The sequence below is a fragment of the Vibrio sp. 2017_1457_13 genome (genome assembly GCF_030851525.1).
GTDB lineage: Bacteria > Pseudomonadota > Gammaproteobacteria > Enterobacterales > Vibrionaceae > Vibrio > Vibrio metschnikovii.
Genome location: NZ_VHTA01000004.1, coordinates 1 through 57,671, shown reverse-complemented (window position 1 = coordinate 57,671; position 57,671 = coordinate 1). Strand labels below are relative to the sequence as shown.

Here is a 57,671-nt window from a genome sequence, read left to right as displayed (position 1 = left end):
GTCAGTGGTGGCGGTAAACGCCTACGTCCATTACTGGCCATTTTGTCAGCCAAAGCCTTAGGTTATCAAGGTGAGGGGCACACCATGGCTGCTGCGTTTATTGAATTTATTCATACGGCAACTTTGCTACACGATGATGTGGTGGATGAATCCGATATGCGGCGAGGTAAAGCCACTGCCAATGCGACGTTTGGTAACGCCGCTAGCGTACTGGTGGGCGATTTTATCTACACCCGCTCTTTCCAAATGATGACCGAACTTGGTTCGATGAAAATTCTCAAGTTGATGAGCCATTCCGTCAACGTTATCGCTGAAGGTGAAGTGCTGCAATTAATGAACTGTAACGATCCCGATACTACGGAAGAGAGTTATATGCAGGTCATTTACTCAAAAACCGCACGATTATTCGAAGCCGCCACGCAAATTGGAGCGATGTTATGTGATGCCTCTCCCGAAGTTGAGCGGGCGATGCAAAACTACGGTAAATATTTAGGTACTGCCTTCCAATTGATTGACGATGTGATGGATTACACCGCTGATGGCAAAGAAATGGGCAAGAATGTCGGTGATGATCTCGCAGAAGGTAAACCCACGCTTCCTTTGCTGCATGCAATGCGCAATAGCCAAGGAGAACAATCGGCGATGATTCGTGAAGCGATTGAAAAAGCCAATGGGATGGAGAAATTAACGGCGATTTTAGCAACGATGCAGCAAGCAGGCTCATTAGAATACACCACCGCTAAAGCGCAACAAGAAGCCGATAAAGCGATTGCCGAATTGGCTATTCTACCCGAAAGTGACTACAAACAAGCATTGATCGCTTTGGCTCATATGGCGGTCAAACGCAGTAAGTAATAAGACTCGCAAGCGAGCTCAGTCTTATTACTTCATTCACTTGTCGCCCCGACTCAAGTAAGGCGACAAGTGAGTCTTTGCTGGTTATCTAAAACCACCCTTGCCAGATTAAACCAAAGGCAAACAAAGCGCAGAGAGTTAACGTGCCAGCACCGAGTTTCTCTCGTCCCAGAAAAGGCTGCACTCCCTGCTCTCGTTTGGCTTTTATATAAAAAGCAATACCAGGCAGATACAACAGGCTTGAAAGCAATAAATAATGCAATCCAGAGGCATACAACAACCAAGCACCGTAAAGCGTTGCTCCACATCCTATCAGTAATATTTTGCCTTGTTTAGACTCACTAAGCGCCAACTTCAGTGTGTAAGCGCCGACCAAAAAGTACGGCACTAAGATCATTTCCGAAGCAAAAATCAGCAAGGTGTCGTAGGTACTACCAGCAAACATCACAACGATTAATGACACTTGGATACAAACGTTGGTTAACGTCAATGCACTCGCTGGGCTACCTGCCGCGTTTTGTTTCGCCAACCGAGCGGGAAACATACCGTCTTTTGCCCCTAAAAATGGCGCTTCCGAAGCCAACACTGTCCAGCTTAAAAATGCGCCACAAACAGAGATAATTAAACCAATCGCAATAATATACTGCCCCCAAGGACCCAGTATCTCGGTTAGTACTCTCGCCATCGACGGATTCTGATAGCTGGCTAGCTCGACGGGGACAATCACGCCCATCGATAGCAATGTCACTAAGACATAAATGGCTAACGCGGTCAGTAAACCAAAGATTGTCGCTCGTCCAATATCACGTCGCACCCGAGCTCGGTTAGAGACCACCACCGCTCCCTCGACCCCAATAAATACCCAAACGGTAATCAACATGGTGGCTTTGACTTGCGACCATAAATCGTGCTCAGCGCCAAAGTGGAGTCCGGTAAAGTCGACCGTAAACGTCTGCCATCGAAAAGCGACCATGGCACATAAAATAAACAGTACCAACGGGATCATTTTCGCGCAGGTGGTCGCCAAATTGATCAACGCTGCCGTTTGCACGCCACGTAAAACCAGCCAATGCACTAACCAAAGAAGTACCGAGGCACCCGCAATCGAAATCAACGTATTACCATCACCAAAAATAACCCGATCAGGCGTATCAAACAGCATGCCTAAAGTACTAAAGACAATCACTAGATAGGAAACATTAGCGACCATCGCACTGAACCAGTATCCCCAGGCCGAACAAAATCCAGCGAAATCACCAAAGCCAGCACGGGCATAACCAAACACACCGCTATTAATCTCTGGTTTATGGATCGCTAATTGCTGAAATGATAAGGCAAGGAAGATCATACCGATCCCGGTAATACACCAGCCAATCATCACCGCCAAAGGACTCGCCACTGCTGCCATATTTTGCGGTAGGCTGAATACCCCAGCCCCGATCATAGAACCGATAACCAAGGCGGTTAAAGAGCCTAAACCTAATTTGTTATCCATGATTATTTCCAACCTTGCTTCTGGAAAACGCTATAGTAGTCAGAAATAGCATTCAATAGCAGACTCAACGTGATCCACTTCACTAACAAAGCCAACGTTTTTACACATTCATTGCCAACGATCAAATCTATGTCAGATTGCGCCATAAAATAGCCTTAGCTACCATAAAAAAGGCCAGATAATACTATTTTCCCAGAATTAATGAATAAAAATTTAATCTAATGCCACTTTTATGACTACTTTCATAGATAAAAAATTCAAACAATCAAAAGCTTAATCATCATTTGAAACTGAGAAAAACACGCTCGAATAATATCGCTCTACAACACATCAACCGATGCAGTGCGGCTTACTATATCTAAACAATTTGGCGTTGCAGGTAATCGGCAAGTAAGCGAGTCCCCATGAGCCTAGACAGACTCTATGATTGAGGTGAACGACCTAGCCCCCTGCAAGCTTCAAGTAGGAAAGGGATAAAGGATGATGAATCGCAGAGAGAGAACCTCAAGAATGGACGATCAATTCTTGATCTTTTAGGAAAAATAAGAAGGATAGTTGATACGGGTTTTAGATCATAAGATCATCGCCAAAAAAATGCCACGAAGTCGAAACCTGCGGCATTATTCTTAGTTTTCATGCTTTACCATAACGACTACCAATACGCACGCTGGGTGAGCGAACGAAATAGCGAGTCAAATGATCTTACGTCTAACGATCGTTATTTAACGAACTCAACGCCGATCTCAATGTCTTTATTGAGCGTTTCTAACATACCGTCGAGCGCTGCTTTTTCAAAGTCACTCAATGGTCCGTAGCTCAGCACTTCCTCAACACCATTTTTACCCAGTTTAATCGGTTGAGCAAAGAAAGGTGCGTGTTCGCTACCACCTTCAACATAAGCGTATTCAATCACTGACTCGCCTTGTAGTGCTTTCACTAAAGAGAGGCCGAAACGGCACGCAGCCTGTCCCATTGATAGTGTTGCCGAGCCACCACCCGCTTTGGCTTCCACAACTTCAGTACCCGCGTTTTGAATGCGTTTAGTCAGCGCTGCAATTTCCTGCTCAGTAAACTCAACACCATCCACTTGTGACAGTAAAGGTAGAATCGTTACCCCAGAATGGCCACCAATCACAGGCACATGGACTTCGCTAGGATTTTTGCCTTTTAATTCCGCCACAAAAGTTTCAGAACGGATAACATCCAGTGTTGTGACACCAAATAGCTTGCGCTTATCGTAAACACCTGCTTTTTTCAATACTTCAGCCGCAATAGGCACGGTTGTATTGACCGGGTTAGTGATGATCCCAATACAAGCGGTTGGACAAACGTTGGCGATTCGTTCAGCGAGTGATTTGACGATTCCAGCGTTAACATTGAAAAGATCCGCCCGATCCATTCCCGGCTTACGTGCCACACCTGCCGAAATCAGCACGACATCCGCGCCTTCTAATGCAGGCGTTGGATCTTCACCGCAATAACCTTTGATCGACACTGGCGTTGGAATATGGCTCAAATCAGCAGCCACACCAGGCGTCACTGGAGCAATATCATACAAAGCAAGATCTGAACCAGCAGGAAGATGATTTTTTAATAACAGAGCTAGGGCTTGACCGATGCCGCCAGCGGCACCAATAACAGCGACTTTCATCGTAGTTCTCCTTGAGAGTGAATCTTTTATATGTTTTGGTAGGGTATCTTTTTATCCGATATCAAAAAGCTATAGCAACTACATCTTGATTACAATCACTTAACCTCAGCTTTGCGACTTTGCGCAATTCCTCACTAAGACGCGACCGCTCGTTAGGCATTATGAGGGGATTTATCAGTTATGACAAAGCATTAGCCCCTCATTGATAAGCAAACGACTGAGCGTTACAGATAGGCGACAAGTGAGAGAATCCCCATGAGCATCGATAACGCTATGATGAGGGTAAGCGAGCGTAACCAATCCCACTGTAGCGACAAGTAAGAAGGATATAAACGTAAATACGGTATTTTTACAGTGACCATTTAGACAGTTTTCGACGATAATTTGCCTCTCTATCGTGAGCTATGTGACAATAGTCATTAATGGTTGAACAGCAAAAGAAAATCCACAATGCGCCCTACAGATAAACAAGATAACTTAGTTCGTGTTTTTAAAGCCCTATTGAAAGAAGAACGCTTTGGCTCACAAAGCGATATTGTTGATGCTTTAAAGAATGAAGGATTTGATAACATCAATCAGTCTAAAGTATCGCGTATGCTAACCAAGTTTGGTGCCGTTCGTACTCGCAATGCCAAAATGGAGATGGTGTATTGCTTACCCGCTGAGCTCGGAGTGCCAACGGTATCCAGCTCACTAAGAGAGCTTGTCCTCGATGTCGATCATAATAACGCTTTAGTCGTGATACACACCGGCCCAGGTGCAGCGCAGTTAATTGCTCGTTTACTCGACTCTCTTGGTAAATCAGAAGGTATTTTAGGTGTTGTCGCTGGCGATGATACTATTTTCATTACTCCAACCATGAATATTACGACTAAACAGCTATTTACTTCTGTCTGCGAGCTCTTTGAATACGCTGGTTAAAGCGCATTAATGACGGGTTACATTGTTAAACAAATGTGACCCAATTCACATCTCGCGTATCTTGCTATATCCAACAAAAAAGACTTTAAATTAATACTTATCAAATAATTAGCCTCATTCAATAACATTACCTATCGCTCAATACCACAGTGCTACCGATGATAATTTTTTACAATTCTATAATTTATTGAGTATTTTTTGTTATTATCATTCGGCACTTTTTCTGTTTTTCAACAGAACCAGCGCCAATTTCTAGAACCAAACGACTTGCCGAGGGCGCTAACCGCGCAATAACCTCAAGTCATCAGGGGAAAGGAATCATACCCCTCGACAACCGTACAAGCTCTTTGGGAATAATAAATAAAAGGAAGGGATATTCATGTTATTGAACAAGATCATTAAAGTGGGTGCTATCGCTGCGGCTGTCATGGGAGCGAGTGCGGTTCACGCTCAGGAATTTATTACTATTGGTACTGGAGCCGTAACCGGCGTTTACTATCCAACTGGCGGTGCGATTTGTCGCTTAGTGAATCGAGACCGTCAAGAGCACAATATTCGTTGCTCTGTGGAATCAACCGGTGGTTCGATTTACAACGTCAATACCATGCGTAATGGCGAGCTCGATTTTGCTATCGTTCAATCTGACTGGCAATACCACGGTTATAATGGCACCAGTCAGTTTTCTGAACTCGGCCCTTACAAAAAGCTACGCGCGATGTTCTCTTTGCATACTGAACCTTTTAACATCATCACTCGCGCAGACTCGGGCATCAATAATGTAAAAGATCTTGAAGGAAAACGCGTTAATATCGGAAACCCAGGTTCCGGTGACCGCGCCACCATGCAAGTGGTAATGGACGCCTTTGGCTGGACCAATAGCAGTTTCAGACTAGCCTCTGAACTAAGAGGCTCTGAGCGCTCACAAGCGTTATGTGATAATCGTATTGATGCCTTTATCTATATGGTCGGACACCCCAATGGAGCCATCCAAGAAGCGACGACTTCTTGTAACGCTAAATTGGTCTCAGCAACTGGACCTGAAGTGACGAAAATTGTAGCCGAACGTCCTTACTACGCTTACAGCACCATTCCTGCGGGCATGTATCGTGGGACCGATAACGAAGTGACGAGTTTTGGGGTTGCTGCCACACTAGTGACCAGTGCCGATGTCTCCGATGACGTTGCTTATAATGTTGCTAAAGCGGTGTTTGAAAACTTTGATACCTTTACTCGTCTTCATCCCGCCTTTGCAACCTTGAAAAAAGAAGACATGGTCAAAGCTGGCCTTTCGATTCCGCTCCACCCCGGTGCTGAAAAATATTACAAAGAAGTTGGTTTACTAAAATAAATCGCGATTCGTTGTAGGTAGTCGACCCATCCTCCAATCCCCATGCCCAGCACACGGCGCGTGGGGGTTGATTGGCGGTCTCTACTCAAAGTACTTTGTTTTATGGCTATCTATTTCCTCTCCTGACAACCATGGCTGACACAGTAAAGTGACTGAACATGAATGTTTTTAGGGGAAGGCATAGAATGATTATTTATTTGCACAGCACCCTCTTCTATTGAGCCTTCAGCGAACACCATACAGCCTAACGTTCAGCGTTATGTTGTGAATCTCCATGTACTTGAGAGTATCAATACCGTTCACTGACTATCGACTAAGCAATAGAAAAGGGATAACCATCAATATTAAGGATAACGTACATGACGCAGGCAACAACTCCGTCGCAGGATGTGCAAGAGATGGTTGCACAGGCAGATACTGGCGCAAGAAATCCACAGGGTTTCTCTGGGCGCATTTTGTGGTTTGTACCACTGTGCTGGTCTCTTTTCCAACTTTGGTATGCTTCACCCCTGCCATTTATTTTTAACTTTGCGATTTTAAATGATACCGAAGCTCGCGCTATCCATTTAAGCTTTGCGGTTTTTCTCGCTTTTACCGCTTATCCCGCGTTAAAACATTCTCCCCGTGACCGCATTCCAGCCGTGGATTGGGTCTTAGCTCTGGCGGGCAGCTTCTCGGCTGCTTATATCTATCTTTTTTATACTTCTTTATCCGGTCGCTCCGGTGCACCCACCGATACTGACATCATTGTTGCTGGTATGGGTATGCTGCTGCTCCTGGAAGCTACACGTCGTGCATTAGGTCCGCCGTTAATGTGTGTGGCAGGGCTGTTTTTGCTCTACACCTTTGCTGGGCCACATATGCCCGACGTCATCGCACACAAAGGGGCAAGCTTTAATAAGGCCATGTCCCATCTCTGGCTGACTACTGAAGGCGTATTTGGTATCGCTTTAGGGGTTTCGACTTCTTTTGTGTTCTTATTCGTGCTCTTTGGTGCGATGCTAGAACGGGCCGGTGCTGGTGCTTATTTTATCAAAGTGGCGTTTTCTTTACTCGGTCACATGCGTGGCGGACCGGCGAAAGCAGCCGTTGTCGCCTCAGGACTGTCCGGTTTAGTCTCAGGGTCGTCGATAGCTAACGTGGTCACAACCGGGACCTTTACTATTCCGCTCATGAAGCGAGTGGGTTTTTCTGGTACGAAAGCTGGAGCCATCGAAGTCGCCGCTTCAACCAATGGTCAGCTTACGCCACCAATCATGGGCGCTGCGGCCTTTTTGATGGTCGAATACGTGGGTATCTCTTATGTCGAGGTGATCCGAGCAGCCCTACTACCTGCGCTTATCTCATACATTGCGCTTATCTATATTGTCCACCTAGAAGCTTGTAAAGCAGGGATGACTGGCCTACCTCGCCGTCGCCCTTCAACGTTACTCAACAGTTTGCTCTCTTTCACTGGCACCATTTTAGGGTTATGTGTAGTGAGTGCAGTGGTCTATTACGGGGTCGGTTGGACAAAAGATGTGTTTGGCGCGGCAGCGACACCGATCGTCACGCTGGCACTGTTAATCTGTTATTTTTTGCTGTTGAAAATCTCCGCTCAATACACTCACGAGCGTGAATTTAGTTTGGATGAAAACATTCAGGAAATCCCAGACGTTGGCCCAACAGTCAAATCTGGACTGCATTACTTACTGCCGATCGTGGTCTTAGTATGGTGTTTGACCGTTGAGCGTTTCTCCCCCGGATTGTCGGCTTTCTGGGCCAGTGTGTTTATGATTTTTATTCTCTTAACGCAAAGACCGATCATTGCTTGGTTTAATCGCACTAACGATGCCGCTCAACAAGCCAAAGCTGGCGTTACAGACTTACTCGAAAGTTTAGTGTCTGGTGCACGCAATATGATAGGGATTGGTGTCGCGACCGCCGCTGCTGGCACCGTGGTTGGTGTAGTCACCTTAACGGGCATTGGCTTAGTGATGACCGACTTTGTCGAGTTTATCTCTGGCGGTAACATTATGCTGATGTTGCTGTTCACCGCTGTGATTAGCTTACTTTTAGGTATGGGATTACCGACAACTGCCAACTACATTGTAGTATCGACGTTGATGGCTCCGGTGATCGTCACCTTAGGCGCACAGAGTGGATTGATCATCCCATTAATTGCCGTACACCTGTTTGTATTTTATTTCGGCATTTTAGCCGATGATACGCCTCCTGTCGGCCTGGCTGCTTTTGCTGCTGCCGCAATAGCGAAATCGGACCCCATTCGTACCGGTATTCAAGGCTTCACCTACGACATACGAACCGCTATTTTGCCATTTATGTTTATCTTTAATACCCAGTTATTACTGATGGGCATTGAATCATGGTGGCACTTAGCCTTAACCGTCGGCTCCTCGATCATCGCCATGCTGTTATTTTCAGCCGCGACTCAAGGCTGGTGGTTTACCAAAGCAAAATGGTGGGAAGTCCTGTTGCTGTTGCTGCTGACCTTTAGCTTTTTACGACCTGGATTTTGGTGGGACAAAATTTATCCGGCTAAGTATCAATACCCAGGTACGGACTTAGCCTATATCGTCGATAAAGCGCCGGTGGGTCAACCGATTGTGATGATCGTCGCCGGAGAAACCTTAATGGGCGACTATGTGTCGAAAACCGTGCAACTGCCGTTTGATGATCGAGCGCTAACGGCCGAAGAACGGATTCGTTCGATGGGGCTTACCGTTAATAAGATCAATAATCGAATGCTGATCGACGCTGTTGAGTTTCGTAGTCCAGCTGAAGCGGCAGGGATCGATTTTGATTGGGAAGTCCGTACGGTCGTCGTGGATAGCGATCGTCCAATGAAAGAATGGGTCTTTGTCCCTGCACTGTTGCTGACCTTACTGCTTGGCTGGAATCAAAGACGCCGCGCCCTCAAGAAAACGGCGATACAACCTTAACCTATTGTGACTTTGCTTTCCCCTGGCTATCGAATCTGCGGGGGAAAGCCATACAGAGATAAAAAACCATGTATAAACATATCTTAGTCCCCGTCGATTTAAATGAACAAGGCTTTGCTGATAAAGCCGCACAAAGTGCGGTATGGCAAGCAAGACACAGTGGTGCTCAACTGCATCTTTTAACCGTACTACCGGGTATTCACATGTCGATGGTCGCAACTTATTTCCCGCGTGACGCTGCCAATAAAATGAAGCAAGACGTTGGGCAACGTTTACAAGCATTTGCTCAGCAGTATCTGCCAGAGGACATTCACTATCAGTTGCATGTCGCTGAAGGAAAGCCCTACACGACCATTCTGGAGTATGCCGCCAAGCTCAAGGCAGAGTTAATTATTATGCCCAGCCATAAGCGCTCACGAATGGACAAAGTAATGCTCGGTTCAGTAGCCAGCAAGGTCGTCGAGAACGCCCCTATCCCCGTTTTAGTCATCAAACCGCAAGGTTAATTAGCAAACGGAAGGTTCATCGATTTTACCGATGAGATTAATTGTTCGATTCTCCTTTTCTTTTTGAGAATAATTATCAATAATGTTTACATCAAAAAGAAATAGGTGGGACCGGATCATGAAAAAAACACTCAGCTTCGCTGCTATTCACTTTACCATCGCTTTTACTATCGCTTATCTACTGACAGGCGATATCATTCTCGGTAGTTTAATCGCTATGCTGGAACCGATGGTCAATACTGTCGCTTTTTATTTCCATGAACGGGTATGGACTCAGCATCCAGCACTGCAACGTTACGCGGGCAAGACTCGGATAAAAACCGCCAGCTTCGCCGTCATCCACTTTAGCGTTGCTTTTGGTATTGCTTATTTACTCACTGGAAGTTGGTTAATTGGCGGCATCATGGCGATGATTGAACCCAGCTTTAATACCTGTGCTTACTACTTTCATGAAAAAGTATGGCAAAGCTTGCATCCGCAGAAAAAAAGCACCGACAAACACTTTGGCTGTGCACACTAGGTAACATGAGCCAAAATGATCGGAGCCACCCGCCGCGTTATAACGGAAAATGAGTGACACACAAGGTGTCACTCAATGCCAGTTTAACCGAGGCTTGTTGTCCGTCTAACTCAACATCAATCGTGTAAAGATCTTCAGGATTCGGTTTTTCTGCGTCGTAATAGCGAGGCGCATCGACTTGGAAAATAGCCGTTACATGATCACTGCGTACATCTATCGGTAAATGGTAAGTCATACCATCAAAACGAACTGCCGCCGACACTAAACCCGTTGCGTAGGTAGTGAAGTAAAGATTCACTAACAGCTCACAGCCACCACCATGATGCCAGATTTGCTCTGTCGTCAGATGTTCAAGGCGTAAGTGAGAAATAGCCTGTAAATAAGGCGCTCGCCAAATACCCATCCTCGAGTCGTATGCGACTCGCTTTTCTTCACCAAGCGGACAAATTGGCTCTTCAATCAACCAATCGTCTTCCTGATTTAAGAATAAAATTTCAAACCGATTTCGACCTAACTTAAGCAGCGAGCGGATCTCTTTTTTATAGCGATGTTGCGTCCCATCACAATCAAAAATAGCGGCACCATTAAGACGCACTTCGGCTGGATAATCGATGCCTTCTATCACGACATCAATAGCAGCAAACGCTAAGAGATGGTCATCGACTTCAATATCATGCATTAAATGCCATTCTTGCTGCGCGAGATCATGCTCGGCCAATTCACTTGGCAAGGCGCAACTGAATGGATTGGGAAAATAAAGATCAACTTGAGGAATGGATACGTCTGTCAGAGGCGAAAGCTGCCATGGACCAGAGAGAGAAAACTGCATTGTCATTGATTATCTTGAGCAAATTTATCTCATATATACCTGAGCGGGATCAAAAATACCAGCCGGCTGACTGGTATTTACTGTGACAAATTAATTGCTCACTGTGGCCGCGTTAATCGATAACGGCAACCACTGAAGGTTAGGCTTGCTCTTCGTCTTCGTCATCTTCTTCTGGATAAAGGGCATCTTCACCTTCGTAATACGTGCCCCACCCGTCGTAGATAACATCAAACTTTTCAGCTAACTCGACCAATTTTGCGACTTGCTGATCGATCGCTTGCGGGTCCAAAACCGATTGCATCGTCGCATCAAAACAGAACAGTTTATGACCATCTTCATCTTCAGTCTCTTCCGCTTCCAATACTTCAAAACCCAGTTTGAAAGCTTCAACGGCCGCTTTCTCTAAAATTTCAAAATCTTCAGCAAACAAGTGATGCTCGATATCGTACAAGGCTTCTGGATCACTGCCGTCGTCGAGTAGTGCTTGGATAATATCGCGAGTCTCTTCTTTTTGCATTTCGATAAAGGCTTCAACAGAGAGATATTCATCTTCATGAGACATAATGGTGACTCCAGAGTTTATAAACAGGCTCAAAAATTAGCGCGAAATATCGCACGGATCGTCAATAATTACTACCGAGAAAAGCCGCTTTACACTAACTTCTCGTGTAAGCGGCCGATTTTATTCCGTCAATTATTCTGTCCCACCCACAGTTAACGCATCCAACTTCAACGTTGGTTGGCCAACACCGACCGGAACACTTTGTCCCGCTTTACCACAGACACCAACACCGCGATCAATACTAAGGTCATTACCGACCATTGAGACTTGCTGCATCGCTTCAATACCAGAGCCAATTAATGTCGCTCCCTTGATAGGGCGTGTCACTTTACCATTTTCAATCAAATACGCCTCTGAGGCCGAGAAAACAAATTTTCCAGAGGTAATATCCACTTGACCACCCCCAAAATTAGGCGCGTAAATCCCTTTCTTAACACTGGCAATGATCTCTTCTGGAGTATGCTCGCCGGGTAACATATAGGTATTGGTCATACGAGGCATCGGCAAATGAGCATAGGATTCACGGCGACCATTCCCCGTTGGGGCAACGCCCATTAAATGCGCATTGTGCTTATCTTGCATGTAACCTTTAAGCACGCCTTTTTCAATCAGCACATTGTATTGACCGTGGACCCCTTCATCATCGACATTCAATGAACCACGTAAATCCTTTAACGTTCCATCATCGACAATCGTGCACAGCTTAGAGGTCACTTGCTGACCGATTTTTCCAGAGAAAACAGAAGACCCTTTACGATTGAAATCACCTTCCAAGCCATGGCCTACTGCTTCATGCAATAAGACACCAGGCCATCCAGAACCCAATACTACTGGCATGGTACCCGCAGGAGCCGCCACCGCTTCTAAATTCACCAACGCTTGGCGAATCGCTTCATCGGCGTAGGCAAAAGCAATTTTTTGGCCATTTTCTTCATTTAAAAAGTAATCATAATTAAATCGGCCGCCGCCTCCTGCGCTGCCGCGCTCACGACGATCGCCTTTTTTAGCCAACACGGAGATCGATAAACGCACCAACGGACGAATATCACCAGCATAAGTCCCATCGGTTGCCGCAACCAGCATCTGTTCATGAACCCCACTCAGGCTCACCGAGACTTCTTGAATCAAAGGCTCTTTGGTTCGAATATAAGCATCGAGCTGTTGTAGTAGCTCAGTTTTTTTCTGTTTTTGCCAATTCTCTAATGGGTTATCCGCCGCATAATATGCTTGGTTATCACTGCGTCGAAACGCCTGAACCTGACCATTTTTGGCTTGAGTCGCAATGCCTCGTGCGGCAATCGCACTTTGCTTTAATCCATCAAGCTGAATTTGATCCGAGTAAGCAAAACCGGTTTTTTCACCGCTGATCGCCCGTACACCAACCCCACAGTCGATATTAAATGAACCATCTTTAATAATGCTATCTTCTAAAACCAGCGATTCATGCCAACTCGATTGAAAATAGAGATCAGCATAATCAATATCGCGAGTCATGATACTGGCTAGCGTGTCAGCAATATCCTGTTCAGTCAGGCCGGTTGGGGCGAGTAACGCTTGTTCAATACGGGTAATACTCATAGCGGATTCTTTTTCTCTATAAATTGATGATGAAAACGTGTGTGCTCAAGCACGGGCATGTTTTGACGAATAGTTTGCAGCGAGCGTAAATCAATATCGACCAAGAGATTATCGGCTTCAGGACCGAGAGCGGCGGTGATCTCTCCCCAAGGGTTGATCACCATCGAATGTCCCCAAGTCTGCCTTCCCCCTGCGTGCTGCCCTGTTTGTCCAACGGCGACGACCCAACACTGGGTTTCAATCGCTCTCGCCCGTAATAACAACTCCCAGTGGGCTTGACCAGTCACAGCGGTAAACGCAGCAGGGACCAGTAAAATTTGTGCACCTTTTCGGCGTAGCTCACTGTATAAGGTAGCAAAACGCAGATCATAACAAATCGATAAGCCTAAATTAGCCAATCCCGTGTTCGCTACCACTACGCGCTGCCCCGCACAGAATAACGACGATTCACGATAACAGCGATGCTGATCAGCGACATCAACATCGAACAAGTGTAGCTTATCATAGTCTGCTAGCCATTCGCCCTGAGGTCCGAATAAAATCGAGGTACTGGTGATCCCCGTTGTGCGCCGAATGGGTAAGCTCCCCAGCAGTAAATAAACCTGATGCTGTTTAGCCAATAGAGCGAACCGCTGCTGAATAGGTCCTACATTCAATGGCTCTGCATTTTGCTGGTATTGCATATGGCTAGCAAATAGGGTCGCGTTTTCTGGCGTGACTATCAATTGTGCGCCTTGGCTCGCCAGCTGGGCGACCTGCTGTTCAATGTAGCTTAGGTTATCATTTACGACGTCACTTGACGTCATTTGCACCAATCCTATTCGCAGCATGATTCTCTCCTTGGCTTATTTTTTTAGTCGCTCAGGCAACTTAAATTCCCCTTTACGACGTGATATTTCACGTACATTCGGCGAGTTCAAAGGCCCTTTAACCTCATAATTAACTTGAGTAAACACCTCAACGACCGGTGAAATAACCGTAGTGATCGCTAACACATATAAGGCGGTAACTGGAGTAACGGCAAACGCTGTCATCACAGGGATCCCAGAGGTAAGATCAGGAACAAAGTTCACTTGTGCATCCACCATCTGGGTATTGAGATCCGCCATACCGCGGATAGTCATCTCACCAGCAATCGCATCCATTTTAATATTATTGGTCACAAAAATACCTTGCTCGATATCTCCACTACCCGTTATACGGCTGAACGCCATCCCTTTGTCAAAAATATCGCTAAAATCGAGCTGCATTTTACGAATGATCGAATCGAGACTGAATAATCCAAGCAGATTCGCCGCCCCACTGACATTAGAAATAACCCCTTTACCTAATTCCGTTTCTACCGAACCCCGTAAGGTATTAATGCGCATCGACCATGGCGCACCGTCCCATTCGCTATGACTTTTCAGCGAAAAGGGGGCTCGTTGTATCCCTGAGGTGATCCCAAAACGTTCCATAAGATCACTGTTATTCTCGCCTTGCATATCGATATTCATCAGGGTATGACTGTGATCTTCAGTTAGTGTCCACTCACCACTAATATTGATTTGATTGGTACCGCTGACAATATCAATTTTTTTCCAAGCTAAAGTATCGCCCTGACGCTGAAAGTCCATACTCAGCTTACCGACGCTGTATCCTTGTAGCCAAAAATCATCAATCACGAGAGTGAGATTCGGCATTAACTGATGAAAACGGCGATCAAACTCGGAGATCAGTGGCGCATCTTGCTTTTCTCTATCAATCAACAGACTGTGACCTTGATGTTGATCGAGCTGTGGAAGATAGAGGTGGAGACGTTGTAAAGCCACCGTCAGATCATAAGGTTGAATATAACTGGCTTGGCCTTGCACCTCTTGGCTATTGACCGTTACTGACCATCCAAGATTTTTTTGGCGTGCACTGAAGGCAACATCATGCCACTCTAAACCAGCGAAAGTGAGCTCTTGGACATCAACGTCGACTCGCTCAGGAATCGGCAGACTTGGTGTTTGCAACTCAGCTAACACACTAACCGCTTGGCTATCCGGTTGCTGATCAAGAATATCCAGCCATTGATCAAGATTAAATCTCTCACTGCGAATCTGAACATCATGTCCGGCGACAGGGCTCATTTTAAAACTGCCTTGCCCCAGCAACAAATAGCTTGCCGTTAAGTGTGGCACTGGCTGAGTAATATCAATCTCAGTTTGGTACTTCGCATCAGGCAGTTGTAAACGAGCGGACACCGTTTTCTGGTTACCTGAGGCTTGCAAACGTGCTGTGCCTTGACGGTTGGCAGGTTTACCCAAAGGATATGGATAGTCACTCGCGATAGACTGTAAATTAGCCTGTGCATCGATTTGATAAGTAAAGCCAACATCATTGAGCTGAATATTGACCCCCATTTGCCAAGGCGCATGACCAGTGACCGGCGCTATCCAGTGCTCACCGACATAAGGCGCTAACGGCAAGATATCCCAGTCACCGACTAAATCGATTCCGACATGATAACCTTGCGCGGCACTCTCACCTTTAAAATCAAAGGAAATCGGTTGTGTGAGCAGCTCGCCGGTTAGCCCTGCGGCCGAGACCTGATCATTATCAAAATGAATTCGTCCCGATACACCATTTAACGTCATTGGTGGCGTGTTGATCTCAACCTGATTATTCATCAAATCGGCCCACCCCCACGCTCGAACATCATGACCATGCGCAAAAGGAATCGCTAATTGGAACTGAGAATTGACCAGCCCACGTACGTCAATCGCGGTTAATGCAGCGCCAACGGAATCGACTAATGGGCTTGCGGTCATATAATCTCGCACTGCATTACCTTGAGCTTTCACTGTGGCACTGAGTTCTAACCAACCATCTTCAGACAAGTGAGCAATTTGTCCAACAATCCGCTCCGCCTCGACATCCATTAATGTCGCTGACCGAGAATCAAGGTACATGGATTCATTTTCAAACAGTAGATCAAGCTGTAGATCGGTGATCGCTGGCCAGGCGGTATCAAAGCTGAATTTCGCGTTTTTTAAACCGACCCAAGCTTGGAAAATACCGTTGTTATCCTGATAAGGAAACGCGGCTAGTTCGCCATACCAAAGTAATTTAGCGGTATCAACGTTACCGCCCTGAATCGATGTCGATAAGTAATCGGTAAGAGACTGGCCCAGTGCTCTCGTAGGTAAATAACGCCACGTTTCGCCCGCATTGTAGAGATCGGCTTCGGCATAAAAAGATAAGAAGGGCTCTCCTTGCGCCGGAAAATCAAGCCGAAATGCACCTAATACTTGAAGATCATCGGTCGCAGCGCTTACCTTATCGGCCCATAAACGCCAACCGTTTTCATCACGCTGCCACACCAGATCAACCGCGCCTTGACGCAGAGACAGCGGCGCTTGAAACACATCACCATAAGGCAGAGTTTCATCAGTCAAGCTCGCATGTATCACGGCGCTCTCTGCCGTCCCTCGGATAGTAGCTTGCAGATGCTCGATCCCGGGCAACAAATCCCACTGCTTAATCCCGCCTTGATTCACTCGAACAGAATACTGGATATCATCGTCTTGATTCACTGACAGTCGCACATCATCCAACAAACCATGGGGTTCTAAATGTGCAAGCCAGCTTTGCGCTGTTTGTGAATTTGGTATCAGTCTGACCAATGGCGTTAAGGTGGGTAGTGCCAGTTGAGAGACATTCAATCGCCAACCTTGTGGCTGCCAATCTAAAGCGAAATCCAATTCCGGCCATGGATTATCATCGGTTCGCAATTTGAGTGAGTGAGCGCTAACTTGCCAACCATTTTCTGTTGGAAAGAGTTGAACAATCCCCGACTCTAGCAGTAACTCATGCCGTTCCGTATCATGCCACGCGAGCTCTGAAGGTTTGAGTTCAACATAACCATCAATAGGCTGATTATGCTGCAACGTGACCCAAGCATTAAAACTGATCAAACCACGCTCAATTCCCGTGGCATCAGCCAAATAACGCGTTAACCACGGACGGACTCGCAGTTTATCGGCACTGATATAAAATTGCCCCGAAACATCACGCAATGAACCATGATCTTTAAAGTGAGCACTAACTTTTAATGAGTTAATTTCGCTATCGGCTAAACTGATGATCCCTTCCGCGATGTGTTGGCGTCCACGATTCTTCCAATGCAGTTTTTCGACATCTAATTGACGAAAGTCGCCCGCCATCGTTTGATAAAGAATGGTCGAATCTTGGATAGAAAAATCATCGAGCTGACGTAGGAATAAATCGTCTAAGCGCTGTAGAATTCGTCCTTGATCACCCGTTTGGTTTGATGGCTCATCCGATGCTTGGTTGATTGCCAACCAATCAACAGAACGAACATCGAGATTTAATTGATGAATAACGAGATTGGCCACCACAGGCGATCGCTGTCTGAAGCTTTCTAATAAATCAAACTCGACATCAATCCGTGCGGTTTCAAGTTGTATTTGACTGCCATCAGGCAGGTTCGCCTGAACCCCTTGCAGAGCAAGCGAAGGATGGGTATTACGCCAAAAGCCACGCACATCGGCAATGGTAATTTGAATTTGGGTTTGTTCACCAACCCACTGTTGAATCTCGTCTTTAAAACGATTCATTTCTGGTAAGACGATACGTAAAGTGGTGATGACCAAGGCCAGCACCACCAACAGACTTACCAGTAACCACAACACTATCCGCCTAAGGCGAGTTAATATCGAAAGCACTCACAATCCTACTTACATCATGACAACATCAAATTGCTCTTGTACATACAAAGGTTCCGCTTGAATACGAACTTGCTTACCAATAAACACCTCTAATTCCGCAAGTGAGTGAGACTCATCCCCTTGCAAGGTATCCGCGACGGCCGGTGAGGCATACACGACAAATTTATCGGCGTCATAAGCACGATTCACTCGGGTAATTTCACGTAAAATTTCAAAACAGACCGTCTCAACGGTTTTTACGCTGCCACGCCCTTCACAAGTTGGACAAGTCGAACACAGAACATGTTCAATACTTTCGCGAGTTCGTTTACGGGTCATTTCCACTAAGCCTAATTGAGTAAAACCATTGATATTGGTTTTTACTCGATCTTTGCTTAACGCCGCTTCAAGAGAGGCCAATACACGCTTACGATGGTCATCTGAAATCATATCGATAAAATCAATGATGATGATCCCGCCAAGATTACGCAGTCGAAGCTGGCGCGCAATGGCTTGAGTCGCTTCAACATTGGTATTAAAAATCGTTTCTTCGAGATTTCGACGCCCAACAAAAGCCCCAGTATTGATGTCCACGGTGGTCATCGCCTCAGTTTGATCAATGATCAAGTAGCCACCCGATTTGAGCTCAACTTTTCGTTCTAACGAACGCTGAATCTCATTCTCGGTGTCATACATATCAAAAATCGGCTTATCGCCTTCATACAAGCTTAATTTATCGGTCAGTTCAGGGACGTATTCAGAGGTAAATTCAAGCAAATTATCGAATTCTGTTCGCGAATCGACCAAAATCTTGGTTAACTCAGTACCAACAAAATCACGCAAAATTCGTTGCGCTAGGCCCAGCTCACCATACAACGTGGTACGCGTTTTGTATTTCGCACGCCGCTCCATGATTTTGGTCCATAGCCGTTTTAAAAACGCAGCATCTTGTGCTAACTCTTTTTCATTCGCCCCTTCGGCTGCGGTACGAATAATAAAGCCGCCATGTTCATCACAATATTGACCGACGACACTTTTTAAACGATTTCGCTCTCGCTCACTTTCAATGCGTTGCGAAACACCGACATGAATGGCACCCGGCATATAAACCAAATAACGAGAAGGAAGCGTGATATCCGTGGTTAAGCGAGCGCCTTTGGTGCCTAATGGATCTTTCACCACTTGCACCACAATATCTTGCCCTTGACGCACGAGCTCAGAAATGTCGCGCACCTTAAACTGTTGCTTCTCGTTTTCAGCAACGCATTCCGTGTGGGGCACAATATCAGAGGCGTGCAAAAATGCCGCTTTATCTAAACCAATATCAACAAACGCCGCCTGCATACCGGGTAAGACACGACTGACTTTACCTTTATAAATATTTCCGACAATACCCCGTTTGGCTTCGCGTTCTATGTGGATCTCTTGCAGTACTCCACCTTCAATCATCGCTACCCGAGTTTCACTTGGGGTAACGTTTAACAACAACTCCGCACTCATGAGCGCACCTCAATGATGTAAGTTATAAAAATTCGTGCAAGAGCTGGTCCGTTTCATAAAGAGGCAAGCCGACCACGGCGTAATAACTGCCTTCTATTCGAGTGACAAAGCGTCCCCCTAATCCTTGAATGGCATAACTGCCCGCTTTATCGCAAGGCTCACCCGTTTGCCAATAATGCTCAATCTCTGGTTCAGATAATGCTTTAAACCACACCTCGGTAGTGACCAGTATCGAGCGCTGGCGATCAGCACTGACCACCGTTACCGCGGTCATCACTTGATGGTTAGTATTAGAGAGCTGTAACAGCATGCGTCGAGCATCAGCAAAATCTTGCGGTTTTTCCAGCACTTGTTCATTCAAGACAACAATCGTATCCGACCCGAGTACAACCGCGTCTGAGTTAGCCATCGCCAACCCTGCGCGTGCTTTATCCTCAGAGAGACGTAACACATAATCTTGGGCAGATTCTTCTGTTTGACGCTGTTCTTGCACATTAGGCACGACAATATCAAAATCGTATCCCAACTGAGCCAATAGCTCACGTCGCCTCGGAGAACCTGAGGCGAGCAGTAATTTTTTATGGTTCATTTTATATTCCAATGGCGACGAATACGGCGCAGTAATAAAAACATCCATGGCCAAAGTATACAGCTAATCACGCCACTCCAGAGTGACAAAGGGTTAAAAGTGACATCTTGTATTAAAAACTCACCACAAAAAATCAGTACCTCTAACCCCATCGCTAATAAAGCAATCACAATCGCTTGCTGCCAGAGTGCCATATTACGCAGTAATAAAAAGTTAACCGCAACAAGGTAAATCACGATGGACATCATCATGCCACGAATGCCGAGTGTGGAGCCGAGTAAAAGATCCCACAACAAGCCCATGATAAATGCAGTACCGACATTAACCCGATGAGGTAAGGCCATTACCCAATAGCAGATCACTAACAGCAACCAAGAAGGACGCAGTAGATCTAATGTCCCCGGCCAAGGGATCGTTTGTACAATTAGCGCTAATAAAAATGAGCCCCAAATCACTAAGCGGCTTGACCAATCATTGCGAGCCATGTCGTGCCTCCTTAAGCATATGTTGAGGCGTGGCTTGTAATACCTTTTGCTGCCGATCTTCATTCGGCCAAATCAACAGCAAATAGCGCAAACGGGTAAAATCAACTACCGGAGTGGCTTTGATCACGGCAAATTCACGTCGAGTATCTTTATCCACTTCAGCAATATAAGCCACCGGATAACCTTCTGGGTAAATCCCTCCCAATCCAGACGTCACTAACATATCTCCTACGTTCATATCCGTACTGGTGGCAATGTGCTCAAGTTGAATCTCATCCGTTTGTCCATTACCGGAAGCAATCACACGAATATCGTTACGAATATTTTGCACGGGTATGGCGCTATTAGGGTCGATTAATAGTAGAACTCGGCTATTATGTGCGGCGACAAACGTCACCTGACCGACAATCCCTTTTTCATTAATGACCGGTTGACCTTCATAAACGCCATCCACTCGACCTTTATCGATCACGACTTGATGACGATAAGGTGAGGTATCGACCCCCATCACCTCAGCAACCACTTTTTTCTCATCACGGACAAAAGACGACCCAAGTAACTTACGCAGACGTTGGTTCTCTTCACGATATTGATCCAACAAAATGAGATCACTTTTCAAGATCAATACTTCACGTTTTAAACCATGATTACTCTCCATCAGTTGCTGACGAGAGCTGAATCGATCATAGAAACCATCAAACATACTGCGCGGTAAATCAGCAGCGTATTGAATCGGCGCCACAGCACTGTTTAAGAGAAAACGGACCTGAGAGAAGGCATCTAAACGACTGTCAGCTAGCATTAAGCTGGCTGAAGCGATCACGGCGAAAAAGAGACGTTGCTGTAAAGAGGGTCCTCGACCAAATATAGGCTTCATGTTAAATAATCCCAAATGTTGATTCAGGCATCAGGCGACACCTGTACCCAAACAACTTGGCGTTGCAGTAAGGCGACAGGTAGACAAACCCCAACGCATAGGTAAACACTATGTGTTGGGGTCTACTAACTTAGCCAATACCACTAACGCTGCAAGCAGATAGGGCATTATTCGCCATTACTCGTCACTGAACAGATCGCCGCCGTGCATATCAATCATTTCTAATGCTTTACCGCCACCACGAGCAACACAGGTCAACGGATCATCAGCGATCACCACAGGAATACCCGTCTCTTCGGTCAATAAACGATCGAGCTCTTTCAGTAGTGCGCCACCACCGGTCAGTACCATGCCATTCTCAGAGATATCTGAAGCCAGCTCTGGCGGACACTGCTCTAAAGCGACCATTACTGCAGAAACAATTCCACTTAGCGGCTCTTGTAGGGCTTCGAGAATTTCATTGGAATTAAGGGTAAAACTCCGCGGAACCCCTTCCGCTAAGTTTCGACCACGCACTTCAATTTCAAGCACTTGATCGCCAGGATAGGCAGAACCAATTTCATGTTTGATTCTTTCTGCGGTTGCTTCACCAATCAAACTGCCGTAATTACGACGCACATAATTAATGATCGCTTCATCAAAACGGTCACCACCGATACGCACGGAAGATGAATAAACAACGCCGTTTAGCGAGATAACCGCCACTTCGGTAGTACCACCACCGATATCGATCACCATTGAACCGGTTGGCTCAGAAACACGAAGACCAGCACCGATCGCCGCCGCCATTGGCTCATCAATCAAATAGACTTCACGAGCACCAGCGCCAAGCGCTGATTCACGAATCGCGCGGCGCTCAACTTGAGTCGACCCACAAGGCACACAAACCAAAACGCGAGGGCTTGGTTTTAATACGCTGTTGTCATGCACTTGACGAATAAAATGCTGTAGCATTTTCTCGGTTACATAAAAATCAGCAATTACGCCATCTTTCATTGGACGAATGGCAGAGATATTACCCGGCGTACGGCCAAGCATTTGTTTAGCCGCATGGCCGACAGCAGCCACAGTTTTACCACCGCGCCCTTTATCTTGGCGGATGGCAACAACAGAAGGTTCATTAAGGACAATCCCTTGACCTTTTACATAAATAAGCGTGTTGGCAGTACCTAAATCTATTGATAGGTCATTGGAAAACATGCCACGAAGTTTCTTAAACATAATCTTCGTTCGTCCTGCAAGGTGAATAAAATGAAAATTGCACTAAATGTACCAATGCCTTGCAATCACAGCAAGGCGTTGATCCATAAACATGAAGGAAAACCCATAATTTCTGACCATTCCCTAACTTAAGCATCGATCTGAGCGACAATAAGTCGCTTAATTGGTCTCACGCCACCAAATAACTCGGTCATTGCCTCGATATAAGCCAAATTGAACTTGCCCTTGTGTGGAATCTTTAAAGTAATATTGCCAAGGCTGATCTTCTAAGGTTTTTTCATCGTCAGGTTCAGCTAGCCACATCAGGTTGTGCGTATTAAGGTTCAACATAGTATCAATTACACCACGCACACCAGCACCGGGGGCACTAAAGCGGACAATACGTTTACCTTGGGCAAAATTGCCAGCAGTATGCTCAGCTAATACTTGCGGCGGAACAGCACTGTCCCCAGTCACTACCATATAATCGTCCGATTGCAATATAAAACCAGTAATCGCAGGCAATGCAGTACAATTATCTTCAGTGGTACGAACAAAACCATTACTGGTGTAGCGCTCTACATAGATCGGTTGCTCTAAGCCTTGCGTTTCTGGACCAAACACATCTTCAATGGTTAAGCGTCCCCAATACAGTGGCATGGTTTGGTCGATATTTTCAAAGGTATATTCCAAACAGGAGGTGAAATAATCCGCTTGATAACAGACTCCATCACTATCTCTTAGATCATTAACTGACAAGTGTAAGTTAAAGTCTGCATTGAACGGAGGCATAGGATCTATCGGTTTTTGATAGCTAAGCTGCTCACCATTAAGGGTCACCCCACTGGTTGATGCTGATTGACGCGTCACTGGTTCTGTCAATTCGTTAGTAAAATCGATCGGGAAGTCATTATCATCAACAACGTGATGATAAGCTCTCTCTGCCCATTGGTTGTTATAACGCCACCAATCGCCAATTAAATAATTAAGCGTATCAGAACCACTACCTGATTTGGGCTGTAAATAGAGACCAGGATTGTTGGCATAAGCAAACGGCTGGCCTAGGTAGGTAAAAGCCTTTTCATCGCTGTTACAAGCTGCGGCTAATGAGACCGTCATCGGTGAGACGTCAAAATAAGCCGGGATAAAGCGGCCTATTGGGCCGGAAGGCACAACGTCTATCTCTAACCCTTCCTCCACTAAATTGATAGATGATGGTTCGGATGCTTCGGATGCTTCGGTTAGCCAATAGTCAGTTGGCGGTTTCATAGAAAACTCAAACACGCCAACTTCATTAATATTACGCCAAATAGTTGTAGTATCACCCAGTAGATGGTCGTAGCTAGGATTATTAAGTTGACCATCTCGACCGCCTAGTTCAATTTTTGCTGGAGCAACAACGTTATTGGTCAGCTCTAAACCTTGGTACTCAAAGTTACTTATTGGTAAATGATCATTATTGGATGAATAAGCAATAGGAGAGATGGTTAACTTAAAGTCTTCACCAGCACGTGCAAATATTGGGCAGTTAATATGGTCATTATCACATAATTCATCTTTACCATCGTAATTCTCAGCACGTACAATTAAAGCTTTAGGTACACGAATAAAATTAGCTTTTCCCTCTAAAAGCAAATCTTGCTCATCGCCACTGCCATTAAAACGAGCATGGAAAGCTAAGCTCCCTGCTTCGCGATAGGTAAGTTGAAATTCGGCTTGACCATTTTGATCAAAATACAGGCTATGATATTTCAGAGCTTCTCTATTATTGCTAATCGGTGAACCATTCACGACAACATTCATTGCTAAAAACCCTGGTCCTCCTGAAGGGGTATTATATTTACTCCACAATGCGACCTCTTTAGATACATCACCAAAACTGGGGATACATTGTTCAGGGTTATCTCCTTTACTTAATGCAGTGATAGTTCCAGTGACTAATTGATTGGCATAAGCATGGGGGACATCGATAATGAAACCGCTATCAGAAAAAACTAATGAACAGTTTTGTGCTGAATAGGCACCGCCACCACGACTGCACAAATTAGTAGTGTATGGTTTCCTAGACGGCGTGGAACTTTGTACGCCTACAATCACACTTCCTGGAGTATTGCGCCTTAACTTTAGATTGGCTATGCCATTAGCAAAGTTAATCTGTTTCCCACCTTCCCATCCCCCACTAGCAGAAGGAGATGCATTGGGCGTTAAATTAACACTGACTGGCTGCTGGTAAAGCTCACTACAGTTACTATTAGCACACGCTCGAATTTGCACATCAGCAGCATCGCAAGTTAACCCATTGGACGCTGGTAAAGTAAAACGGAAATGATCAACCTGCTCACCAACCTCACGGGATTTTAAAGCACAAACTCGGAAATTATCGATTTCATGATGATTGACTGAACCACCAGTTGAAGCTGTGATCGACAAGAACAAATCTTCAGGCGTCTCCATGTTGTTTATAGCAGTTAAGTGTTCTCGATAAATTAATGTTTCTGGTTCTAATATCGAGTTGTATTTTCTTTCCACTTTCAACGTAACATTACTAGGATTCCTGGAATCAATGGTAATTAAATATTTATGCTTTGGACCTTCGCCATCAAAAGCTGTTTGAGTACATCTCCCCAAGAAATTTCTAGTACAATACGCTCTTACATCTATTGGAGGGCTTAAGTTAGCTTGTGTGCCTGCTAGATAAAGGTAATTACTCGCCTGAGAACCTCTTACAGCAACAGATTGAGAGCGAAAACCTACACCACCATTACGCCCTTCATTAAAATTAGAAAAATTACCATACTCATCAATACCAATCCCGAGCCAACCACCAGCAAAGCCCGGTTTATTTACTGGAACTGACATTTCTATTAGAGGAGCATAACCCAATGACCCACCATATCCTCCTGTTTTGGGAGTAACAGATGCATCGGAAAAAATAATTGCCATACCATCGCCACCAACCCCTAACATATTAGCCCAAGCATAATGTTCAAATTCAACTTGAACTATGTTTCCCGCGGCAGGAAAAATGCGTTGATAAGTGACTGCTGTCGCTTGTTCTCTAACAGCCTCGGTAAGCCGCAAGCGATTACCGACTATTTTAGGAGTAAAGTCACCACTACTTTTAAACGTAACCCAATTTTGAGTTAAATCTGAGTGATTAAAATTATCATTAAAACACTTCAGAGCAGGCGTGATACCACAAGCATTATCAGGTACTGTTCTATACTGACAAACTCCAGTAACAGTGCTGCCTCCATTTACATTAACCGTACCCCAATCAGGTCGTCCTGCAGTAACATTTCCCAATATATAAGATTTATTATTTAAAGTTACTTGGTTATTAGTACTAGTAATATCTCCTGTTACAAAACTGTTGTCCGTAATAATATTACCATTAGCAGAAAGATCACCAACAACATTAGTTTCGGTAATAACAATACCATTATTTGATGTCGTAACATCTCCTTTTAATTCAGAATTCGTGACTTTTATATCTCCGTTAGCAGTTAAACTACCGACTATATCAGAGTCTAATACTGTTATAGCATTATGCGGGGTTGTGATATTTCCAGACACATTTGCTCTAGTCACCATAATATTACCATTAGCGGTTAAACTGCCCGTAATGGTGGAGTCGGTAACCGTCAAAGAGTTATTTGGTGTTTCAATACTTCCACTGACAGACGAGTTATCAATTATAATATTGCCATTCGCAAATACCGCACCTTGAACACTGGTGTTTTCAAGTGTAGTGCCATGCTTACTGGAGCGAACATCGCCACCCACACTTCCTCCTTGAACGACAATCGCTCCTCCTGTGGTAATTGAGCCTTGTACATTGACATTGTTGAACGTGACTGGAGTATTAGTAGCTTGATAGCTGCCAAAAAGATGATTGTTACTCCCTTGCCAACTTGTTGCACCATAAGAAGAAACCAAATCCACAACCGCCGTGGGCGACCCAATCGTATTGCCGCCTGCTAGACTAAAACCAGCATCCGCTGATAAGATCGCTTGTGAAGTAGCCGTGATGTTATCTCCAGAGGAGAGGGAGACCGAGCCATTAGCGCAGTGATAAGTACGTATGCCACCTGAGACACTTTGCAGCCAATTGTTGCTGCTACACGTGGGTAAATCTGCACTGGTAGCGCCTGAGGAAAGCAGATAATCTCTTGCAACGGAAGAAAAGGAAGCCAGTAAAACCAGCAAAGCAAATACAATTCTACTCATCACCCCTCACCCCCACTTGAATTGTCCGTTGCCATGACCAGCCGCCACTGCTGCATTGTCCGTCGCTGGTAATTTGCAGTACCGTTTGCTGATTATCTAACACACCGATATATTCACAGCTGATTTGCGCCTTACATTGCGCTAAGCCATCACCATTAAACTCAATGTTACGTGCAACAGGGGAATAATCTGGTGTTGAAAGCTGAGCATTTGACTGAGCAACGCGGCAGCTACTTTGTGCATTATCTTGATAATAGCGGCTAATCGCGATTTCTGCTGCCGAACGGGCGGCCATTTCGGCGCGAGTGCCCATCACCATAGACACCAACTGCTGACTATTACGCTGTTGATTACGATTAGCGACCGCGGCGACAAAGCCGACCACGACGATGATAAAAATAACGATCACCAAGCCGCTGCCTTGCTGGCTACGGCGTGTTGTAGATAAGCGCATCATGATCAAACCTCACCTCTTCACCGCGATCAGCAAAGGTTAACTCAATTTTAATTAGGCCATTACGTTGTAAACTAGGAGTATCAACCACAAAGTTAGCCCTACTAATATTCTCAGCCATCAAGACGCCAGAGCCTAATTGAGCTGGCGCTAATTGACTGCGAGTTAATGGATAGTCTTGATAGCGATAGATTCGTTGTTCACTACTGATGTAACAATAGGCCACTGGATCACGATACAGATACACCCGTCGTGCTGGCGATTGCAGAGAAAATAAGGTTTCACGTGTTAATGTCACCTCAATTTCCGCTCTGTTTTCAGTAGTGATTAATACGTTATTCGCTAACTGAGCAACTTGTCTTGGCGGGGCAGGATCGCTTAACGACTGGCGTAGCGGCTGTGCTTGGGTTGGAAACACCACCAGTCGATCCCCTTGCAGTAGATTCTGTTTTTTGAGAGGTAAAAACTTCAGTTGTTCCGTATTATTAGCCAATTGACTATAAATGCCGCTATTAATGATCGGCAAAAACTCAATGCAGTTATTCTCGACGATGACACTATTGGGCACCGCCTCACGAATTTCTCGGCTCAAGCGCTCAGTAATAAATCGTCCTTGCTGAATTAACGCTTCACGAGACGAACTGGTCGCCGCGATCCCCATCGCTTGACCGGCGATATTGCCCAAAAACAGGCCAACAATGCCGAGTAAAATAATCGCAATCACCATTTCCATTAAGGTAAAACCACGCGCCATCAGTAGTTCCCCTTAATGGCGGCAAACGGGTAGCGATTGCCTTGTGAATAAATAATCACCACCTCGATGCGTTTATAATGGCTGAGCTGATTAGCATTAACGCCAGTAAACTGACCGCTATTATCCTGCTCATAAAAGACATTAATGGTAACAGTAAAATTACGATAACTGCTATCAAGTGTTTGACCAAGCACATCTTGAATCGGTCTTGGTGTAGTGATGATAAAATCATCCACATCGTTATACAGCGTTCGGTCGCTTTCTCCAGCCGCACTGTCAGGCCCAAGTGAGGTAGGAACTGTGCACTGCGCGCGGCCAGTAGTAGCGACTAACACGCACTCCGGCAAACCGCCATTGGGGCCTGAATTGTGATCAAACTGACGCCCCAAAATTTCATCCAATACCGCTCTGCCCAGCTCAGCGGCTTTGACCGCAATCACCTGCTCGGCGCTCTGCTGCGAGCGCGGATAAAGCGCCGCTGCCAAGCCAGTAATGGCAATCGCGGTGATGGTGATGACAATGATCATTTCTACTAGGGTAAAACCACGCGTTCGATTAATTGACTTAACAGGCATAAATATAGCCCTCAGTATTAATACACACTTGGCGCTGATCGCTTGCACTGGAAATGGTTACGGTACAGGGTGAAGCGCTGCATTGAGCCGCGCGACCAAGGGAGTCAAAATCAAGATAACCGTGAGGTGGAGAAAAGCTTAACAACACACCACTCGGAGCTTCCACCCAAGAGACATCGTTATCAACAGCAGCAAAAATGCTGCTGCAACTTCCAGCTTCAGCCTGTGGTGATATTTGACCAGCTTGGTTAGCAATTACTAACCAGCGATTACAATAACCCGTGCGCTGCATCGCGCGGTTTTGGATTAAACGCAGTGAGGCAAGAATTTCTTGTTGCGTGGTGAGCGCCGCGACCGAACTGGTGCCCGAATAACGACTGGCCGCATAGGCAGACAGAATACCGAGCAAGAGAATAACCACGATCAGCTCGACTAAGGTAAAGCCCAATGTTCGACTGAGTGATGGACGCATCGTTGTCTCACTGGTTGGGGTATGAAATGAAAAACAAACCAAATGACGTGTAGATAAAAGGCCGTTAAGCAGCTTAATTACTGCTTAACGAACTGCTTAATTTAAATTCTAATTAATTACATTTATTAACTGTAATTGTAGGTTCGGAGAAAGATACCGCTGGAGTAACTGCATAAACAACTGAGCAGCTAGTTTCAGTACCTACATTGCCTGACTTAAAAGTATATGCAATTGAGTTACCAGTAGAGGTTGAAGCTGAAACAACACCCCAATCACCATTTGAACCTAACCCAGTAACAACTCGCCCAATACCTGTTTCGCTGGCGGCAGGATAGCCCCAAACTACATCCACATCACCAGTGCCTAAAATGGTCACTTTTGCTGAAGATACAGACTCTTGTCCATCAATGGCAGCACGACCATAAACTATCCCTGCCGCCCCTTGCATTGCACCTTTTAGGCCTTGTAGCGAAGCGTCACGCGCATCACCTTGTAAGTTTAAAAATCGTGGAGCTGCCGTTACGGCGAGGATGCCCAAAATTACGATCACCACCACCAATTCAATTAGGGTAAAACCGCCTTGTTTTTTCATTATGACTCTCTCTCTATTCTTGATTTAATTAACAATTCATGATCGGGTTAATTTAAGGTCACCGTCACTCGTCCGGTAGTAATTTCATACACAAATTGGTGTGCGGTTTTTCCCTCTTGCTGGACATAAACGCACTGCCACTCTGCACTATTCGCTCGCGCGAGATAACGCAAATTATTACTTTCCCCCGCCTGAGACGCGCTGGCCACTGGCGGTGGGTTTTGTAATAAATTTTCCATCAAATCGACACAGATTTGATCGGTTAAGCCGGAAGGAAAGCTGCCGTTATTATTGACCGCGATCGGGTAACCATCTCGAAACCCAGTTGCATTACCGCTGCTGTCTTGGGCACGCGTGAGCCAAAACTGCACGCCATCGTAATCAATACTGTTTTGATTTTGCTCACCGGAGGCGACACTCGGTCGCGATTTGGCTTCCCATTGCGCTCTGGCAGATAACACCCCAGTCGCAAAGCCACCGGCAACGCCTTCAATACTGGCTTTTTTCGCTTCATCAGTCACATCAAGAAATTTCGGTAATGCCGCGACGGCTAATAGGCCAATGATCACAATGACAATCACTAACTCAACCAGAGAGAATCCCTGCTCTGATGGTTGCGTTATATGCTGCCGATGATACAAATTAGGCATCGTCGTGAAAGGGGTAATTTGCATCGATGACCTCTGTAATACTTTACCTATGCTGATGATTATAGAATGAAATACAGTAATAAACTGTGCTGAGCAGATAAATTTTTACATCGTCTTAAAAATAAGACTAATGATAACGCACGTTAATTTCATCAGCGCAGGATAATATTAACCTTTCAGAGCATCGAGCATGCCCCACATCGGTAAGAAAATGCCAAGGGCAAGCACCAACACCATGCCAGCAACTAAGGTTAATAAAATTGGTTCAATTCGTGCGGTGAGGGTTTTTAATTCATAATCGACTTCACGATCATAAAAATCAGCCACTTCAAGTAATAACTCATCAATCCGGCCCGTTTCTTCCCCCACCGCAATCATCTGCAGCACTAACGGAGTAAAAATATTGGCATTGGCCGCGGTCACTGAGACACTGGTCCCCGCTTCGATCTCACTTTTCATTTTTAGAATCCGATTCTCTAAAAACTTATTTTCCAACGCTTCAGCCGATAAAGAGAGCGACTGGTTGAGCGGCACCCCCGCTTTAAGCATTAAGGAAAAAGTGCGAGAAAAACGGGCTAATTGCGCGCGATTAACAATTCCACCAACAATCGGCATCCGTAAACGAAATTTATCCCACGTTTCAGCGCCACTACGAGTATTGATCCACGTCCGGAATGCAAACAATAAGGCAACTATCGCTCCTATCATCACCATCCAGTAATTAACAAAAAAATTCGACATGCCAATTAAAATTCGCGTCGGTAACGGCAGCTCAACCCCGAAACGACTGAACATGGTGGTAAATTGTGGGATCACTTTTAGGTTAAGAATAAACATCGCCAAGGTGATAAAACTGATCACAAAGGTTGGATAACGCATAGCAGTTTTAATTCGTTTACGGGTTTCCACTTCCTGCTCATAGTAATTCGCCAACTGCAGCAAAGCCTGATCCAGACGACCGGTATTTTCCCCAACATTGATCATTGAGACAAACAGCGGGCTGAAAACTCGACTGTGCATTTGCATTGCCGCCGATAAACTGCGGCCATTGGTCAGCTCTCGGCCAACTTCTTCTAATGCTCGCTGTAACTGCTTATTGGAACAATTTTGAGTTAAGCCACGCATCGAGCGCAAAATCGGCACTCCCGCTTTCGTTAGGCTATAAAGCTGACGACAGAAAATCACCAGAACCTCAAGCGGCAGCGAAGGCATAAACCACGCTTGCCAATCAATCGACGGAGTTTGACTGGATGATTTAGCAGTGATCGCTGTCGGAATAATACCTTTATTGAGTAAGCTTTCGGCAGCCAAATTTTCTGTTGCCGCTTCAACGGTTCCCGAAGCTTTACTGCCATCAGCATGTCGTCCGGTATAGTGGTATCTCGGCATAATCTACTCTGCCTCCTAGAGATGAATCGGCTGATTAAGGCCGGAAATATCCCCTTCACCCAGCGCCATCACTTCATCTAAACTCACAATGCCTTGCAAAGCCAGATCCATCGCGGAAGCTAATAAAGGCTTGTATCCTGCTGAAGCGCGAGCCGCTTTAGCAAAGCCTACTGCGTCGTTTGAGCGCAAAGCATCCATCATATGCGCTTCGAGTTCCAACATTTCAAACACCCCGATCCGTCCTCGGTATCCGGTTAGGTTGCAGCTTTGACAGCCTCGCCCACGCACAAAGGTTGCCGACACTTGGTTAGGAAAACGTACATTCAACCATTGCTGGCGAGCATCATCGAGAGTCTCTTCGGTTTTGCAATCTGGGCAAACTTTACGGATCAGACGCTGCGCGACCACGGCACGCACAGCACTGGCGACGAGGTAACCGGGAGCGCCCATATCAATCAAGCGTAATGCACTATCGATCGCATCATTGGTATGCAGCGTGCTTAACACTAAGTGACCGGTTAACGAGGCACGTAAACCGATTTCGACCGTTTCTTGGTCACGCATCTCACCGACCAAAATAATGTCTGGGTCTTGACGTAAAAATGTTCGCAGTAAGGTTGAAAAATCTAAGCCAATTTTAGGATTCACTTGCACTTGATTGAGGCGAGGAATGCGATACTCAACCGGGTCTTCTGCCGTGAGGATCTTTTTACCCGCTTCATTAAGTTCCGATAATGCACCATACAAGGTGGTGGTTTTACCCGACCCTGTCGGGCCGGTGACTAAAATCATTCCGTAAGAGCGTTTGAGTTGCTTACGTAAGCGCAGGAGTAAATCCTCTGGTAAACCAGATTCTTCCAGTTTACGTACGCCACTGGTTTGGTTAAGCAAGCGCATCACCACCGATTCGCCATATTGCACAGGCATGGTCGATAAGCGAATATCCACCGATTGCCCCTTGGCACGAATATTAAATCGCCCATCTTGCGGTAGGCGTTTTTCGGAGATATCTAAATTGGCCATCAGTTTAAGACGTAGAACTAAGGCTGAGGCGATATTGACTTCATTAAGTAGGGTTTCATGTAATACCCCATCAATTCGCTGCCGAATGCGCAAAATATTGGCATCGGGCTCAATATGAATATCGGATGCGCCAACTTGAATCGCATCTTCAAACAGTGAATTGATCAGTTTAACTACCGTGACATCTTCGGTTTCCTCACCGGAAATGGCGTAATCAAACGCGTCATTTTCTTGATGTTCTGCTTGCAAACGTTCAGCAAATGAAGCGATTTCTTTCGTACGACGATAGTAGCGATCAAACGCTTCAACCAATTGCTTTTCTGGCGCAATCGCAAACTCAAATTGATAGTCAGACAATTGATTGAGTAATGATTCTTGTGCAAAGAGATCCGCAGGATCACTCATAACCACTCGCAATAGATTGCCTTGCTTGCTCATCACCAAGGCCCGTAAACGCCGCGCATGAACTTCAGGGAGGATTTGTACTGCATCAATGTCAACGTGAGCGCGATTAAGATCAATCAGCGGAATAAACAGTTGCTGAGATAAAAAGCTAAGCATTTGTTGCTCGGTTACAAAACCAAGCTCAATTAAGGTAGCGCCTAATTTACTGCCTGTCTGCTTTTGGGCCGCCAGTGCTTGTTGCACTTGTTGCTCAGTAATGATCCCTTCTTCAACCAAGAGATCCCCAAGACGCTTTCTAAGTTTAATTTGCAAGATTCGTCTCCTCGCTATGAGTCAGCGCTTGTAAACGTTCACGAATAAACTGGTGAGATTGAGAGGATAACCCGACATGGTTCAATGCTTGTTGATAAGCGTACTTCGCTTCGCTCCATTGCGCTAAACGCTCTTGAGTAATCGCCAAGCCTAGCCACCAGCGTCCATTGCTCGGTTCTTGCTCTGCCAACAATCGATAACTCTGCAAAGCGATATCATCGACTCGATTGCGCTGAGCAACTGCCGCTCGCAGCGATAAATACTCAATCGATGGGTTAGCGGGTAAATACGCGAGTGGAGTCAGCGCCGCTTGACTTTGATCTTCTTTGAGTAACATTCGAGCAAGCGCAATGCGTAACGTTTCTCCCTCATGATTGAGTTGCATCCCACGTTGCAACAAATCAAACGCTTTTCTTAATTCACCTTTACCATAATACAGTGCAGCCAACTGTTGACGCACGCCTTCATCTAAAGGGGTGTGACGTAACGCTTCACTGTAACCATTCACGGCTTGGTTAAAATCATTATGTGCCAGCGCTCGCTCCGCGCGAGCTACGGCTTTATGGGCCAATTGCTCTGGCGTTAGCTGTACCGATTCAATCGACATCTGAGCAACAGCAATGTCGGGAACATTCGTAACCGTCGTGGCTGGCGCTTGTGCTGTTTTTACTCCGCTCAGCGCGGGCACACTGCGCTCTTGCAAAACCGCTAAAGGAGCGATTGGAGCAGAAACCGTCTGCGGCGCTGAATCAGATTGAGAAACCTCTGGTGATACCGTTCGCGTAGCCGAAGCCACCCGATACACAGGAACCGCGGGCATCTGAGTATTTTGAGTCGGTGAAGGCGGCATCGAGACTTCAAGATGATTCTCAGTCAGCCTAGGGGAAGCGGTGACCGACAGCGAATGTTGGCCATTAGAGGCATCTAACGAGGTCGCTTGCCAAGAAACGGCCCACCCACCGACAGCAACACTCACCGCAAAACCCGCCAATACCCATACCCAAGCTGGACGAGCAGCGACAGGAGCGACCTTAGCTCGCTCTATACCCGCTAAACCATTCGGTTGCTTAGTCACCAATTGCGATAACGCTTTATTAATCACACTCATTGCTGACTCCATCCCCAAAACAGCGGGGTTTTAAATTTAGGTTTACAAGTATCAAACGTATCATGAATCGCATCAAATACATGGCCATTGGAAACCGAAGGTTGTTGAGCATAAAACGCTAATAATAAGGCCTTATGGCTTACCTGATTTAATAAACGAGGAATGCCGTGACAGGCTTTCCATAACGCTTTTTTCTGTCGGCGAGAAAATAATGGCTGCTGGCAACCCGATTTTAATAAACGGTTATCAATATAAGCGATTGACTCGGCCAACGATAACGGTCGCAAGTGAGCACTAAAGGTGATCCGTTGACGAAATTGCCTTAAGTGATGTTCTGCCAATCGACGATCAAGTTCGGGTTGTCCCAGTAAGACAATTTGTAACAGCTTACTCTGTTCAGTTTCTAAATTGCCCAGCAATCTTAAGGTTTCGAGCCCTTCATCTTGTAAAGCCTGAGCTTCATCCACAATAACCACTACTCGTTGCCCTTGTTGATGGCACGCCAATAACCGAGTTTGGATAGCTTCAATTAGTTGCAACTCTGGCACGTCAGGCAATTGCAATTCATTGGCAATAGCGCGGCGTAATTCCGCGCCGGTTAACAGCGGATTCGGCAAATAGAGCCAAAGGATCTCGTCACTCATATGGGTCAATAGCATCCGACAAACCATGGTCTTTCCTGTGCCGACTTCTCCGGTCACTTTGACGATCCCTTCTCCCATCGTCAACGCACCACTGACGGTTTGAATCGCTTCATAGTGAGGTGCCAGCCCCAAAAACAACTGCGTATCTGGGGTGAGATGAAACGGTAGCTGCTCAAAACCAAAGTGTGCTAAATACACGGCTGATTTATCTCCCCGATGAACACGACGTGTGACGACCAATCACTATTGGGAATCAGGAAACCATTCTTGCAATAAGTCTCGTGAACGTTCTAACTCTTTTTGCCACGTATTGACCCCAACGACTGTCGGCTTGAGTAAAATCACCAACTCCGTTTTTTGGGTCACATTGGAGGTTTGGCGGAACAGATGCCCCAACAGTGGTATATCACCAAAAAACGGTACCTTAGAGGTTTGATTCATGGTATTCGATTTCATTAAACCACCAATCACGACCACATCGCCATCTTGTGCTCGAATCACCGAATCAGACTCACGAATTGAGCTACGCGCTAACGGTAAAGTAATGATTCGATCGTTAAATTGCACCGATTTCTTCTGCTCTTCCACTTCAATCACCGAAGGGTGAACATGCAAAAAGACATACCCATCATCATCAATTTGCGGCGTCACATCGAGTGAGATACCCGAGAAAAATGGGGTTAATTGAATATTGGGAGCGACGTTGGCGTTATCACCAGTACCGACTTCACTAGTCAGGTCAGTCACATAATATTCATCGGTGCCGACTTTAATCACTGCTTTTTGGTTATTGGCAGCCGTGACTCGCGGGCTAGACAGGACATTAAGATCGCCTTGCGTCGACATAAAACTTAGCACTGCATCAAAGCTGCCACTTTTGACAACCAGATTGGTCTGCCCACCTAACAACGTACCAATCGCATCCATCCCCGGTAAGCTAGAGACTGGATTAGATATAACCCCCTGACCTAACTGGTAATTATTGCCATTAGATGAAAAGGTTTTTGACCAATTGATCCCTTGTTGGAAACCATCATTTAATGTCACTTCAAGAATTTTCGCTTCAAGGATCACTTGACGCTGAATCCGTAAATGAGACATATCGAGAAACTGGCGAACCTCACGAATTTCGTCTGGGTAAGCGCGCACGGTGATCACTGACGCTTGTGGTGTGACCATCACACTCTGACCACTGCCCGACCCAATTAATCGACCAATGGTACTTTCTAATTGCTGCCAAAAATTACTTTCACTGATGGTTTCAATTTCCGTTCCCCCACGGGAAGCATTATTATTACTTGAACCGGTATTATTACTTGAATTGTTGGATGAAGTCGGGTTAGTCACCGTTCCGGTACTGATTGACGTAATGGAGCGTCCACTACGCTGAAATTGCAAATAATCCACCGGTATAGTGACCGTTCTTAACCCAGCAGGATAAACTTGTAGCACTCTGCCGACTTTTTCGACTTCAAAACCATACAAATCTCGCACCACCGCCAGCACTTCATCTAAAGTCACATTGCTTAGGTTCAAGGTAATCTGCCCAGAAACCGCAGGATGAATGGCGACGCTGTAGTCACTGCCTTTAACCAAACTAGTGAAAAAAGCGGCGGCATCAACTTGGTTAGCTTGCACTCGAAAACGAGCAATATGCAGCGGCTGCTCACGGCTTCTGTCGACTAACTCAGGCATTAAATCTGCTTCAACAGAGGCGGGTAACTGTTGTAGTTGGCGACTATTGGCCTCATTAATTGCTTCGTTCAAGGCTTGCTTTATTTCCACCGGATCTCGGTGCCCCATAGCGCAACCCGCTAAAGTGGTAACCATTACTGCGATAACAACTTGACGCATCATTTTTATACCCTACTCTTTGATATCCAGCGAAAATAACTGCAGTTGCCAAGTCTGCTGCCCTTTAGTTAACGTCACCTGCTCCTCACTGACTTGCTTAACCCGATAGCCATCGATCTCATCGCCTGTAGACAATACTTGTTGATTAAGCGTTGCGTAACAAGCTTGCTGGCAAACAATGCTCTGCAATTCAGGCAATGCCGTGGTCACGGATGATACCGCACCAGCGCTAGAGGAACGTCCTCCGAGAGGCGCTGTCGGATCTTGGGCGGCGATGGCACAAGAGCTCATCAACACCATCAGTATTGCGCTATATTGAATGTTAGCCACCGATAAACTCCTTCTGCGTACCGAGCGTGTACACTTCAAGTAACAGTCTCGCTTGTGGATGCTCGCCTACTTGATAGTGAAAACGTCGCCAATAATAACGAACCGGTAAGTTCTCTAACGCCTGTAAATAATCACGAATCGCAAAATAGCTACCTGTTAGTTCGATACGCACCGGATGAACAAAGTAGCGTTCGGCCCCCACCACAGGCTCTTGGAGAGCAATCGGCTCTGCGGGTAATGAAATTAAACTTTCCAATTTCAATCGCTGGCTTTTTTCTAACACTTCCTGCAATAGTGAGGCCATTTGTGACGGAGAAACTAAGCTGCCGACTTTTTCCGCTAACTGCTCTGTTAATTGATGGTGATAAGCTTGTAATTGAGCGAGCTCAATGTCGATATCCGCATCCGGATTGGTACTGAGTTGATGTTGTAACTGTTGGATAGTGTTTTGCATACTTTGCTGATGAGTTTGCAAACTCATCAAACGATTGGTTTGCATTTGATGCTGAGCAAGTAAAGGATCAACCAGCCAAGTTTGTATCGATAATACAATGATCACCAATCCACACAGACTGATAAGTCCCTTTTCGCTGTTTTTTCGCTCAGCAAATAGATGACTGAGCGTTTGCCAATATTGACTCATTATCTCGCTCCTTGCTGAGTTTTCAGTTCAAATGTCACCAGATCTTGCTCATTGCGCCCCATGGTTAAACGTTCAAAATTACGGCCGACTAACGGCGTTTGCTGCTTAAATTTACCGATCCAGTACGGGATAACTTTAGCTTCGGTAGCTAAACCTTGAATATCTAACCGATTGGGAGAAATCTCGATATGAGTCAGCGAAATATCACGATGAGCGACGCTCGCTAATGCGTTCATGATTCCTGAGTAACCTTCTTGCTGGCTGTGTGTAAATTGATCCATTGCGCTTAGCGAAGCTTGCTGACCTGCAATCTGCCGTTTTATACGTTCGATGGCCGCAACTTTTCCTGCCGAAGGACGATGTTTGGCTTGTTGTTGCTGAAGCTCTGCCAACTGTTGATTCAAACGATCCGTCTGTTGCTGAGCCAACGCGACCTGCTGATCCAATTGAGTAGTTTGATAAGCGTAAAAACCAGCAACCGCCAACATGACTAGCGTGACACCACTCAGTGCTACGATAACATTACGCAGAGAAAAGTGATCGGTCTTAGGATGCAAGTGCCGCGGATAAAAGTTTAATGTAGGCCGAGTCATTAAAGGCAGATAATGAGCTAATACCTGCCCAGATAACGGCGGTTGTTGCTCTTCAGATAAAGGGCTCGCTTTAACGTTCAGCCGTTCATTCAGTGCCGCCACTAATTGGGTATGATCTTCATCATCACAGCACACTTTAAGCTGATGGAGCGCGACACCCTTTAATTGCGAAGAGAGGTAATCAATTGAGCGTTGGAGTTCAAGCGCTAAGCCATCCAATTGCAATGCTGGGCTCGTTTCCCCAGTCACTGGCGCGACCACACCACGTAAAGTGCGCTGAAAATAACAACGCTGGTCAACAAAGGCATCTAACTTAAATTGGCCTTCTCTGCTGCGTTGTAATAATAAAAAGTGTGGCGTTTGAACGCTGTTAGCCCAAATCTCTTGCTCAGGGATCACTTGCCCTAATTGGTAGCCAATGCTTTGTAATGCTTGGGCAAGCTCTAGAATAACCTTAATACTGATCACATAAGCTTGGATTTTGTTACTACCACTTAACTCATAAGCATCAGCGACAATCTCAGTGGGTTTTTCACTGATCAAATCTTTGAGCAAAAAAGGCAGCGCACCAGACCACTCTTCGCGTGGCACTGCTGGCTTATCCATTTGATAACATTGGTATAGTTGAGCGTGTAACACCACGTCCACGACATCACCCTTAACGGGATTGGCTTGCAGCGCTTGACACAGAGAAGTTAACCAAGCCCCGTCTCTGAGCGGATAACGCGTCGCAAGAGGGGAGTCTTGAGTAGCAGAGAAATAAATCGCGTCCGGCTGTACAACCGCAAATAATTTGCGGTCTTGCTGCGCTCGACGAGTGATTTTATGAAACAGCGTATTCATCTTCATTTTTCTCTACTTAGTCCGCCATCGATTTCTTTTGCCCGGCTTGACAGAGGGCTGTTCAGTACTGGGAGCCACAATCCAAGGCTGCTCTGCAGCAAACCATCGACCTTGTCCACCATGAATGCCAAGGGCAATTAACATTTGCCATTCGGCTTGCGTTTCCACTCCCACAGCGATCACTTGGGTACTGGTTCCCCCGCACACTCCGATCATACTGCGCACAAACAGTTGATTCTCGTGCCGTTGATCAATATTTTTAATTAAGCTGCGGTGTAATTTAAGGTAATTAATTCGTAAATCTTTAATGTAATGAGTCGCAACGATCGTTCGTCCCGCTTGACCAACCACCAATTTACATCCCAACCCCGCAATCATTCTTAGCACTGGACGCATATAATCTAAATGTTGCACTAAACGCCCCTCAGCAAACTCAAAAGACAACCGAGTGCGTAAAGCATAAGGTAACTGCATGATTTCATGACGAAACCAACGCCAATAGTGTTTATCGGCAAAGGGAACAACATGTAAATTAATCGAGTAATGCTCTGTCGATGCTTGGTTTTTCAATAATTGTAGTACACGGACGAAGACTGCGCGATCAAGCATCGCTTCGTAACCAACGGTTTCTAAAGCAGAATTAAAACGTGAGGCCTTGAGCATGCCTTGGACTGGATCATAAATGCGGACAAACAGCTCATCGTGAATCAATGTTAATTGATTCTCTTCGCTAATTAAATAACACGGCTGCCGGAATAAACGAATTTTCTCAGGAATGAGACTTTGTTCGAACAAGGTTCGCCAGCGTACGCTACCGCGCTCGTCATCCACCGTAACCAACTTCTTAAACCGGCTCCACGCATTACAGCCTTGCATCTGCGCACTACGTAACGCGGTTTCTGTTTCATCAATGATTCGTCCACGTCGTTCACCCTCTTGGTACATACTCATTCCAATATGGAACCAGTTTTCTCGCTCTAAAGGATAAGGCGGGCTTAGGCGCTCAAGCAATTTTAGACATTGGCTCGCCACATGACTGACATCTTTAGAGGTTTGGTGAGGCATAAAAATCGCGAAGACCGAGTCATAATAGCGTGACAGAACCACATCGGGATAACGGGCAATGACATTTGCAATACATTCACCCACTTCAACGATAAAATCATCAATGATGACTTTTCCTTGCTGCTCACGCGCAGTATCCAGTTCATCGAGCCGGATCATAATGACCCCACCACGAGCACCACTTTCCAGTAAAGCTGATTCTAATTTGCTATCAAACAGAACTCGATTAGCGGCGCCAGTCAATTGATCAAGAAAGGTTTGACTACGAATAAAGCTATCAAATCGACTTCGCTCTTGACGAGCATCTTGTAGCTCTTCAATCAGTACATCGATAGCTTCACTCGCCGTATAAGGCCACTCTCGTTGATCTCCTTTGGCATACTGCTCAACACGTCCGGCTAAAATCATCCGTCCGCGCTCTTCCAATAACTCAGACCCTAATAACTGTTCACGCAACCATTTTGTCGCTCGGACCAAACAAAAAATGACCAGTCCAATCGCTAAAGTGATCGACCACATGGCACCAAAAGAGTAGTTATACCCTAGATAGGGTGGTACTGCTTTAAAATGAATGACGTAACTGGGATGACTCGGTAATGGGAAGGTCATCTGAGTTAAGCGATCGGCTGTGATTCTCGATGTGTTATCATAAAAACGATAGACAATCTCGGATGACGTGGTGAGTTCGAGCTCAACAATACTCGATGCCTGAAGTATTTTTGGCATCCAATCCGGCATTGAGTTTGCCGCTTGCGGATCGTGTAACTCTTGATCGACAACGTCAACAATCCCACTTAAATAGTGTTTGAGATAATCTTGTCCCATACGCTGAAACGAGAGTGCACCACCAATAAATAAGATGAACATGGCACTGGTGACAATTAAGGTCACAAAAGCGACTAAACGTGTGCTCAATTTAAGCGTTGGCGTATACCGCATGAAGCTGAATTCCCTTCTTAATTCATCGGCCATAAAAGTAAGATTAGTGAGCCCTGAATTTCTTGAAGTCACTCAATGATTTGGGCTTATCCTTAACTATATAAAAAAGCCGCGAACTTCGCGGCTTTTTTTGAAAATCAAATGGCTAGAACGGGATATCGTCATCAAAATCCATCGGCGGCTCATTATATTGTGGCTGAGCTTGCTGAGGTGCTGACTGCTTCGGTGATTGCTGCGCTGAAGGTTGTTGTGGCTGTCCCCAGTTACTTTGTTGACCTTGAGGAGCCCCCTGTCCAGGCGCTGCACCTTGCTGACGACCACCCAACATTTGCATAATGCCATTATAACCTTGCACCACAACTTCCGTGGTATAACGATCTTGGCCGCTCTGATCTTGCCATTTACGCGTTTGTAATTGACCTTCGATATAAACCTGCGATCCCTTACGTAAATATTCGCCCGCAACTTCAGCGAGTTTGCCATATAAGGCTACGCGGTGCCATTCCGTTCTTTCACGTTGCTCGCCAGTGGTTTTATCACGCCAGCTTTCTGAGGTTGCCAGAGTGATATTTGCTACCGCAGCACCACTTGCCATATAGCGAACTTCAGGGTCAGCCCCTAAGTTACCGACCAAAATTACTTTATTTACGCCACGGGTTGCCATGTTCTGCTCCGTCATCAAATTTGGTTTTTTAATATTGTGCTAAAGAATAACACGCTTTGTGACTACTACCAATCTCCGCTCTTAATCTGTTATCAGCAAAAGAGAAAATCCAGACACGCTGATCATTTTTTCGATCCTTGTCGTTATTTCAAGTTTTGATAATAGTATCATTTACTTAGCTCGTGGATATGTTACGCAAAGCGTTGATTAACCGTTCGTATCGTACCTCATCTTTCGGCATGCTGAACAAACCGTGTTTGTACATCAATCAGGATGAACCCTATGCCCAAATCGAGTTACGCGCGCACCATCTACTATCTGACCACAGACGTAAATCAATCGACTCCGAGTCGGTTACAAAAAGCATTTCATCTACTCGCGATCCCTATCGAAAAAGTGGAGCCTGAACCGTTAGTACAACAATACCGACACAGTAAACACAAGATACTGCTGCTCGATTATCAAGATCATCGCACTATCCGTCATCGACTTGGCCCTTTAAAGCTGACCACTCACTATCTGGAAACCATTTTGTTCAATGTTGATAAACGACTACCGACCGATCTATTAATCAGCTTTGGGAATTTAAAGGGACTCTTTTATCAAACCGATAGTGCGGAGCAACTTTCCCATGGCTTGGCGCAGATCATTAATGGCCAAAATTGGTTGCCTCGTCATGTTTCGAACCAATTACTGCATCATTTTCGTTACGCCTTTCATGAGCAACATACCAAAGCCACTCTCGATCTTACGGTTCGAGAAATACAGATTTTACGCTGTTTGCAAGCGCAAGCTTCCAACGATGATATTGCGAAGAACTTATTTATCAGCGAACTAACCGTAAAATCTCATTTGTACCAAATTTATAAAAAACTCGCGGTAAAAAACCGCGCACAAGCGATATCTTGGGCCAATCACCATCTTTTTCAGTAATGATATCGGGCTGTTAGGATGTTATCGAAAATAGGTAGCGTTGCACATTTTCGATAACCCAACACAGAATGTGCTCAATCACACGATCAGAACATGATAAAGTTAGCCTATTGTTGCGCATTAAGCTTATCAAGCAAGATCAACAACCTTTATGGGCTTACAGCGACTGCACTTTAATAACAATAGGGTTCTGACTAATGATTAATAAATGCCTTTTTCCTGCGGCCGGCTATGGTACTCGTTTTTTACCCGCGACCAAATCTATGCCAAAAGAGATGATGCCAGTGGTGAATAAACCATTGATCGAATATGGGGTTGAAGAAGCGATTCAAGCCGGTATGACTGGAATGTGTATTGTTACCGGACGGGGCAAACACGCAATCATGGATCACTTTGATATGAACTATGAGTTGGAACACCAAATTCGTGGTACCAACAAAGAAGAACTGCTGATCGATATTCGACAAATTATTGATACTGCTCACTTTACCTACATTCGTCAACGTGAAATGAAAGGCTTAGGGCATGCCATTTTAACGGGCCGCGAGCTTGTCGGTGATGAACCTTTTGCTGTGGTTCTTGCCGATGATTTATGTGTCAATGCTCAGCAAGGAGTCTTAGCACAAATGGTCGCGCTGTATAAACAATTCCGCTGCTCGATTGTTGCGGTGCAAGAAGTGCCTGCAGAAGAAACACATAAGTACGGTGTGATTGCTGGTGAGATGATCAAAGACGATCTGTTCCGTGTCGATAACATGGTTGAAAAACCAGAGCCGGGCACAGCGCCGAGTAATTTAGCGATCATTGGGCGCTATATTTTAACTCCTGATATTTTTGATTTGATTGAGCAAACCGAACCTGGCAAGGGTGGCGAGATTCAAATCACCGATGCGCTACTCAAACAAGCCCAGTCTGGCTGTGTATTGGCTTATAAATTTAAAGGCCAACGTTTTGATTGCGGTAGCGTCGAAGGCTATATCCAAGCAACCAATTACTGCTTTGAGCATTTATACCAACAGAATGAACAAAAAGTAGCACTCGCGAAACAATCAACTACTAAAGGCTAATCATTCAGGGTTAGTCAGCACTTTATTGACGGAGCCCTCTGGATAACGGCTCCGTTTTTACTGTTTTTTTATCCAGTGAATATTTGCACAAATCGCACTCTATGTAATACTGACCCTACTTGGTATTACAGTAGACTTTATCGGATGGACAACATTGAAGTACGTGGGGCGCGTACCCACAACCTGAAAAACATTAATCTAACGATTCCCCGTGACAAACTGATTGTGATCACCGGTCTTTCCGGCTCTGGGAAATCTTCGCTGGCGTTCGATACCCTTTATGCTGAGGGGCAACGTCGTTATGTCGAATCGTTATCCGCTTATGCTCGGCAATTTCTCTCATTGATGGAGAAACCCGATGTTGATCATATTGAAGGCTTATCCCCTGCTATCTCGATTGAACAAAAATCCACCTCGCATAACCCTCGCTCTACTGTCGGTACCATTACCGAAGTGTATGATTATCTACGTCTACTCTATGCACGAGTTGGCGAGCCGCGTTGCCCTGAACATCAAGTCCCATTAACGGCACAAACCATCAGTCAGATGGTCGATAAGGTGCTCGAAATGCCGGAAGGCAGTAAATTGATGCTGCTTGCGCCTATCATTAAAGAGCGTAAAGGTGAACACGTTAAAACGCTGGAAAATCTCGCTGCGCAAGGTTTTATTCGTGCCCGAATTGACGGCGAAACCTGTGATCTTTCCGATCCACCAACGTTAGAACTGCATAAAAAACACACCATTGAAGTGGTGGTGGATCGGTTTAAGGTACGCAGCGATCTTCAACAACGCTTAGCCGAATCGTTCGAAACTGCCTTAGAGCTTTCGGGAGGGATTGTCGTCATCGCGCCGATGGATCAACCGGGTGAAGAACAAATATTTTCCGCTAACTTCGCTTGTCCGCACTGTGGATATAGCATGCGTGAGTTAGAACCACGAATGTTCTCATTTAATAATCCAGCAGGCGCTTGCCCAACGTGTGATGGTTTAGGGGTGCAGCAGTATTTTGACCCAAGCCGAGTGATCGAAGATGCTAATTTAAGTTTAGCGCAAGGTGCCATCCGTGGTTGGGACCAGAAAAACTATTACTATTTTCAAATGCTGAATGCGTTAGCAGAACACTACGATTTTGATCTCCATCGCCCATTTAATCAACTACCCAAACGCATTCAAGAAGTTGTATTACATGGCTCAGGACGAAGTGAAATCGAGTTTAAATACATCAATGATCGCGGCGACATTCGCGTTAAACGCCATCCTTTTGAAGGTATTTTGCATAATTTAGAACGCCGCTATCGTGATACCGAATCGAACTCCGTGCGTGAAGAACTGGTGAAATACATCTCAACCAAACCTTGCAGCAGCTGTAACGGCACTCGCTTACGTTTGGAATCTCGCCATGTGTTTATCAATAACACCACTCTGCCAGAGATCGTTGAGTTAAGTATCGCCGACGCCTTAGACTTTTTTGCCACTATGCAGCTCGAAGGTCAGCGAGCACAAATTGCTGACAAGGTCATGAAAGAGATTAATGACCGTTTGCAGTTTTTAGTCAACGTCGGGCTCAATTATCTAAATTTATCACGCAGTGCCGAAACGCTCTCTGGCGGTGAAGCACAGCGTATTCGCTTAGCCAGTCAAATTGGTGCTGGACTGGTTGGCGTGATGTATGTACTGGATGAACCATCGATTGGTTTACATCAACGAGACAATGAACGATTACTGAAAACCCTGACTCATTTACGTGATTTAGGTAATACCGTGCTGGTTGTCGAGCATGATGAAGATGCCATTCGTATGGCGGATCATGTGATTGATATCGGCCCCGGTGCTGGTGTACATGGTGGGACCATCGTTGCTGAAGGCCATGTAGAGCAGATCATCGCTAATCCACATTCATTGACCGGCCAATATCTCAGTGGAGCCAAGAAGATTGCCATTCCGACTCAGCGAGTGCCTCGTGATCCGAATAAAACGGTCGAGCTGCTTGGTGCGTCTGGCAATAACCTAAAAAGTGTCGATCTTTCTTTGCCTGTCGGGCTCTTTACCTGCGTCACTGGTGTTTCTGGCTCTGGTAAGTCAACGTTAATCAACGATACTTTCTTCAGCATTGCCCATACTGCTTTAAATGGCGCGACGACAGCAACACCAGCGCCTTATAAGGCGATTAAAGGTCTTGAACATTTTGATAAGGTTATCGATATTGATCAAAGCCCAATCGGTAGAACACCACGTTCTAACCCCGCGACCTATACTGGTATTTTTACGCCTATCCGTGAGCTGTTTGCTGGCACTCAAGAATCTCGTTCTCGAGGTTATAAGCCCGGCCGTTTCAGTTTTAACGTCCGTGGCGGGCGCTGTGAGGCGTGTCAGGGAGATGGGGTTATCAAAGTTGAGATGCATTTCCTACCCGATGTTTATGTGCCTTGTGATGCATGTAAGGGCAAACGCTATAACCGTGAAACCTTAGAAGTCCATTACAAGGGCAAAAGCATTGATGAAGTATTGCAAATGACCATCGAAGAAGCCCATGCGTTTTTTGAGCCTGTCCCTGTGATTGCACGTAAGCTGCAAACGCTGATCGATGTCGGTTTATCCTATATTCGCTTGGGCCAATCAGCCACAACTCTATCCGGAGGTGAAGCACAACGCGTTAAGCTTGCGCGTGAGTTATCCAAACGTGATACCGGTAAAACACTCTATATTCTTGATGAACCGACTACTGGACTCCATTTCCATGATATTCAGCAATTGCTGATCGTGCTACATCGCTTGCGTGATCGCGGCAATACCGTCGTCGTTATCGAACACAACCTTGATGTGATTAAAACGGCTGACTGGATCGTCGATTTGGGTCCAGAAGGTGGGCAAGGGGGTGGGCTAATTATTGCCGAAGGTACCCCAGAAGAGGTCGCACAAGTCGCAGGCTCACATACTGCACGCTTTTTAAAACCACTGCTCATTCAATAAGGCTATATTGCCGCGCGAAAAAACGCTAAAGTAACGCAACCAGTCACTTATGACTGGTTGCGTTTCAAAAAATAATGGATTGATGTTCAACAATAGATTGTGAGATTTATGGCGACTTTGCTACTCAGCGGCACTCAACTGCAACCGACTGTTCCAAAAGCCCCTTTAAATAAGGCTTTCCTGATTGCCCTTGGCGCTGTTTATTTGCTTGCGATGCATTTCTTTATGCCTAATCCAGGTGGTGCAGGATTAGCCTTATCGTTTAACCCCACGACATGGATAGCCGTCAGTATCACCATCGCCATCGGTTGGTATCAAATTGCCCTCAACCAAAGCCTGCGTTATTCAAAATTAACGGTCGTGTTTTTTGTCAGTTGCTGCATTTTAAGCACACCACTCTTGTATGGAAACGCTTATCTCACTGGTGCTATCGGACGGTTAACGGGGTTATGGGCTGGCTTAGCGCTGTTCATCTGCTTACAACAGTTCTATTTGAGCAATAAGCATAAACAGCGCTTACTATGGTATATCTTGCTGGCGGTTCTTATTCAGGCATCATTTGGGCTGTATCAATACTTACTGTTAAGCCCCAATAACTGGTTTGGTTATAATACGTTAGCTAATCGTCCCTACGGTATTTTCCAACAACCGAATGTGATGGCGAGTTTTATGGCAACGGGATTGATCGTATCAGGCTATTTATTGGCTCGCCAACCTAAAAAATATGACACCAAACTGTTTGAAATTGGTCTGCTCTATCTTACACCGCTGCTAACTCTGCCTTTGTTAGTCGTGTTAGCGTCACGTACTGGCTGGTTATCTGCCGTGTTAGGAACGATGATGATTTTACCTTATCTTTATCGTTTTGCTCCGCGTCGCCGATTGGTTTACTGGATCAGCGCCAGTCTTAGCGGTGTGTTACTGGGGTTTGTGGCCATGTACAGCCAGAGCACCAGCGATATGGTGACCAGTAAAGCGGACCTTGATAGCCCAAGACGCTATACCTTTCCACAAACCGTAGACATGTTGATTGAAAAGCCGTTTACCGGTTATGGCTATGGGAATTTTGAAACCGAATATTTGCTGTACACTGCCCGCCAACATCAACTGAACCCTAATTATCCTGCAGGATTACCTGCTATGGATCATCCACATAATGAACTGCTTTTTTGGGGCGTCGAAGGCGGACTATTACCCCTACTGGGAATTGCGATTGCTGCTGGGTTTGTATTACTGAAAATCCGGACAGCGAAAAAAGGGACTCGCCTCGCTATGCTTGCACTTCTCGTGCCGATTGTTGTGCATAGTCAATTGGAGTACCCGTTTTATCACTCAGCCATTCACTGGATTAGCTTTATCGTTCTGCTGTATTGGATTGATCAGCGAGTTACCCGATATCGCACCTTCTCTTTTAGCCATCTCAGTGGTTCATTACTACGCATCCTGAGCTTAGTACTACCGATTATCACTAGCCTATATATGTTAACGTCACTGCACAGTAATTATGTGCTTACTCAATTCGAAAAATCGAATCCACCCAATCCCGATATTTTATATAAGGTCACCAATCCATTGGTATGGCGAGATCGTTTCGACTGGAATATTTACAGCACCTACCTCAATCTAGGCTTGCATCAACAACGAACTGACTACATCCAGCCTTATATCGATTGGTCATTATCGGTTATTCAGCATAAACCAAGACCCGCTTTTTATCGTAACCTCATCTTGGCTTATCAAGGCTTAGGCGATGAGAGCCGAGCGGCGCAAATCCGTTCAGAAGCGGAGTTCCTCTTCCCGACGCTCGATTTCACGCCGCCGAGTTCTTCTTTTCCGTCATCGGACAGCACCATCGTTCCGGCGTCTAGTGAGTGATGATGCTTAACCAGCAACGATACGCCTTTCCAACAACACGTGTCGTCAAAAGAGGCTAAGAATCCCCTAACCAGACAATAAACATTCATCAATGAATTAGGGGAATACCGCCGTTTAACACGTCATCGATACGGCGTTATCGCTGTAAGGCAAGTCCGTCTTGCAACGCTTTCAGACATAAGGCGATGTTTTCTGGGCGCGCCGCGTATCCCATCAACCCAATTCGCCATGCTTTACCTGCTAATGCTCCTAATCCAGCACCTATCTCTAAGTTGTAATGATTAAGCAAATAGTCACGCAGAGCTGCATCATCTACGCCTTGAGGAATATACACCGTATTCAGTTGCGGTAGACGACTGGCTTCATCAACCACAAAGGTTAATCCCAGCGCCTCTAAACCTTGTTTCAATATATTGTGCATTCGGCGATGGCGATCCCACGCGTTGTCTAGTCCCTCTTGTTGCAGTAGCAGTAACGCTTCGTGTAAAGCGTACAAGCTATTCACAGGCGCCGTATGGTGGTAACTGCGTTTGCTTGCCCCACTCCAATACCCGAGTACTAAGCTTTGGTCTAGGAACCAACTTTGAATCGGTGTGGTACGCGCGTGTATTTTATCAATCGCAGCGGGAGAAAAAGTTAATGGTGATAAACCGGGCACACAAGATAGGCATTTCTGACTTCCAGAATACACCGCATCCAGTTGCCACTCATCGACCAATAGCGGTACACCACCAAGCGATGTCACGGCATCCACGATTGTCAACATGCCATACTGTTTTGCTAATTGACTGAGGGCTTGCGCATCACTGCAAGCACCCGTTGAGGTCTCGGCATGTACAAAAGCCAAAATTTTCGCATCGCTGTGTTCAGCTAACGTAGCGGCCACTTTTTCGATTGAAACTGGCTTTCCCCACTCATCATCAATCACAACCACTTGTCCGCCACAGCGAACGGCATTTTCTCGCATTCGCTCGCCAAACACCCCATTACGACAGACAATCACTTTGTCACCAGGTTCGACTAAATTGACAAAACAGGCCTCCATACCCGCACTCCCTGGCGCTGAAACCGCAATCGTGAATTCGTTTTGAGTTTGAAAGGCATATTGTAGTAACTGCTTCAGTTCATCCATCATGCGAATAAATAATGGATCCAGATGACCAACGGTCGGTCGGCTTAAGGCCTGTAATACTTGCGGTGAAATATCTGAAGGTCCAGGCCCCATCAAGATCCGACGAGGTGGAATAAAACTGCTAATAGCCATAATTGCTCCTTGCTTTTTCGATGACGTGAATGGTTGAGGTTAATGCAAATCATCTCCCACCACAATCCGACCGAAGTCTAGGGGTCCAACCACTTTCACATTCTGATCATTTTTATTTGCATGAGTAGCAACATTTGCAATTGACATTAATCAAACAAAACCGTTCAATGAATGCGCTATCTATACCGAAGAGACTTAACCTAACAACACCACGTTAAATCTTGACGGTATAGCAGAAGAGGAGCACTGCCCAGGCAGATCATTTGTGGAGCCTCAACTCCAATACAAACGATTCATGGGGAGCAGTGCCGAGGTAAAACAAAGGTGAGGCTTTGATTTACCGGTTGCATGGGCTGAATCCCTGTGACTGTCATCAGACGAGACTGATGAAGAGCTTCTGAGGACATTGCTTAACCGTTATCCCTCTTTATTTGCTCTCAGTTCACACTCTTCAAAACATTGGACGTTGGATTACCAACTATTTTTTATTTATAGGAAGTCTTGGGAGACATGCTGTGAACGCATTCAATGTCGCTAAATTTGGCGGAACAAGTGTTGCTAATTTTCAAGCGATGAGCGGCTGTGCCGCGATCATCGAAAATAATCCTGCTACTAAGTTAGTGGTGATCAGTGCCTGTTCAGGGGTAACCAATCTACTGGTTGAATTGGCAAACGGAGTACAAGATAGCCAACAGCGAGCGATGATTATTCAGCAATTAGCGGATATTCACTACACGATTATCGAGTCTTTAACCGCACCGAAAACGGTCTGTGCTGAGATAGAAACCATTTTAGACACGGTACGCCGAGCCGCAGAGGCCGCCGCGTTTGAAGTCAGTAAAAAGTTAACCGACCATCTTGTGGCTTGTGGCGAGTTAATGTCCACTTATTTACTTACCCAAATCCTTCGTGAACGTGGCGTCGATGCCGTACGCTTTGATGCTCGTCAAGTGATGCGTACTGATGATCACTATGGCCGAGCCGAACCACAGCTGGCCGCCGTACAATCTTTAGTGACTGAAAAATTACATCCACTGTGCCAACAACACGTCGTGGTTACTCAAGGTTTTATTGGTGCCGATCAAGAAGGCAATACCACGACCCTTGGTCGAGGAGGCAGTGATTATTCAGCGGCATTATTTGCCGAAGCAATCCAAGCCTGTGGCCTAGAAATTTGGACCGATGTACCGGGTATTTACACCACCGATCCACGGATTGTTGCCAAAGCCGCTCCAATTTCCGAAATCAGTTTTAGTGAAGCATCAGAAATGGCCAATTTTGGCGCTAAAATTCTTCATCCCTCAACATTAGTGCCTGCGATTCGTCATGGTATTCCTGTTTTTGTGGGCTCGTCCAAAGCACCACAAGAGGGAGGCACTTGGATTCGTCAACAAGTCGATAGTACGCCACTGTTTCGAGCACTTGCACTGCGCTGTAATCAAACCATGGTAACGCTACGCAGTGCTAACATGTTTCATGCTTATGGTTTTTTAGCCAAAGTGTTTGAGATTTTGGCAAAACATAAGATTTCTGTAGATCTGATCACGACTTCAGAAATTAGTGTATCGCTAACCTTAGATAAAACCGATACGTCAGGCGGCAATCCTGAATTACCACAACACGTTCGCCAAGAGTTAGAGGCTTTATGTACGGTAGAAGTCGAACACGATCTCTGCTTAGTCGCGCTGATTGGTAACAAAATGAAAGATAGGCCCGGCTACGCCAAACAGGTCTTCGGTGTGTTGGATGAATTTAATCTACGTATGATTTGTTATGGTGCCAGCGCCCATAATCTCTGCTTTTTAGTCAATAGCCACGTCTCTAAATCGGTCATTCAAAAGCTGCATCAAGAGTTATTTGAATAACACTAAACTCAAACAAGCAGGTCGTCATAATGCGACCTGCCTATTTGGAGTGTTAACCATTAATATTGGGGCCAAGCCACTTTTCGGCGGTTAATTTATCCCAACCTTTACGCTCAGCATAACTTTGAACTTGATCTTCTTGGATCTGAGCTATGGCAAAATAACGTGAATCTGGATGAGAAAAATACCATCCCGATACCGATGACCCCGGCCACATCGCGTAACTACTGGTTAACGACATGCCTATATTTTCTTCAACCGATAGCAATTGCCATAGCGTGCCTTTTTCAGTGTGCTCAGGACAAGCCGGATAACCGGGTGCCGGGCGAATACCCTGATACTTTTCGCGGATCAAATCATCACAAGCCAGATCTTCCTCTACCGCATAGCCCCAGATTTCTTTACGCACTCGCTCATGTAAGTACTCAGCAAAGGCTTCCGCGAGACGATCCGCCACCGCTTGAATCATGATCGCATTATAATCATCCCCTTGTGCTTTATAAGCATCGGCAAGCTCCCTTTCTCCAATCCCACCCGTCACGGCAAAAGCGCCAATCCAATCTCGCTTAGCTGACGATTTCGGAGCAATGTAATCGGCAAGACAATAGTTCGCCCCTTTCGGTTTTTCAGTCTGTTGGCGTAAATGGTGTAAAACATGCACAACCTCAGTGCGTGTTTCATCGGCATAGACCTCAATATCATCACCCACACTGGCAGCAGGAAACAAACCACAAATACCTTTCGCTTGCAGTAATCCTTCTCGCTCCACTCTATCTAAGAGTGTATTAGCATCGTGAAATAAACGCTGTGCTTCTTCACCGACTTCTTCGTGCTGCAAAATGGCTGGGTATTTACCCATCAAAGACCACGTCATAAAGAAAGGGGTCCAATCGATATACTGGCGTAATACGGCAATTGAGCAATTATCAAAGACATGGATACCAGGTTTAGCTGGCGTTGGCGGTGTATAGGTTTGCCAATCAATAGCGACTTTATTAGCACGCGCTTTATCTAAACTGATCGGGCGAGTTTTCGGGGTTTTTCGCGCATGCTGCTCTCTGGTACGTTGATAGTCGAGATCCAACTTTTCAACAAATGCGGGCCGTAATTCATCCGATAACAAAGCGCTGCACACTCCAACCGCACGTGACGCGTTATTCACATAGACGACAGGATGACGATAATTTTGTTCAATTTTGACTGCGGTATGCGCCTTAGAGGTTGTCGCGCCACCAATCAATAACGGTAAACTAAAACCTTGTCGCTCCATCTCTTTAGCAACATGGACCATTTCATCTAGTGAAGGCGTAATCAAACCAGACAAACCAATAATATCCACTTGCTGCTCTTTGGCGACTTTCAGGATTTGCTCACACGGTACCATTACGCCAAGATCTATAATTTCGTAGTTATTACACTGCAGTACCACACCAACAATATTTTTACCGATGTCGTGTACATCGCCCTTCACCGTCGCGAGTAAAATTTTTCCATTAGCAGAACTGGCCTGTTTGAGCGCATTAATATACGGCTCAAGGTAAGCCACCGCCTGTTTCATCACTCGCGCCGATTTAACCACCTGAGGTAAAAACATTTTACCTTCACCAAATAAATCACCAACAACGTTCATACCATCCATCAACGGACCTTCAATCACATCCAGTGGTCTTGCTGATTGCTGGCGAGCTTCCTCAGTATCTTCAATAATAAATTCCGTAATTCCTTTCACCAAAGCGTGCTCTAAACGCTTTGCTACTGGCCAACTACGCCACTCGAGTAAGGCCGGATCATCAACTTTACCAACCGCATTGTCACGGTACTGCTCTGCCATCTCAAGTAAGCGCTCCGTGGCATCAGGGCGGCGATTTAAAACCACATCTTCTACTGCTTCACGCAAGCTGACTGGCACATTGTCATAAATTTCCAACTGACCTGCATTAACGATACCCATATCCATACCGTGCTTGAAACAGTGATAGAGGAATACGGCATGAATCGCCTCTCGAACGTAGTTGTTGCCTCGAAATGAAAAAGAAACGTTAGATACCCCACCGGAAATCATCGCATAAGGTAAGCCGCGTTTGATGTCCGCAATCGCTTCAATAAAATCGACCGCATAGTTATTGTGTTCATCAATTCCAGTGGCAATCGCAAAAATATTGGGGTCAAAGATAATATCTTCCGGAGGAAAACCGACTTCATCGACTAAGATGCGATACGCATTGCTGCAGATCTCTACTTTACGCTCACGGGTATCCGCTTGACCCACTTCATCAAATGCCATCACAATCACGGCCGCGCCATAACGGCGAACCAGCTTTGCTTGTTCAATAAATTTCGCTTTACCTTCTTTTAAAGAGATAGAGTTAACAATCCCTTTACCTTGAATGCACTTTAGCCCCGCTTCAATGACTTCCCACTTCGACGAGTCAACCATGATCGGTACTTTAGAAATCTCAGGTTCGGAAGCACATAACTGTAAAAAACGCACCATACAGGCTTTGGCATCGAGCATGCCTTCATCCATATTGATATCGATGATTTGTGCGCCATTAGCCACTTGCTCACGCGCCACGTCTAACGCTTCATCGTACAACTCTTCACGAATAAGACGCTTAAAACGTGCTGAACCGGTGACATTAGTCCGCTCTCCGACATTAACAAACAATGTTTCCTTGGCAATTGTGAGTGGCTCTAAGCCAGAGAGACGACAAGCAACGTTAAGCTCAGGTAAACGACGAGGTGCCACGCCTTCGACCGCTTTAGCCATCGCAGCAATGTGCTCAGGCGTCGTACCACAGCAACCGCCCACCATATTCAAAAATCCGGCTTGTGCCCATTCAGCAATATGCTCCGCCATCTCTTCGGGACCGAGATCATAGTCACCAAAGGCATTCGGTAAGCCAGCATTAGGATGAGCAGAGACATAGCTTTCTGATATTCGCGATAATTCAGCGACGTATGGGCGCAGCTCATCGGGACCAAGCGCACAGTTAAGACCAAAAGAGAGTGGTCGAACATGGCGCAGAGAATGATAGAAGGCTTCCGTTGTCTGACCTGAAAGGGTTCTTCCGGACGCATCGGTGATCGTGCCTGAAATCATTACAGGTAATGCGTAACCTAATTCATCAAAGATACCATCAACCGCAAAAGCACAGGCTTTCGCATTAAGCGTATCAAATACCGTTTCAATCATGATCAAATCGCACCCGCCTTCAATCAAGGCTCGCGTCGATTCTGAATAGGCGTCAACCAATTGATCAAAGCTGACATTGCGGTAACCGGGATCATTTACATCGGGCGAGATCGAGCAAGTTCGGTTAGTCGGACCGAGTACACCCGCAACATAGCGTGGTTTATCGGGCGTTTTTTCAGTCCATTCATCGGCGACTTGGCGTGCGAGTTGCGCAGCAGCATAATTAATTTCTGCGCTTAATGACTGCATATCGTAATCGGCCATCGCAATGGTGGTCGAGTTGAAAGTATTCGTTTCTAAAATATCAGCGCCAGCGGCTAAATAAGCATGATGGATCGCTTTGATCAATGATGGTTGAGATAGAACCAAGAGATCATTATTACCTTTAAGATCACAATGCCAATCAGCAAACCTGTTACCTCGGTAGTCTTGCTCTTGTAACTGATAACTCTGAATCATGGTGCCCATACCACCATCAATCAGTAAAATTCTGTGTTTGAGTTGCTGCTCAATTTGCTTGGATACCTGACTTCCCACTGTAAAACCTCACTCCCTTGTATTTATTCCTCATCCTATCACAGTTTAGTTAGAAATCTAGACGTCTAAAAACCAGATTAATGACATCGAAAATCCTGCAATTAACAAAACCTAATTGTTAGAAAATGTTTGCTATTTGTTATCGATACAACGAAAATTTTAATTACACCTTGTTACATAATGAGAAAGAGAATGTCGGTCTACTACACCCTATGCTTTTTATCTGCCGCGGCGATGATGATTGCTTTTATCAACAGTAAAATAATCAAGATGCAAACCACCATTGCTATTACCGCTGGTTCAATGATGCTTTCGATATTGATCATCATTGCCGGACAAAATGATTGGTTTTATCTCGCACAAATTGCCACTGATACTGTGACGAGAATTAATTTTGAAAGCTTTTTGTTAAAAGGCATATTAGGGTTTCTGCTATTTGCAGGCGGCTTGGGGATCAAACTACCCAATCTAAAAGAACAAAAGTGGGAGATTACCGTACTTGCTCTAGGAGCAACACTCTTCTCTACCTTCTTCATCGGCCTGGTGTTGTATGCCTTTTGTCAGTTTATTGGTATTCAACTTGACCTGATTTATTGTTTACTGTTTGGCTCCCTTATCTCCCCCACGGACCCGATTGCCGTACTTGCGATTGTAAAAAAACTCAATGCACCCAAGCGTATTTCGACCCAAATTGAAGGAGAATCGTTATTTAATGACGGCTTCGGATTGGTTATTTTTGTCACGCTATTCACGATCGCTTTTGGTCATGAAACACCAACGATTGGCAGCGTTACTGTACTGTTTGCTCAAGAAGCATTAGGCGGAATTGCTTACGGCTTTTTACTTGGCCTACTCTTTCATTACTTGATCAGTGCTACTGATGACCATTCTATGGAGCTCTTACTCACTATCGGTATCCCAACCGCAGGGTATGTTTTTGCTGATGTTATCCATGTTTCCGGTCCCTTAGCGATGGTAGTGTCTGGCATTATGATCGGTAACTGGACACGTTTTATCGGTTTTTCTAAAGAGAGTGAAGAGCACTTAGATCATTTCTGGGAGCTCGTAGATGAATTTTTAAATGGCGTATTATTTTTATTGATCGGTATGTCAATGTTGCTATTTGAATTTCATCAAGAAGATTGGATTCTAATGGCCTTTGCCATTCCACTCGTACTATGTGGACGCTATCTGAGTGTGTGGATATCTTATTTGGGCTTTAAACGCTTTCGTCATTACAACCCATGGTCAGTGAGAATTCTGACTTGGGGAGGATTACGAGGTGGATTGGCGTTAGCCATGGCGCTATCTATCCCAGCTGGGGTAATGGTCATTCCAGATAAATTAATTGATGTGAAAGAATTGGTAATGGTGATGACTTATGCTGTGGTTGTATTTTCCATCTTAGTGCAAGGTTCTACCATTACTCCAATGATTGAAAAAGCGAAGCAGGCCGAGCCAGACAACACTAAAGACTGAGATGAAAATAGCCCTATAAGTTGATCGTTATAGGGCTATTTTATGCCTTATTTTCCCGTTTTATATGCCAATGTTGTGTTCTAATAAGTAAATAACAGAAAATAAAAGAGCCTTAACATTGCTGTTAAGGCTTACGATTTGCTATTAACACCCAACATACGCATCTTTTGGCGATTAGCGGGATCCGCGGCTTTGGAAGCTACCGAAATTAAAAATATTGTACCTAGATCAAAAAAGGTCTTAGTCAAACGACTAAGACCTTTTGTATCTGGCAGGGGTGGAGAGATTCGAACTCCCAACACGCGGATTTGGAATCCGCTGCTCTACCAATTGGAGCTACACCCCTAAATAATCTTACAACTAAAGCCTTGCTGTTTAGCAAAGCTCTTTATCA

General features: G+C 45.5%; 43 protein-coding genes, 1 tRNA gene and 1 riboswitch (1 of these 45 running past the window's edge). Of the genes, 12 read left to right on the top strand and 32 right to left on the bottom strand.

Translation table 11 applies throughout. From position 1 onward, the window contains the following. Nucleotides 1-855, top strand: the 3' portion of a protein-coding gene (gene ispB / locus FKN88_RS06335) for an octaprenyl diphosphate synthase (RefSeq protein WP_154170703.1). Its footprint begins 117 nt before the window's first position; only the last 855 of its 972 coding nucleotides appear in the window; its start codon lies beyond the left edge, outside the window; it ends in the stop codon at nucleotides 853-855. Between the two features lie 88 nt (nucleotides 856-943). On the opposite strand, the gene FKN88_RS06330 is transcribed toward ispB, so the two are convergent. Then, nucleotides 944-2,350, bottom strand: a complete 1,407-nt coding sequence (locus FKN88_RS06330) for a basic amino acid/polyamine antiporter (RefSeq protein WP_154169258.1) — start codon at nucleotides 2,348-2,350, stop codon at nucleotides 944-946. A 718-nt stretch (nucleotides 2,351-3,068) separates the two neighbouring features. After that, nucleotides 3,069-4,001, bottom strand: coding sequence for a malate dehydrogenase (gene mdh, locus FKN88_RS06325; protein ID WP_004396084.1), 933 nt, complete (start codon nucleotides 3,999-4,001; stop codon nucleotides 3,069-3,071). A 450-nt stretch (nucleotides 4,002-4,451) separates the two neighbouring features. Here mdh and argR point away from each other — a divergent pair, with 450 nt between their 5' ends. From argR to FKN88_RS06300, 5 genes are all read left to right on the top strand, one after another. Next, on the top strand, nucleotides 4,452-4,922 hold the full coding sequence (argR, locus tag FKN88_RS06320; RefSeq protein WP_004396085.1) for a transcriptional regulator ArgR: 471 nt from the start codon (nucleotides 4,452-4,454) through the stop codon (nucleotides 4,920-4,922). A 379-nt stretch (nucleotides 4,923-5,301) separates the two neighbouring features. Next, nucleotides 5,302-6,270, top strand: coding sequence for a TAXI family TRAP transporter solute-binding subunit (locus tag FKN88_RS06315; RefSeq protein ID WP_154169260.1), 969 nt, complete (start codon nucleotides 5,302-5,304; stop codon nucleotides 6,268-6,270). A 359-nt stretch (nucleotides 6,271-6,629) separates the two neighbouring features. After that, the gene (locus tag FKN88_RS06310; protein WP_154169262.1) at nucleotides 6,630-9,212 is read left to right on the top strand and encodes a TRAP transporter permease; all 2,583 of its coding nucleotides are present in this window, start codon (nucleotides 6,630-6,632) and stop codon (nucleotides 9,210-9,212) included. Nucleotides 9,213-9,280: 68 nt separating this feature from the next. Further along, nucleotides 9,281-9,718: a universal stress protein gene (locus FKN88_RS06305; protein WP_040904710.1), complete on the top strand. Its 438-nt coding sequence runs from the start codon at nucleotides 9,281-9,283 to the stop codon at nucleotides 9,716-9,718. Nucleotides 9,719-9,836: 118 nt separating this feature from the next. After that, a complete protein-coding gene (locus FKN88_RS06300; protein ID WP_154169264.1) occupies nucleotides 9,837-10,238 on the top strand; it encodes a DUF2061 domain-containing protein in 402 nt (133 codons plus the stop codon). A 37-nt stretch (nucleotides 10,239-10,275) separates the two neighbouring features. Here the strand turns inward: FKN88_RS06300 and FKN88_RS06295 are convergent, their stop codons facing one another. The 27 genes from FKN88_RS06295 to FKN88_RS06165 all read right to left on the bottom strand — a co-directional run bounded on the left by FKN88_RS06295 (nucleotide 10,276) and on the right by FKN88_RS06165 (nucleotide 42,091). Beyond that, nucleotides 10,276-11,067, bottom strand: coding sequence for a hypothetical protein (locus FKN88_RS06295; protein WP_154170704.1), 792 nt, complete (start codon nucleotides 11,065-11,067; stop codon nucleotides 10,276-10,278). Nucleotides 11,068-11,206: 139 nt separating this feature from the next. Next, the gene (gene rraB / locus FKN88_RS06290; protein WP_004396090.1) at nucleotides 11,207-11,629 is read right to left on the bottom strand and encodes a ribonuclease E inhibitor RraB; all 423 of its coding nucleotides are present in this window, start codon (nucleotides 11,627-11,629) and stop codon (nucleotides 11,207-11,209) included. A 132-nt stretch (nucleotides 11,630-11,761) separates the two neighbouring features. Continuing rightward, complete coding sequence (tldD, locus tag FKN88_RS06285) at nucleotides 11,762-13,207, bottom strand: metalloprotease TldD (protein ID WP_154169266.1); 1,446 nt, start codon at nucleotides 13,205-13,207, stop codon at nucleotides 11,762-11,764. Next, the gene (locus FKN88_RS06280) at nucleotides 13,204-14,037 is read right to left on the bottom strand and encodes a carbon-nitrogen hydrolase family protein (RefSeq protein ID WP_154169268.1); all 834 of its coding nucleotides are present in this window, start codon (nucleotides 14,035-14,037) and stop codon (nucleotides 13,204-13,206) included. The genes tldD and FKN88_RS06280 overlap by 4 nt, the downstream gene beginning before the upstream one ends. Before the next feature lie 15 nt (nucleotides 14,038-14,052). Beyond that, nucleotides 14,053-17,919: a YhdP family protein gene (locus FKN88_RS06275; protein ID WP_154169270.1), complete on the bottom strand. Its 3,867-nt coding sequence runs from the start codon at nucleotides 17,917-17,919 to the stop codon at nucleotides 14,053-14,055. Nucleotides 17,920-17,931: 12 nt separating this feature from the next. Further along, complete coding sequence (gene rng / locus FKN88_RS06270; RefSeq protein WP_154169272.1) at nucleotides 17,932-19,401, bottom strand: ribonuclease G; 1,470 nt, start codon at nucleotides 19,399-19,401, stop codon at nucleotides 17,932-17,934. A 22-nt stretch (nucleotides 19,402-19,423) separates the two neighbouring features. Further along, nucleotides 19,424-19,990, bottom strand: coding sequence for a nucleoside triphosphate pyrophosphatase (locus FKN88_RS06265; RefSeq protein WP_154169274.1), 567 nt, complete (start codon nucleotides 19,988-19,990; stop codon nucleotides 19,424-19,426). Further along, nucleotides 19,987-20,475 (bottom strand): rod shape-determining protein MreD, encoded by a 489-nt coding sequence (mreD, locus tag FKN88_RS06260; RefSeq protein WP_040904712.1) that lies wholly within the window; start codon nucleotides 20,473-20,475, stop codon nucleotides 19,987-19,989. Before mreD ends, FKN88_RS06265 begins: the two co-directional genes overlap by 4 nt. Then, nucleotides 20,462-21,352, bottom strand: coding sequence for a rod shape-determining protein MreC (gene mreC / locus FKN88_RS06255; RefSeq protein WP_004396096.1), 891 nt, complete (start codon nucleotides 21,350-21,352; stop codon nucleotides 20,462-20,464). The genes mreD and mreC overlap by 14 nt, the downstream gene beginning before the upstream one ends. Nucleotides 21,353-21,529: 177 nt before the next feature. Continuing rightward, nucleotides 21,530-22,573, bottom strand: a complete 1,044-nt coding sequence (locus tag FKN88_RS06250; protein WP_004396098.1) for a rod shape-determining protein — start codon at nucleotides 22,571-22,573, stop codon at nucleotides 21,530-21,532. Between the two features lie 159 nt (nucleotides 22,574-22,732). Next, nucleotides 22,733-26,782 (bottom strand): DUF6701 domain-containing protein, encoded by a 4,050-nt coding sequence (locus FKN88_RS06245; RefSeq protein ID WP_154169276.1) that lies wholly within the window; start codon nucleotides 26,780-26,782, stop codon nucleotides 22,733-22,735. Next, nucleotides 26,775-27,236 (bottom strand): MSHA biogenesis protein MshP, encoded by a 462-nt coding sequence (locus FKN88_RS06240; RefSeq protein WP_154170705.1) that lies wholly within the window; start codon nucleotides 27,234-27,236, stop codon nucleotides 26,775-26,777. Before FKN88_RS06240 ends, FKN88_RS06245 begins: the two co-directional genes overlap by 8 nt. Then, nucleotides 27,211-27,990, bottom strand: a complete 780-nt coding sequence (locus FKN88_RS06235; RefSeq protein ID WP_306687365.1) for a PilW family protein — start codon at nucleotides 27,988-27,990, stop codon at nucleotides 27,211-27,213. The genes FKN88_RS06240 and FKN88_RS06235 overlap by 26 nt, the downstream gene beginning before the upstream one ends. Beyond that, nucleotides 27,990-28,565 carry a prepilin-type N-terminal cleavage/methylation domain-containing protein gene (locus tag FKN88_RS06230; protein WP_154169278.1) on the bottom strand — a complete coding sequence of 192 codons (576 nt, stop codon included), beginning with the start codon at nucleotides 28,563-28,565 and terminating at the stop codon, nucleotides 27,990-27,992. Before FKN88_RS06230 ends, FKN88_RS06235 begins: the two co-directional genes overlap by 1 nt. Continuing rightward, the gene (locus FKN88_RS06225; RefSeq protein WP_154169280.1) at nucleotides 28,555-29,037 is read right to left on the bottom strand and encodes a prepilin-type N-terminal cleavage/methylation domain-containing protein; all 483 of its coding nucleotides are present in this window, start codon (nucleotides 29,035-29,037) and stop codon (nucleotides 28,555-28,557) included. Before FKN88_RS06225 ends, FKN88_RS06230 begins: the two co-directional genes overlap by 11 nt. 112 nt (nucleotides 29,038-29,149) lie before the next feature. Further along, a complete protein-coding gene (locus FKN88_RS06220; RefSeq protein ID WP_154169282.1) occupies nucleotides 29,150-29,629 on the bottom strand; it encodes a type II secretion system protein in 480 nt (159 codons plus the stop codon). Between the two features lie 47 nt (nucleotides 29,630-29,676). Continuing rightward, complete coding sequence (locus FKN88_RS06215; protein WP_170904760.1) at nucleotides 29,677-30,279, bottom strand: prepilin-type N-terminal cleavage/methylation domain-containing protein; 603 nt, start codon at nucleotides 30,277-30,279, stop codon at nucleotides 29,677-29,679. A gap of 168 nt (nucleotides 30,280-30,447) precedes the next feature. Then, on the bottom strand, nucleotides 30,448-31,668 hold the full coding sequence (locus FKN88_RS06210) for a type II secretion system F family protein (protein WP_306687364.1): 1,221 nt from the start codon (nucleotides 31,666-31,668) through the stop codon (nucleotides 30,448-30,450). Between the two features lie 15 nt (nucleotides 31,669-31,683). After that, a complete protein-coding gene (locus tag FKN88_RS06205) occupies nucleotides 31,684-33,408 on the bottom strand; it encodes a GspE/PulE family protein (protein ID WP_170904749.1) in 1,725 nt (574 codons plus the stop codon). Further along, nucleotides 33,398-34,516: a lipopolysaccharide assembly protein LapB gene (locus FKN88_RS06200; protein ID WP_154169284.1), complete on the bottom strand. Its 1,119-nt coding sequence runs from the start codon at nucleotides 34,514-34,516 to the stop codon at nucleotides 33,398-33,400. The genes FKN88_RS06205 and FKN88_RS06200 overlap by 11 nt, the downstream gene beginning before the upstream one ends. After that, nucleotides 34,513-35,358, bottom strand: coding sequence for an ExeA family protein (locus tag FKN88_RS06195; RefSeq protein ID WP_170906586.1), 846 nt, complete (start codon nucleotides 35,356-35,358; stop codon nucleotides 34,513-34,515). The genes FKN88_RS06200 and FKN88_RS06195 overlap by 4 nt, the downstream gene beginning before the upstream one ends. A gap of 45 nt (nucleotides 35,359-35,403) precedes the next feature. Continuing rightward, the gene (gene mshL / locus FKN88_RS06190) at nucleotides 35,404-37,014 is read right to left on the bottom strand and encodes a pilus (MSHA type) biogenesis protein MshL (RefSeq protein WP_154170706.1); all 1,611 of its coding nucleotides are present in this window, start codon (nucleotides 37,012-37,014) and stop codon (nucleotides 35,404-35,406) included. A gap of 12 nt (nucleotides 37,015-37,026) precedes the next feature. Beyond that, nucleotides 37,027-37,344, bottom strand: a complete 318-nt coding sequence (locus tag FKN88_RS06185; protein WP_306687363.1) for an MSHA biogenesis protein MshK — start codon at nucleotides 37,342-37,344, stop codon at nucleotides 37,027-37,029. After that, complete coding sequence (gene pilO / locus FKN88_RS06180) at nucleotides 37,337-37,987, bottom strand: type 4a pilus biogenesis protein PilO (protein ID WP_004396111.1); 651 nt, start codon at nucleotides 37,985-37,987, stop codon at nucleotides 37,337-37,339. The genes FKN88_RS06185 and pilO overlap by 8 nt, the downstream gene beginning before the upstream one ends. Next, complete coding sequence (locus FKN88_RS06175) at nucleotides 37,987-39,429, bottom strand: hypothetical protein (protein ID WP_040904713.1); 1,443 nt, start codon at nucleotides 39,427-39,429, stop codon at nucleotides 37,987-37,989. The genes pilO and FKN88_RS06175 overlap by 1 nt, the downstream gene beginning before the upstream one ends. A 6-nt stretch (nucleotides 39,430-39,435) precedes the next feature. Beyond that, the gene (gene csrD / locus FKN88_RS06170) at nucleotides 39,436-41,427 is read right to left on the bottom strand and encodes an RNase E specificity factor CsrD (protein WP_154169288.1); all 1,992 of its coding nucleotides are present in this window, start codon (nucleotides 41,425-41,427) and stop codon (nucleotides 39,436-39,438) included. Nucleotides 41,428-41,572: 145 nt separating this feature from the next. Further along, nucleotides 41,573-42,091: a single-stranded DNA-binding protein gene (locus tag FKN88_RS06165; protein WP_004396114.1), complete on the bottom strand. Its 519-nt coding sequence runs from the start codon at nucleotides 42,089-42,091 to the stop codon at nucleotides 41,573-41,575. A gap of 282 nt (nucleotides 42,092-42,373) precedes the next feature. On the opposite strand from FKN88_RS06165, the gene FKN88_RS06160 reads away from it, so the two are divergent. The 4 genes from FKN88_RS06160 (at nucleotide 42,374) to FKN88_RS06145 (ending at nucleotide 48,936) form a co-directional block, all read left to right on the top strand. Next, nucleotides 42,374-43,024, top strand: a complete 651-nt coding sequence (locus FKN88_RS06160; protein ID WP_004396115.1) for a LuxR C-terminal-related transcriptional regulator — start codon at nucleotides 42,374-42,376, stop codon at nucleotides 43,022-43,024. A 197-nt stretch (nucleotides 43,025-43,221) separates the two neighbouring features. Next, on the top strand, nucleotides 43,222-44,091 hold the full coding sequence (gene galU, locus FKN88_RS06155) for a UTP--glucose-1-phosphate uridylyltransferase GalU (RefSeq protein ID WP_154169290.1): 870 nt from the start codon (nucleotides 43,222-43,224) through the stop codon (nucleotides 44,089-44,091). Nucleotides 44,092-44,235: 144 nt separating this feature from the next. Continuing rightward, nucleotides 44,236-47,061 (top strand): excinuclease ABC subunit UvrA, encoded by a 2,826-nt coding sequence (uvrA, locus tag FKN88_RS06150; protein WP_154169292.1) that lies wholly within the window; start codon nucleotides 44,236-44,238, stop codon nucleotides 47,059-47,061. A 108-nt stretch (nucleotides 47,062-47,169) separates the two neighbouring features. After that, nucleotides 47,170-48,936, top strand: coding sequence for a PglL family O-oligosaccharyltransferase (locus FKN88_RS06145; RefSeq protein ID WP_154169294.1), 1,767 nt, complete (start codon nucleotides 47,170-47,172; stop codon nucleotides 48,934-48,936). 136 nt (nucleotides 48,937-49,072) lie between these two features. Here FKN88_RS06145 and FKN88_RS06140 read toward each other — a convergent pair whose 3' ends face one another. Next, nucleotides 49,073-50,200: an alanine--glyoxylate aminotransferase family protein gene (locus FKN88_RS06140; RefSeq protein ID WP_154169296.1), complete on the bottom strand. Its 1,128-nt coding sequence runs from the start codon at nucleotides 50,198-50,200 to the stop codon at nucleotides 49,073-49,075. 228 nt (nucleotides 50,201-50,428) lie between these two features. Beyond that, nucleotides 50,429-50,605: riboswitch (Lysine riboswitch) on the top strand. Between the two features lie 110 nt (nucleotides 50,606-50,715). Between FKN88_RS06140 and lysC the strand changes: the two genes are divergently transcribed. After that, nucleotides 50,716-52,065 carry a lysine-sensitive aspartokinase 3 gene (lysC, locus tag FKN88_RS06135; RefSeq protein ID WP_154169298.1) on the top strand — a complete coding sequence of 450 codons (1,350 nt, stop codon included), beginning with the start codon at nucleotides 50,716-50,718 and terminating at the stop codon, nucleotides 52,063-52,065. Between the two features lie 52 nt (nucleotides 52,066-52,117). On the opposite strand, the gene metH is transcribed toward lysC, so the two are convergent. Next, nucleotides 52,118-55,798, bottom strand: a complete 3,681-nt coding sequence (gene metH / locus FKN88_RS06130; RefSeq protein WP_154169300.1) for a methionine synthase — start codon at nucleotides 55,796-55,798, stop codon at nucleotides 52,118-52,120. A gap of 192 nt (nucleotides 55,799-55,990) precedes the next feature. Between metH and FKN88_RS06125 the strand changes: the two genes are divergently transcribed. Further along, nucleotides 55,991-57,277, top strand: a complete 1,287-nt coding sequence (locus FKN88_RS06125) for a sodium:proton antiporter (protein WP_154169302.1) — start codon at nucleotides 55,991-55,993, stop codon at nucleotides 57,275-57,277. 269 nt (nucleotides 57,278-57,546) lie between these two features. Here the strand turns inward: FKN88_RS06125 and FKN88_RS06120 are convergent. Beyond that, nucleotides 57,547-57,623, bottom strand: a tRNA-Trp gene (locus tag FKN88_RS06120). Nucleotides 57,624-57,671: the final 48 nt, after the last annotated feature.

Bases quoted from the DNA above. Each gene is read 5' to 3' on its own strand.
- FKN88_RS06330 (WP_154169258.1), bottom strand. From the start codon at position 2,350: ATGGATAACAAATTAGGTTTAGGCTCTTTAACCGCCTTGGTTATCGGT.
- mdh (WP_004396084.1), bottom strand. From the start codon at position 4,001: ATGAAAGTCGCTGTTATTGGTGCCGCTGGCGGCATCGGTCAAGCCCTA.
- argR (WP_004396085.1), top strand. From the start codon at position 4,452: ATGCGCCCTACAGATAAACAAGATAACTTAGTTCGTGTTTTTAAAGCC.
- FKN88_RS06315 (WP_154169260.1), top strand. From the start codon at position 5,302: ATGTTATTGAACAAGATCATTAAAGTGGGTGCTATCGCTGCGGCTGTC.
- FKN88_RS06310 (WP_154169262.1), top strand. From the start codon at position 6,630: ATGACGCAGGCAACAACTCCGTCGCAGGATGTGCAAGAGATGGTTGCA.
- FKN88_RS06305 (WP_040904710.1), top strand. From the start codon at position 9,281: ATGTATAAACATATCTTAGTCCCCGTCGATTTAAATGAACAAGGCTTT.
- FKN88_RS06300 (WP_154169264.1), top strand. From the start codon at position 9,837: ATGAAAAAAACACTCAGCTTCGCTGCTATTCACTTTACCATCGCTTTT.
- FKN88_RS06295 (WP_154170704.1), bottom strand. From the start codon at position 11,067: ATGCAGTTTTCTCTCTCTGGTCCATGGCAGCTTTCGCCTCTGACAGAC.
- rraB (WP_004396090.1), bottom strand. From the start codon at position 11,629: ATGTCTCATGAAGATGAATATCTCTCTGTTGAAGCCTTTATCGAAATG.
- tldD (WP_154169266.1), bottom strand. From the start codon at position 13,207: ATGAGTATTACCCGTATTGAACAAGCGTTACTCGCCCCAACCGGCCTG.
- FKN88_RS06280 (WP_154169268.1), bottom strand. From the start codon at position 14,037: ATGCTGCGAATAGGATTGGTGCAAATGACGTCAAGTGACGTCGTAAAT.
- rng (WP_154169272.1), bottom strand. From the start codon at position 19,401: ATGAGTGCGGAGTTGTTGTTAAACGTTACCCCAAGTGAAACTCGGGTA.
- FKN88_RS06265 (WP_154169274.1), bottom strand. From the start codon at position 19,990: ATGAACCATAAAAAATTACTGCTCGCCTCAGGTTCTCCGAGGCGACGT.
- mreD (WP_040904712.1), bottom strand. From the start codon at position 20,475: ATGGCTCGCAATGATTGGTCAAGCCGCTTAGTGATTTGGGGCTCATTT.
- mreC (WP_004396096.1), bottom strand. From the start codon at position 21,352: ATGAAGCCTATATTTGGTCGAGGACCCTCTTTACAGCAACGTCTCTTT.
- FKN88_RS06250 (WP_004396098.1), bottom strand. From the start codon at position 22,573: ATGTTTAAGAAACTTCGTGGCATGTTTTCCAATGACCTATCAATAGAT.
- FKN88_RS06245 (WP_154169276.1), bottom strand. From the start codon at position 26,782: ATGAGTAGAATTGTATTTGCTTTGCTGGTTTTACTGGCTTCCTTTTCT.
- FKN88_RS06240 (WP_154170705.1), bottom strand. From the start codon at position 27,236: ATGCGCTTATCTACAACACGCCGTAGCCAGCAAGGCAGCGGCTTGGTG.
- FKN88_RS06235 (WP_306687365.1), bottom strand. From the start codon at position 27,990: ATGGCGCGTGGTTTTACCTTAATGGAAATGGTGATTGCGATTATTTTA.
- FKN88_RS06230 (WP_154169278.1), bottom strand. From the start codon at position 28,565: ATGCCTGTTAAGTCAATTAATCGAACGCGTGGTTTTACCCTAGTAGAA.
- FKN88_RS06225 (WP_154169280.1), bottom strand. From the start codon at position 29,037: ATGCGTCCATCACTCAGTCGAACATTGGGCTTTACCTTAGTCGAGCTG.
- FKN88_RS06220 (WP_154169282.1), bottom strand. From the start codon at position 29,629: ATGAAAAAACAAGGCGGTTTTACCCTAATTGAATTGGTGGTGGTGATC.
- FKN88_RS06215 (WP_170904760.1), bottom strand. From the start codon at position 30,279: ATGCCTAATTTGTATCATCGGCAGCATATAACGCAACCATCAGAGCAG.
- FKN88_RS06210 (WP_306687364.1), bottom strand. From the start codon at position 31,668: ATGCCGAGATACCACTATACCGGACGACATGCTGATGGCAGTAAAGCT.
- FKN88_RS06200 (WP_154169284.1), bottom strand. From the start codon at position 34,516: ATGAGTGTGATTAATAAAGCGTTATCGCAATTGGTGACTAAGCAACCG.
- mshL (WP_154170706.1), bottom strand. From the start codon at position 37,014: ATGCGTCAAGTTGTTATCGCAGTAATGGTTACCACTTTAGCGGGTTGC.
- pilO (WP_004396111.1), bottom strand. From the start codon at position 37,987: ATGAGTCAATATTGGCAAACGCTCAGTCATCTATTTGCTGAGCGAAAA.
- FKN88_RS06175 (WP_040904713.1), bottom strand. From the start codon at position 39,429: ATGAAGATGAATACGCTGTTTCATAAAATCACTCGTCGAGCGCAGCAA.
- csrD (WP_154169288.1), bottom strand. From the start codon at position 41,427: ATGCGGTATACGCCAACGCTTAAATTGAGCACACGTTTAGTCGCTTTT.
- FKN88_RS06165 (WP_004396114.1), bottom strand. From the start codon at position 42,091: ATGGCAACCCGTGGCGTAAATAAAGTAATTTTGGTCGGTAACTTAGGG.
- FKN88_RS06160 (WP_004396115.1), top strand. From the start codon at position 42,374: ATGCCCAAATCGAGTTACGCGCGCACCATCTACTATCTGACCACAGAC.
- galU (WP_154169290.1), top strand. From the start codon at position 43,222: ATGATTAATAAATGCCTTTTTCCTGCGGCCGGCTATGGTACTCGTTTT.
- uvrA (WP_154169292.1), top strand. From the start codon at position 44,236: ATGGACAACATTGAAGTACGTGGGGCGCGTACCCACAACCTGAAAAAC.
- FKN88_RS06145 (WP_154169294.1), top strand. From the start codon at position 47,170: ATGGCGACTTTGCTACTCAGCGGCACTCAACTGCAACCGACTGTTCCA.
- FKN88_RS06140 (WP_154169296.1), bottom strand. From the start codon at position 50,200: ATGGCTATTAGCAGTTTTATTCCACCTCGTCGGATCTTGATGGGGCCT.
- FKN88_RS06125 (WP_154169302.1), top strand. From the start codon at position 55,991: ATGTCGGTCTACTACACCCTATGCTTTTTATCTGCCGCGGCGATGATG.